General features: G+C 62.6%; 60 protein-coding genes and 2 pseudogenes. 37 read left to right on the forward strand and 25 right to left on the reverse strand.

The window, feature by feature from the left end; genetic code table 11:
• Positions 1-177 precede the first annotated feature (177 nt).
• The 9 genes from NKH21_RS28660 to NKH21_RS28700 all read right to left on the reverse strand — a co-directional run bounded on the left by NKH21_RS28660 (position 178) and on the right by NKH21_RS28700 (position 8,297).
• Positions 178-1,134, reverse strand: coding sequence for a C-terminal binding protein (locus tag NKH21_RS28660; protein WP_352660426.1), 957 nt, complete (start codon positions 1,132-1,134; stop codon positions 178-180).
• A 12-nt stretch (positions 1,135-1,146) separates the two neighbouring features.
• Positions 1,147-1,905, reverse strand: a complete 759-nt coding sequence (locus NKH21_RS28665) for an HpcH/HpaI aldolase family protein (RefSeq protein WP_352660423.1) — start codon at positions 1,903-1,905, stop codon at positions 1,147-1,149.
• 42 nt (positions 1,906-1,947) lie between these two features.
• Positions 1,948-2,661: a hypothetical protein gene (locus NKH21_RS28670; RefSeq protein WP_352660420.1), complete on the reverse strand. Its 714-nt coding sequence runs from the start codon at positions 2,659-2,661 to the stop codon at positions 1,948-1,950.
• A 20-nt stretch (positions 2,662-2,681) separates the two neighbouring features.
• Positions 2,682-3,992 (reverse strand): TRAP transporter large permease, encoded by a 1,311-nt coding sequence (locus tag NKH21_RS28675; protein WP_352660417.1) that lies wholly within the window; start codon positions 3,990-3,992, stop codon positions 2,682-2,684.
• A 3-nt stretch (positions 3,993-3,995) separates the two neighbouring features.
• The gene (locus NKH21_RS28680) at positions 3,996-4,508 is read right to left on the reverse strand and encodes a TRAP transporter small permease (protein ID WP_352660414.1); all 513 of its coding nucleotides are present in this window, start codon (positions 4,506-4,508) and stop codon (positions 3,996-3,998) included.
• A 69-nt stretch (positions 4,509-4,577) separates the two neighbouring features.
• The gene (gene dctP / locus NKH21_RS28685; protein ID WP_352660411.1) at positions 4,578-5,555 is read right to left on the reverse strand and encodes a TRAP transporter substrate-binding protein DctP; all 978 of its coding nucleotides are present in this window, start codon (positions 5,553-5,555) and stop codon (positions 4,578-4,580) included.
• Positions 5,556-5,644: 89 nt separating this feature from the next.
• The gene (locus tag NKH21_RS28690; RefSeq protein ID WP_352660408.1) at positions 5,645-6,190 is read right to left on the reverse strand and encodes a flavin reductase family protein; all 546 of its coding nucleotides are present in this window, start codon (positions 6,188-6,190) and stop codon (positions 5,645-5,647) included.
• Positions 6,190-7,284 (reverse strand): LLM class flavin-dependent oxidoreductase, encoded by a 1,095-nt coding sequence (locus tag NKH21_RS28695; protein WP_352661291.1) that lies wholly within the window; start codon positions 7,282-7,284, stop codon positions 6,190-6,192. Before NKH21_RS28695 ends, NKH21_RS28690 begins: the two co-directional genes overlap by 1 nt.
• A complete protein-coding gene (locus NKH21_RS28700) occupies positions 7,284-8,297 on the reverse strand; it encodes a GntR family transcriptional regulator (protein ID WP_352869222.1) in 1,014 nt (337 codons plus the stop codon). Before NKH21_RS28700 ends, NKH21_RS28695 begins: the two co-directional genes overlap by 1 nt.
• 146 nt (positions 8,298-8,443) lie before the next feature.
• Here NKH21_RS28700 and NKH21_RS28705 point away from each other — a divergent pair, with 146 nt between their 5' ends.
• Entirely contained in the window at positions 8,444-8,719 is a 276-nt protein-coding gene (locus NKH21_RS28705) for a hypothetical protein (protein ID WP_352660402.1), read from the forward strand.
• 43 nt (positions 8,720-8,762) lie between these two features.
• Here NKH21_RS28705 and NKH21_RS28710 read toward each other — a convergent pair whose 3' ends face one another.
• From NKH21_RS28710 to NKH21_RS28730, 5 genes are all read right to left on the reverse strand, one after another.
• Positions 8,763-8,981 carry a hypothetical protein gene (locus NKH21_RS28710; protein WP_352660399.1) on the reverse strand — a complete coding sequence of 73 codons (219 nt, stop codon included), beginning with the start codon at positions 8,979-8,981 and terminating at the stop codon, positions 8,763-8,765.
• Positions 8,982-8,984: 3 nt separating this feature from the next.
• A complete protein-coding gene (locus NKH21_RS28715) occupies positions 8,985-9,164 on the reverse strand; it encodes a hypothetical protein (RefSeq protein ID WP_352660396.1) in 180 nt (59 codons plus the stop codon).
• Positions 9,165-9,300: 136 nt separating this feature from the next.
• Positions 9,301-9,459, reverse strand: coding sequence for a hypothetical protein (locus NKH21_RS28720; protein WP_352660393.1), 159 nt, complete (start codon positions 9,457-9,459; stop codon positions 9,301-9,303).
• Between the two features lie 148 nt (positions 9,460-9,607).
• A complete protein-coding gene (locus NKH21_RS28725; RefSeq protein ID WP_502903342.1) occupies positions 9,608-10,045 on the reverse strand; it encodes a GFA family protein in 438 nt (145 codons plus the stop codon).
• Positions 10,046-10,072: 27 nt separating this feature from the next.
• On the reverse strand, positions 10,073-10,291 hold the full coding sequence (locus tag NKH21_RS28730; protein ID WP_352869227.1) for a hypothetical protein: 219 nt from the start codon (positions 10,289-10,291) through the stop codon (positions 10,073-10,075).
• Between the two features lie 145 nt (positions 10,292-10,436).
• Here NKH21_RS28730 and NKH21_RS28735 point away from each other — a divergent pair, with 145 nt between their 5' ends.
• Positions 10,437-12,737, forward strand: coding sequence for an FdhF/YdeP family oxidoreductase (locus NKH21_RS28735; RefSeq protein ID WP_352660384.1), 2,301 nt, complete (start codon positions 10,437-10,439; stop codon positions 12,735-12,737).
• Between the two features lie 68 nt (positions 12,738-12,805).
• Here the strand turns inward: NKH21_RS28735 and NKH21_RS28740 are convergent, their stop codons facing one another.
• Together NKH21_RS28740 and NKH21_RS28745 are read right to left on the reverse strand one after the other, a co-directional pair.
• Positions 12,806-13,165 carry a response regulator gene (locus NKH21_RS28740; protein ID WP_352660381.1) on the reverse strand — a complete coding sequence of 120 codons (360 nt, stop codon included), beginning with the start codon at positions 13,163-13,165 and terminating at the stop codon, positions 12,806-12,808.
• Positions 13,162-16,266 (reverse strand): CheR family methyltransferase, encoded by a 3,105-nt coding sequence (locus NKH21_RS28745; protein WP_352660377.1) that lies wholly within the window; start codon positions 16,264-16,266, stop codon positions 13,162-13,164. The genes NKH21_RS28740 and NKH21_RS28745 overlap by 4 nt, the downstream gene beginning before the upstream one ends.
• Before the next feature lie 166 nt (positions 16,267-16,432).
• Between NKH21_RS28745 and NKH21_RS28750 the strand changes: the two genes are divergently transcribed.
• Together NKH21_RS28750 and NKH21_RS28755 are read left to right on the forward strand one after the other, a co-directional pair.
• Complete coding sequence (locus NKH21_RS28750; RefSeq protein WP_352660374.1) at positions 16,433-16,630, forward strand: hypothetical protein; 198 nt, start codon at positions 16,433-16,435, stop codon at positions 16,628-16,630.
• A gap of 1 nt (position 16,631) precedes the next feature.
• Positions 16,632-17,228, forward strand: coding sequence for a response regulator (locus tag NKH21_RS28755; protein WP_352660371.1), 597 nt, complete (start codon positions 16,632-16,634; stop codon positions 17,226-17,228).
• A 24-nt stretch (positions 17,229-17,252) separates the two neighbouring features.
• Here the strand turns inward: NKH21_RS28755 and NKH21_RS28760 are convergent, their stop codons facing one another.
• Entirely contained in the window at positions 17,253-17,522 is a 270-nt protein-coding gene (locus tag NKH21_RS28760) for a hypothetical protein (protein WP_352467978.1), read from the reverse strand.
• 256 nt (positions 17,523-17,778) lie between these two features.
• On the opposite strand from NKH21_RS28760, the gene NKH21_RS28765 reads away from it, so the two are divergent.
• From NKH21_RS28765 to NKH21_RS28805, 9 genes are read left to right on the forward strand one after another with little or no spacing between them, the layout of a single operon-like run.
• Complete coding sequence (locus NKH21_RS28765) at positions 17,779-18,885, forward strand: NAD-dependent epimerase/dehydratase family protein (protein ID WP_352660368.1); 1,107 nt, start codon at positions 17,779-17,781, stop codon at positions 18,883-18,885.
• The gene (locus NKH21_RS28770; protein ID WP_352660365.1) at positions 18,882-19,961 is read left to right on the forward strand and encodes an NAD-dependent epimerase/dehydratase family protein; all 1,080 of its coding nucleotides are present in this window, start codon (positions 18,882-18,884) and stop codon (positions 19,959-19,961) included. Before NKH21_RS28765 ends, NKH21_RS28770 begins: the two co-directional genes overlap by 4 nt.
• Complete coding sequence (locus tag NKH21_RS28775) at positions 19,958-21,250, forward strand: TIGR04295 family B12-binding domain-containing radical SAM protein (protein ID WP_352660362.1); 1,293 nt, start codon at positions 19,958-19,960, stop codon at positions 21,248-21,250. Before NKH21_RS28770 ends, NKH21_RS28775 begins: the two co-directional genes overlap by 4 nt.
• Before the next feature lie 23 nt (positions 21,251-21,273).
• Entirely contained in the window at positions 21,274-22,338 is a 1,065-nt protein-coding gene (locus tag NKH21_RS28780; protein WP_352660360.1) for a glycosyltransferase family 4 protein, read from the forward strand.
• A gap of 2 nt (positions 22,339-22,340) precedes the next feature.
• Positions 22,341-23,471, forward strand: coding sequence for a CgeB family protein (locus tag NKH21_RS28785; protein WP_352660358.1), 1,131 nt, complete (start codon positions 22,341-22,343; stop codon positions 23,469-23,471).
• Positions 23,468-24,562 carry a CgeB family protein gene (locus NKH21_RS28790; RefSeq protein WP_352660355.1) on the forward strand — a complete coding sequence of 365 codons (1,095 nt, stop codon included), beginning with the start codon at positions 23,468-23,470 and terminating at the stop codon, positions 24,560-24,562. Before NKH21_RS28785 ends, NKH21_RS28790 begins: the two co-directional genes overlap by 4 nt.
• On the forward strand, positions 24,559-25,668 hold the full coding sequence (locus tag NKH21_RS28795; RefSeq protein WP_352660352.1) for a CgeB family protein: 1,110 nt from the start codon (positions 24,559-24,561) through the stop codon (positions 25,666-25,668). The genes NKH21_RS28790 and NKH21_RS28795 overlap by 4 nt, the downstream gene beginning before the upstream one ends.
• 23 nt (positions 25,669-25,691) lie before the next feature.
• Positions 25,692-26,738 carry a UDP-glucuronic acid decarboxylase family protein gene (locus NKH21_RS28800; protein ID WP_352660349.1) on the forward strand — a complete coding sequence of 349 codons (1,047 nt, stop codon included), beginning with the start codon at positions 25,692-25,694 and terminating at the stop codon, positions 26,736-26,738.
• 47 nt (positions 26,739-26,785) lie between these two features.
• Positions 26,786-27,046, forward strand: coding sequence for a hypothetical protein (locus NKH21_RS28805; RefSeq protein ID WP_352869237.1), 261 nt, complete (start codon positions 26,786-26,788; stop codon positions 27,044-27,046).
• Here the strand turns inward: NKH21_RS28805 and NKH21_RS28810 are convergent.
• Positions 26,983-28,728, reverse strand: coding sequence for a hypothetical protein (locus NKH21_RS28810; RefSeq protein ID WP_352660346.1), 1,746 nt, complete (start codon positions 28,726-28,728; stop codon positions 26,983-26,985). The genes NKH21_RS28805 and NKH21_RS28810 overlap by 64 nt on opposite strands.
• 245 nt (positions 28,729-28,973) lie before the next feature.
• Here NKH21_RS28810 and NKH21_RS28815 point away from each other — a divergent pair, with 245 nt between their 5' ends.
• The 10 genes and pseudogenes from NKH21_RS28815 to NKH21_RS28860 all read left to right on the forward strand — a co-directional run bounded on the left by NKH21_RS28815 (position 28,974) and on the right by NKH21_RS28860 (position 37,564).
• The gene (locus NKH21_RS28815; RefSeq protein ID WP_352660343.1) at positions 28,974-30,077 is read left to right on the forward strand and encodes an inositol-3-phosphate synthase; all 1,104 of its coding nucleotides are present in this window, start codon (positions 28,974-28,976) and stop codon (positions 30,075-30,077) included.
• Positions 30,074-30,670 carry a histidine phosphatase family protein gene (locus tag NKH21_RS28820; protein ID WP_352660340.1) on the forward strand — a complete coding sequence of 199 codons (597 nt, stop codon included), beginning with the start codon at positions 30,074-30,076 and terminating at the stop codon, positions 30,668-30,670. The genes NKH21_RS28815 and NKH21_RS28820 overlap by 4 nt, the downstream gene beginning before the upstream one ends.
• A 14-nt stretch (positions 30,671-30,684) precedes the next feature.
• A complete protein-coding gene (locus NKH21_RS28825) occupies positions 30,685-31,788 on the forward strand; it encodes a CgeB family protein (protein ID WP_352660337.1) in 1,104 nt (367 codons plus the stop codon).
• On the forward strand, positions 31,788-32,588 hold the full coding sequence (locus NKH21_RS28830; protein WP_352660334.1) for a nucleotidyltransferase family protein: 801 nt from the start codon (positions 31,788-31,790) through the stop codon (positions 32,586-32,588). Before NKH21_RS28825 ends, NKH21_RS28830 begins: the two co-directional genes overlap by 1 nt.
• A gap of 2 nt (positions 32,589-32,590) precedes the next feature.
• Positions 32,591-33,352, forward strand: a complete 762-nt coding sequence (locus NKH21_RS28835; RefSeq protein ID WP_352660331.1) for a TIGR04290 family methyltransferase — start codon at positions 32,591-32,593, stop codon at positions 33,350-33,352.
• Positions 33,345-34,277, forward strand: coding sequence for a glycoside hydrolase 5 family protein (locus tag NKH21_RS28840; RefSeq protein WP_352660328.1), 933 nt, complete (start codon positions 33,345-33,347; stop codon positions 34,275-34,277). The genes NKH21_RS28835 and NKH21_RS28840 overlap by 8 nt, the downstream gene beginning before the upstream one ends.
• 20 nt (positions 34,278-34,297) lie before the next feature.
• Entirely contained in the window at positions 34,298-35,362 is a 1,065-nt protein-coding gene (locus NKH21_RS28845) for a glycosyltransferase family 4 protein (RefSeq protein ID WP_352660325.1), read from the forward strand.
• A 7-nt stretch (positions 35,363-35,369) separates the two neighbouring features.
• Positions 35,370-36,359: a GNAT family N-acetyltransferase gene (locus NKH21_RS28850; protein WP_352660322.1), complete on the forward strand. Its 990-nt coding sequence runs from the start codon at positions 35,370-35,372 to the stop codon at positions 36,357-36,359.
• Between the two features lie 59 nt (positions 36,360-36,418).
• Positions 36,419-37,123: pseudogene (locus NKH21_RS28855) on the forward strand (class I SAM-dependent methyltransferase); the annotation flags it as partial.
• Positions 37,124-37,345: 222 nt separating this feature from the next.
• Entirely contained in the window at positions 37,346-37,564 is a 219-nt protein-coding gene (locus tag NKH21_RS28860) for a hypothetical protein (protein ID WP_352661288.1), read from the forward strand.
• Positions 37,565-37,751: 187 nt separating this feature from the next.
• Here the strand turns inward: NKH21_RS28860 and NKH21_RS28865 are convergent, their stop codons facing one another.
• Together NKH21_RS28865 and NKH21_RS28870 are read right to left on the reverse strand one after the other, a co-directional pair.
• Positions 37,752-37,880 (reverse strand): hypothetical protein, encoded by a 129-nt coding sequence (locus NKH21_RS28865; protein ID WP_352614925.1) that lies wholly within the window; start codon positions 37,878-37,880, stop codon positions 37,752-37,754.
• Between the two features lie 50 nt (positions 37,881-37,930).
• On the reverse strand, positions 37,931-38,494 hold the full coding sequence (locus NKH21_RS28870; protein ID WP_352661285.1) for a sigma-70 family RNA polymerase sigma factor: 564 nt from the start codon (positions 38,492-38,494) through the stop codon (positions 37,931-37,933).
• Between the two features lie 322 nt (positions 38,495-38,816).
• Here NKH21_RS28870 and NKH21_RS28875 point away from each other — a divergent pair, with 322 nt between their 5' ends.
• From NKH21_RS28875 to NKH21_RS28885, 3 genes are all read left to right on the forward strand, one after another.
• Positions 38,817-39,020, forward strand: a complete 204-nt coding sequence (locus NKH21_RS28875; RefSeq protein WP_292657608.1) for a hypothetical protein — start codon at positions 38,817-38,819, stop codon at positions 39,018-39,020.
• 126 nt (positions 39,021-39,146) lie between these two features.
• A complete protein-coding gene (locus NKH21_RS28880; RefSeq protein WP_352660318.1) occupies positions 39,147-39,464 on the forward strand; it encodes a DUF982 domain-containing protein in 318 nt (105 codons plus the stop codon).
• Positions 39,465-39,515: 51 nt separating this feature from the next.
• Entirely contained in the window at positions 39,516-39,815 is a 300-nt protein-coding gene (locus NKH21_RS28885; protein ID WP_352869256.1) for a DUF982 domain-containing protein, read from the forward strand.
• A gap of 45 nt (positions 39,816-39,860) precedes the next feature.
• On the opposite strand, the gene NKH21_RS28890 is transcribed toward NKH21_RS28885, so the two are convergent.
• From NKH21_RS28890 to NKH21_RS28905, 4 genes are all read right to left on the reverse strand, one after another.
• Positions 39,861-40,355 carry a hypothetical protein gene (locus NKH21_RS28890; protein ID WP_352660312.1) on the reverse strand — a complete coding sequence of 165 codons (495 nt, stop codon included), beginning with the start codon at positions 40,353-40,355 and terminating at the stop codon, positions 39,861-39,863.
• A gap of 84 nt (positions 40,356-40,439) precedes the next feature.
• Positions 40,440-41,075 carry a LysE family translocator gene (locus NKH21_RS28895; RefSeq protein ID WP_352660310.1) on the reverse strand — a complete coding sequence of 212 codons (636 nt, stop codon included), beginning with the start codon at positions 41,073-41,075 and terminating at the stop codon, positions 40,440-40,442.
• A gap of 4 nt (positions 41,076-41,079) precedes the next feature.
• Positions 41,080-41,265 carry a hypothetical protein gene (locus NKH21_RS28900; RefSeq protein WP_352660307.1) on the reverse strand — a complete coding sequence of 62 codons (186 nt, stop codon included), beginning with the start codon at positions 41,263-41,265 and terminating at the stop codon, positions 41,080-41,082.
• 90 nt (positions 41,266-41,355) lie between these two features.
• Positions 41,356-42,186 (reverse strand): SIR2 family NAD-dependent protein deacylase, encoded by an 831-nt coding sequence (locus NKH21_RS28905; protein ID WP_502903341.1) that lies wholly within the window; start codon positions 42,184-42,186, stop codon positions 41,356-41,358.
• Between the two features lie 196 nt (positions 42,187-42,382).
• On the opposite strand from NKH21_RS28905, the gene NKH21_RS28910 reads away from it, so the two are divergent.
• The 11 genes from NKH21_RS28910 to NKH21_RS28960 all read left to right on the forward strand — a co-directional run bounded on the left by NKH21_RS28910 (position 42,383) and on the right by NKH21_RS28960 (position 52,388).
• Complete coding sequence (locus NKH21_RS28910) at positions 42,383-43,162, forward strand: heme-binding protein (protein WP_352660302.1); 780 nt, start codon at positions 42,383-42,385, stop codon at positions 43,160-43,162.
• A gap of 53 nt (positions 43,163-43,215) precedes the next feature.
• Positions 43,216-45,018, forward strand: coding sequence for a methanol/ethanol family PQQ-dependent dehydrogenase (locus NKH21_RS28915; RefSeq protein ID WP_352869248.1), 1,803 nt, complete (start codon positions 43,216-43,218; stop codon positions 45,016-45,018).
• Positions 44,999-45,862, forward strand: coding sequence for a substrate-binding domain-containing protein (locus NKH21_RS28920; protein ID WP_352660296.1), 864 nt, complete (start codon positions 44,999-45,001; stop codon positions 45,860-45,862). The genes NKH21_RS28915 and NKH21_RS28920 overlap by 20 nt, the downstream gene beginning before the upstream one ends.
• A gap of 1 nt (position 45,863) precedes the next feature.
• A complete protein-coding gene (locus NKH21_RS28925; protein ID WP_352660293.1) occupies positions 45,864-46,397 on the forward strand; it encodes a c-type cytochrome in 534 nt (177 codons plus the stop codon).
• 38 nt (positions 46,398-46,435) lie between these two features.
• Positions 46,436-47,410, forward strand: coding sequence for a cytochrome c oxidase subunit II (coxB, locus tag NKH21_RS28930; protein WP_352660290.1), 975 nt, complete (start codon positions 46,436-46,438; stop codon positions 47,408-47,410).
• Positions 47,407-49,383: a cytochrome c oxidase subunit I gene (gene ctaD / locus NKH21_RS28935; protein ID WP_352660287.1), complete on the forward strand. Its 1,977-nt coding sequence runs from the start codon at positions 47,407-47,409 to the stop codon at positions 49,381-49,383. Before coxB ends, ctaD begins: the two co-directional genes overlap by 4 nt.
• On the forward strand, positions 49,380-49,985 hold the full coding sequence (locus NKH21_RS28940; RefSeq protein ID WP_352660284.1) for a cytochrome c oxidase subunit 3: 606 nt from the start codon (positions 49,380-49,382) through the stop codon (positions 49,983-49,985). The genes ctaD and NKH21_RS28940 overlap by 4 nt, the downstream gene beginning before the upstream one ends.
• Before the next feature lies 1 nt (position 49,986).
• Complete coding sequence (locus NKH21_RS28945; RefSeq protein ID WP_352661283.1) at positions 49,987-50,328, forward strand: hypothetical protein; 342 nt, start codon at positions 49,987-49,989, stop codon at positions 50,326-50,328.
• Positions 50,325-51,209: a cytochrome c oxidase assembly protein gene (locus NKH21_RS28950; protein ID WP_352660281.1), complete on the forward strand. Its 885-nt coding sequence runs from the start codon at positions 50,325-50,327 to the stop codon at positions 51,207-51,209. The genes NKH21_RS28945 and NKH21_RS28950 overlap by 4 nt, the downstream gene beginning before the upstream one ends.
• Positions 51,190-51,759, forward strand: a complete 570-nt coding sequence (locus tag NKH21_RS28955; protein WP_352660279.1) for a c-type cytochrome — start codon at positions 51,190-51,192, stop codon at positions 51,757-51,759. The genes NKH21_RS28950 and NKH21_RS28955 overlap by 20 nt, the downstream gene beginning before the upstream one ends.
• A gap of 107 nt (positions 51,760-51,866) precedes the next feature.
• Positions 51,867-52,388, forward strand: a complete 522-nt coding sequence (locus NKH21_RS28960; protein ID WP_352660276.1) for a ferritin-like domain-containing protein — start codon at positions 51,867-51,869, stop codon at positions 52,386-52,388.
• 308 nt (positions 52,389-52,696) lie between these two features.
• On the opposite strand, the pseudogene NKH21_RS28965 reads toward NKH21_RS28960, so the two are convergent.
• Positions 52,697-53,238 (reverse strand): annotated as a pseudogene (locus NKH21_RS28965) (hypothetical protein); the annotation flags it as partial.

Genomic DNA, 53,238 nt, shown 5'->3' on the forward strand with positions numbered 1-53,238 from the left:
GCCATCGCATCAAGAAATGCGCCTGGAACGACGACTATCTCATCAATGCCATCACTCATATGCGATAGCCCTGCCCGCAAGGGGGGGAGATCGGCAGCTTCGCCGACGGCGCCTACTCCGGAATGTTGAGGTGGAAGTTCCAGCAGGCGTTTGGGCGGCGCCGACATCGGGAATTGGTCATACCCGGTTGACCGGATAGACCGGCTTGCCGCCGCGCAGGACCGATGCGACATCGGCAAACACCTTGTTGCGAACCTCGGCGTAAGACTGGGTCGAGTAGTGCGCCGCGTGTGGACTGACCAGGACGGCGTCCAGCGCCAGCAGCGGATTGTCGGGCGAAGGCGGCTCCCGATCGAACGTGTCGATGCCGGCGCCTGCCAGATGGCCGCGCCGGATCAAATCCGCCAAGGCGACCTCGTCGACCAGGCCGCCGCGCGACACGTTGATGAGTATCGCCCCTTCCTTCATCCGCGACAGGGCTTGTGCCGACATGATGTTTCTGGTTTCCGGTGTCGCGGGAACGTGCAGCGAGACGATGTCGGCCCTGGCTAGCAGCTCGTCGAAGCCGACCGGTTCGGCACCGCCGGCGGTAATGCGCTCGGCCGGCAGATGCGGGTCGTAGGCGATGACATGGTAGCCGAAGACCCGCGCCCGCTCGGCAGTTAGGCGTCCGATCTGGCCGAAGCCGATCAGGCCGAGGATCTGCCTGTCGGGCCGCGTCATGCCGGCGCCATCGGTCATTGCAGCCCAGCGGCCGGCGCGCACTGCGCTGTCGAACTGCTTCAGCTTGCGCGTCAAGGCCAGGATCAGGGCCATGGCGTGGGTGCTGACTTCAACCAGGTTGGCGTCCGGCACATAGGTTACCTGAACACCGGCACGGCTGGCGGCCTCGACGTCGATCGAGTCGAGCCCTACGCCGAACCGCCCGATGACCTTGAGGTTCTTCAGTTCCGCCAAAACGCGAGCCGTGATCGGCTCTCGCAATACCATCAATGCGTCGGCGTTGCGGCAGTGTTCGATCAGGGCATCTTCCGTGAGCAGCGTCCTTTCGACAAACTCGACGTTCAAGCCGTCAAGGTAGCGCAGCTGCTCTTCCTCGACTGACAATACGCCGTCGGTCTTGATGATCTTCATGGCAAACTCTTGCTATGAGGCGCTGCGCGCCGAGGCGACGCCGGCGGCAAGGCCGGCGCCGAGAAACATCGTGTCGCTGGCCAGCATGTAGAAGCTGATGCCGTGCCGCGACCATTTGCCGACATCATCCGCCGAAGGGCGAAAGATGCCGACGGCCTTGCCGGCCGCGCGCGCCGCGGCCGCGATCCTGATAATCGCGGCATTGAGCTTGTCCTGGCCGGCCGGCCCCATGGCGTCGATCGAGACCGACAGGTCGCCGGGGCCAATGAAGACCACGTCGACGCCGTCGACCTGGACGATGTCGTCGACGTTGGCCAGGCCCTCTGCCGTCTCGACCTGGATGGCGACCGTCAGGACGTCGTTGGCCGATTTGAGGTAGTCCGGAATCCTGTAGCCATAACCGGCGGCGCGGCCGGGGCCGACACCGCGGGCGCCGACCGGCGGGTAACGGCAGGCCATGACCGCCATGCGGGCTTGCTCGGCCGTGGAGACGCGCGGTACCAGGACGCCCGACGCGCCGGCGTCGAGCGCGGCCGCCATCCACTCCGGCGTGTGGCCGGGAACGCGCACCATCGCGGGAACCTTGTGGACATCGGCGGCGCGGACCAGATCCTCGAGCCGTTCGCGGCCGATCTGCGAATGCTCCCAGTCGATGCACAGGAAATCGACCCCGCTCGCGGCCGCCACTTCGACCGCCACAGGGTGCGGGATGGCGCAGAAGGTGCCGATGAGGCGATCGAGAGAAACACATTTCTTGCGAAAGTCGTACATGAAATCTCCAGAAATTTTCGGCGTCGGCAAAACCTGTTTGCGCTATGTGGCCCTTGACGAAGGATGCACGGCTTCCGTCGACATCGGGAAATGCCGGCTGCCGCCTGAAAACGGCGGGAATGTCTTGTAGTCGGCGCGCATCTCCAGCCTCGCCGGCGATTGCAGCGCGTGCGTCAATGCCGCGGGACTGTCGAACATGACACGATTGCGCTGCATATGGTCGATCCGCGGCCAGGGCAGCGATCCGCACCAATCCAGTCGCGACAGAACCTCGATGTGGCGAATGCCGGGGAAGCCCCGCATCAATTGCGGATGATGCGTCACATAGTGGTGGAGCCAGACATTCATGTCTTCGGCCGGCCCGGGATAGTGGACAAGATAGCTGCAGGGCAGCCCGGACGTCTTGACGCCAGCGTCGTCGACGGGAAACGGACGCACGCACATTGCCTGTTGCGTCGGCCTCGAAGCGGCGATGCTCGACAGCATACTGGGTGCGGCAAGCGCCTGCAGATGGCCGGACGGCGCTAGCGCCGCCTCCATGTGCGCCAGTTCGTCGAAATAGAGCTGGAAGCCAAAGACCGGCGGTGGACCATCGTTGTTGAACATGTCCGTCGCCACCTCGGGCAGATAGATGTTTGCAAGCACAAGGCCCGGCGTTGACGCGATCACACGCCGCACAGCGTCAACGTCTTCACCGGCGATGGCCAAATTTGCCTCGCGGTCCTCATGGAAGAAAGCAAGATAGGCAAAGCGCATGTGGACACCTGCTGGTTCGACTAGATCAAATTCGGAAGAAAGAGAGCGATCTGCGGAAAGAGGACAATCAGCAGGATCAGCAAAAGCGTCAGCGCGATGTAAGGCGCCGCTGACATGGCAACCGTCTTGAGCGATGTGCCTTTCGGCGCAACGCCGATCATGATGAACAGCAGCAGACCAAACGGCGGCGTGGTGAAGCCGACCTCGTAGGCGAGCAGCAGGATCAGCCCGAACCATACGGGCTCGTAGCCGAATTGCTGGGCGATCGGCAGAAAGATCGGCAGCGTGATCAGCATCATCGAGACCTGATCCATGAACATGCCGAGCAGCAGGATGACGAGCACCATCATGAGCAGCATGGGATACGGTCCAAGATCGTAGCCGACGATGAACTGGATAAAGCCGTTGGAGGCGCCGGAGAAGGCGAATATCTGCGAGAACGTCGTCGAGGCCGAGATGATCAGGAAGGTCATGCCGGTGACCTTCATCGCGTCGTCCAGCGACTTCCAGACAACCGACCAGCTGAACCGTCGGTAGACGAACAACAATGCGAAGACGGCGGCACAGCCGAGTCCCGCCGATTCCGTCGGCGTCGCTATCCCAAGGATGATCGTGCCGACCACCATGAACACGATGACGCTCATCGGAATGATGTTGACGGCGACCGCCCTCACCTTCTCGGCCGCGGGAACGGCGGGTACCGGATAGTGCGGAGCGGCGTCCGGATCGATCTTCGTCTGCGCGAAGATCAGCGCCGCGTACATGACAACGAGCAGCAGCCCGGGCAAAGCCCCCGCTATGAGCAGCGCGCCGACGTCGATCTGGGCCAGCGAGCCGAGCAATACGGCCAGCGAGGATGGCGGGATGATGACGGCAAGGCTTCCGGCGCCAAGCACCGGCCCGTAGGCCATGTGCGGCTTGTAACCCCGCTTCAGCATCTCCGGCACCATCAGCGAGCCCATCATGCCGGTATTGGCGAGGCTCGAGCCCGACAGCGCGGAAAAGATCGTGCCGGCGGCGAGGACGACATAGGCAAGGCGTCCGCGCAGATTGCCGACGCACAGGTCGAGCGCGTAGATGACTTTCTCGCCCAGGCCGGAGCGGAAGAACAGGCTGCCCATGACGAGAAACATCGGCAGCGGAGCAAGCGCATAGGTCGAGACGGCGTCGGAGAAGTTGGCGACCATCTGCGTCACGCCGATCGAACCGCCGAAGAACAAGTATAGCCCGATCACATTGGTGACGAAGAATGCGAAGGCGACCGGCAGCCCAAGCCCCATCAACACCAGGATGGTGCCAACAAGCACGGCGAATGGAAACAGCCAGGCCACCGGTCAGAGCCCTTCCATTTCCAGCGGATCGAGGGTGTACAGCGTGTCACGGCCGAGCAGATATCTGAGCCATTCCAGCGCCGAGAGGTAGAAGGCGAGCATGATGGGCAGAAAGACCAGCCATTTCGGCATGTCGAAACTGCGCGTTTCATATTCGCCGCCCGCAACGGCACTTGTCAGGGAAGACAGAGCGACGCTGCCGAGGTAGAGGCTGACGCCGATGCAGGCGAGATAGACCAGCTTTTCAAGCACCGCCCGTGCCCGCACCGGCAGCGCCTTGCGCAGGAACTCGACGAAGACATGGCCCTTGCTGTGGACCAGCCATGGCATCGGCAGGAATGCCGCGTAAAGCAGGCCGTATTCCGTCGCCGATACTGCCCAGGCAAGCGGCCTCAGGCCCAGATTGCGGACGCATACATCGGCGACCACCGCGACGATGATGAGGCCAAGCACCACTTTTGCCGCCGCCGCCAACGCAAGGCTCAGCTTCCCAATCGCTGCAAACAATCTGTCCATGCCCGACGACCCTCATGTCCACCTTTGCCCCCCTTTGATGGAGGGCGCGCAAAGCGCCCTCAGCTCGGGCTACTGGAAGAATTTCTTCAACTGATCGATGTTGGTGGGATCGCGTTTGGCCATTCTCGCCCAGCTCGCCTGTGTGGCAGCCGCCAGGAATTTGTCGCGGCCGGCGCCGGTCAAGCTGATCACCTTCTGCCCGCCGGCGATCATCGCCTGTGCCTGCTTTTCGGACTCGGCAAGGTTGGCGTCATAGCTCGCGCGCTCGTACTCGACAGCCGTGTCGGCAAGCAGCTTCTGCGCCTCGGGCGACAGCGTGTCCCATTTGGCCTTGTTGATCGAGATCAGCACATCGGTTTTGAAGAATTGCGGGTCGACACGGTATTTTGTGAATTTGTCCCAGCCGAAGGACGCATAGCCAAATACGGTATAGGCGTTGGCATTGACGACGCCGCGCTCGAGCGAGGTATAGACGTCTCCCGGTGCTTGCACGATGACCGTCGCGCCCAGGGATTCGAGGAAATCGCGATAGAGCGGCGACGAACGTATCTTCAGGCTGCTCCAGTCGATGCTGCCTTCGCTGTTGAGCTTGGGTTCGTCGATGGTGAAGACGTTGAAGCCCGAGCCCGCGTCGACATGCGCCAGCAGATGGGCATTGGCCTTCTTCTCGAAAATCCCGCTGATGAAGTCCCAGCCGCCATTCTCGCGAATCTCCCACGGCGTCTTCGTCGATGCTGAGAAAACCTCGCCTTCGGGCACGAGCTCGAGGAACTGCCCTGCCGGTGTATCGATCACATCGATCAGGCCGCTCCTGAGCGCCGCGCCCTGCTGGATCGGCGGAATGACCTCCGGCCCGCCGCGCACATTGATCTGGACCACGCCCTTACCCTTTTCGTTCACCTTCTGAACGAACTTCAGGAAGCTCTGGGCGTAGCCATTCTGCGTCGGCGTGAAATGCACGGCGTTGAGGACGACCTCTTCGGCCGTGGCGATACCCGCTACACCCGACATCAGTGCAGCCAGAACAAGGGATTTCCAAATGCGCATTGCCGTACTCCCTCTGATAGATTCACTTCGCCGGGGCCCATCATCGGGCCGATCTGAAATTGCACGCTGCGCCGGCACACGAACGGCGGTTAGTTGACATCGTCTCCTACTGTCAGGAACCGCCCATGTGCGTAGAAGACCGGCGATCGGTGAGCGCGGTCCAGCGCAACGCCTGAGACGATGCCGATGACGATCATGTGCGACGCCCGCACGATGATTTCGGCGACCCGGCATTCGAACATTGCCCGCGCGCCGACAAGCAAGGGCGCGCCGGTTTCGCCGCGCACCCATGATCCGGACGAGAACCGCGCGGCGCCCCTGGCTTTGGTCAAGCCGCCAAAGGCACGCACAACGTTCTCCTGGTCGCCGGCTGGCAGATTGACCGAAAAGGGCAAGCCTTCGCGAATGGCCGAGGCAAAGGTGCTGCTGCGGTTGACACAGGCCAGCAGGGACGGCGGCTCGGCACTGAACGAGCAGAGTGCTGTCGCCGTGATACCGCAAAAGCCGATCTCGTCATGCTCCGAGGCGAGGATGGCGACGGAGCCCGCCACGGCCCGCATCGCCTGCTTGAAGGCGCGCGGATTGATGGCGTCGTGCCCATCCACCCATAGCGTCGGAATGGCGGCCGCCGGCATCAATTTACCCGAAGCCCGGCCTGGCGCATCAGCGGCAGCACGCGGTCGCAGAAGAAGGGCAGTTCGTAGGTGTAGTTGACGAATGTGAGGGCGGCGCCGGAATAACCCTGTTCCATGATCTTGGTGAGATCGTCGACGATCTTTTCCGGCGTGCCGATGAGCGGGAAGGTTCCAGCACCGCCGGCGAACCTTTGCCGATATTCGGTAAACGCCTTCGCATCATGCGAGTTCGCGAATTCCTTCTTCTTGCGCATATGCTCGTCGACGGCGCCCTCGTCCGCGCATTCCAGCGCGTAGTGCCGGTAATAATCCTCGGCTTCCTGCTGGGTCTCCCGGCAGACGACGTGACAGACCGTATAGACGCCGACTTCGCGTCCGACTTCGGCAGCTCGGTTGGTGATGTCGACCACATGCGCACGGCCGTCGGCGATTTCGGAAAAAGTCGAAAACAGATAGTCGCAGTGGCGCGCCGCATAGTTGCGCCCCGGCGCGCCGAAGGCGGCGTTCATGGTCACCGGTCGCGGCGCCTGCAGGCTCGGCGGCCGGCTGACGACACCCTTCAGATCATAGAACTCGCCGCTGAAGTCGAACGGCTCCCTCGATTGATAGGCACGCACGATGATGTTGATCCATTCCTCGGCCTGATCATAGGTCCGCTCGCCGACCGTCTGCCCGAACATGGCGAACTCATCCGGGTTCCAGCCGCAGACGATGTTCAAGCCGGCACGCCCGTTGGAGATGTGGTCGACCGTCGCCAGCGCTTTTGCAGCCTGCAGCGGATGAACCAGCGGCACATGCACCGTCATGAACAGGCCGATGTTTTCCGTGGCGACAGCAAGACCCGCCGCCCAGGTGAAAGTCTCGAACGACCATTCCCGCACATGCGTCAAACCGCCGAAGCCGCGCCAACGGGCGATCGGTAGCAGAAACTCGAGGCCGGCGCGGTCGGCGATGCAGGCAGAATTGAGGTTGTCTTCCCAGCGGGCACGCCAGCGCTCGGGAACGGTGGTCATTGCCAGGCCGCCATCGGCGTTCATCGAAAAGACGCCAAGCTTGAACCTGTTCGGCCCTTTCAGCGGGTGCTGCTTCCTGATCATGATTTCCCCCGCTGCGACATGCTCTCACCTTCACCGCTGGAATGTTGAGCCGGTGGGCTCAGCTTCATGAAACGCTCCTCGGCGTTCTGAATGAAGTGCGTCATGCGGTCGTAGGCGGCGACGGCGTCGCGCTTGACGAATGCCTCGTAGATGGCGCGCATGCCGGCCACGACGACGGCTTGTGTCGGCTGGTGAGACAGCGTCCTTAAACGGACGACGAGCACGTGGTCGGCGAAGCGGGCAATCGTTTGCGAAAGGCGCTCGTTCTCGACCGCGCCGAGCCAACAATTCCTGAATGCCGAATTGGCCTGGAAAAAGCGGTCGGCATCGCCGGCGGCGGCCGCAGCCTCCGCTTCCCGAAGCGCGGCTGCCAGTGTCTTGAGGTCAGCGGCGCCGAGTGTCCGTGCGGCGTGAGCGGCGGCCCGCGGCTCGAGCAAGCGGCGGACCTCGAAGATGTCGGCAACATCCGTTGCGGTAAGTGTGGGCAGCGTGAAACCGCGTGTGGTGCCGACGAGGTAGCCCTCATGCACCAACTGCATCAAGGCGTCGCGGACAGGCATTCTGGAAATACCGAGCTGGGCGGCAATGTCGACATCGACGAGCTTCTGGCCAGGCGCCAAATCGCCATGCTGTATCGTCAGCCGGATTTGTTGATAGACCTGGGCACGCAGATTGCCATCGCCAACCCGTTTGAGCTCTATCGTTTCCGTCATCCACGCCTTCCCATGCGAAGATTTCGTATATCGTTTGAGGCTGGTGTTCTCGCAGCGATCCGTGAAATGCAGCCACATATCGATGGAATTCGATCTGCAGGCCATGTTCCAATGCGAAGTGGAGCACAGGCTGGATCGGCTGGCAAGATGTTTTAAGTTTATAGTGTATACTGTTTTGGCTCGCTGTCCGGTGGGCAGAGGATCGCGCCATCCGTGCTGCCACGCCGCGCGACGGCGGGACAGCTGACGATCGGCGCGGTTCGGTAAAAAACGTACAGACGTTTTCCCGTGACACATCGAAGCTGGCGGATTTAACTAAAATTACTTGCGATCTGCGCGCGCCGGCACGCCCACCCGATCCCCTCGCCGGTGCGCATTACTGGATCGCCCGCCGTATCGAAAGGTGCGGCGGGCTTTTCGTTTCGTTTGGCGGGGAGGCGCTTATGCGAGACTTGCCCAGGAATATCGACGCTGACGTCGTGATAGAGATCAGCAAGCTGCTCGACGATCGGGCGAAGTCGGTGCCGGTGCCAGTCCATAAACTTGCAGCGATGATCCGGCTGAGCATCGAGACCCGCCTGACCGATCAATCCATCGAGGAACTGATCGTGGAAATGGCCGCGACGCGGGGGCTTGCGATGCTGTTCGACTTGCCGGTGGTCCCGGTGGTAAATGTCGACAATGTCGTGCCGATTGCCTTGGCGCGACGTCCCCGCTGACATTTCGCTCGAGCTCTACCGATCTCCGCCTCGCTGCCCAACTTCACTTGTCCTGATGCGCGGGCCGAGTGTCGCCTTTCTTTTCGGGGTCGTGGGTATGATGGCTGTCGCGTTCGCCGCCGCCGCCGGAGACCTTGCTGTGGCTGCGACGGTCGGGCGCGGCCGGCGGCTTGTCGACGCTCAGCGGCTTCTTGGCGTTTTCGTGCGCGGCGCCAGGACCGCCCTGGCGGATGCTGGCAGGCGTTTTCTTCGACGTGGACATGACCTAGCGATCTTGGACGTTACCTTGATGGGTAGTGTTGACCTTCGTATTGCCTTGCTGGCCCTGCTTGTCGGGATCCGGAACGGCAGATTGCGGTGCCTGGTCGGCCGCTACCGATTTTTTGTCACCGGCGCCCTTTGGGCTCTGATTCTTCGGCGGCACAGGGGGAGGTTTTGTGCTCATGGCGTTTCTCCTTCCGCCACCCAAACAAGCGGCTCGGGAGAAAGGTTCCCGAGGGTCCGATACGAACGGCGATTGCCGCAACGAGCCGGGTCCACGGGCCGTGGCTTGGCCGGCGGGCGGCCGGCACAATCCAGGACTATTTCTTGATGATGTTTCCGTTGTTCAGGTCGAAGGCCTGGGCGCCGAAAGCCTGCCGGAAGAAATCCTCCTGCAGATCGCCCCATTCGCCGAGATAGGCGCCGCAATTGCTGCAATAGATCGGCGTCGAATCCTTCGCGTTGTCGGGAATCTCCATCAGGATCGTCCCGCACGCCTTGCAATCGAGCTTGTCATCCAAACGGCGGCCCATTGGCCAATAATTGCGCGTTTTCAGCTACGCGCCAATTGTCGTTTTCGTACGAAACCGCGAACGGTACGTTTTCCACCTGCAGGCGGGCAGTAGGCTAACGGTCCGCGGGATTTCCGAAGGCAGGATCGCGCCGCCTCGAATACGTCGCCACCCTCGGCAGCTCATCTGGAAAGTCGACCCAGGGAAGCCTCATGTCCCAGTATGCATGGGCCTGTGGCGGAAAGCGTTCGGGGTGGTCGAGGAAGCCGATCGCCAGATAGAGTTCGTTGGGCAGGCCCTGGTCGATATAGCCGATCGATGTTCCGCAGTCCGCGCAAAAGGACCGGAGCACGCCGGGGGTTTTCGAAAAAGTCTTCAGTGTGCCGGTGAGCAATGTGAATTCAGAAGGCCGATAACCGACCCACACCGTTAGCGGGCTTCCTATCGCCTTGCGACAGTCGTCATCATGATCGGAGCAAACCCAGAACGGCTCGCCGCGCATTTGCGCCGTTATGGCGCCGCAAAAACAGGAACCCGTTTCAGTTCGTGGCATTGGCTAACGTCATTGCTGGACCGGCCTTCATTGCTGGCCCGGCATTTCGGTATTTTCCCTGGGGTTCTTCTTGATGCCGGCGGCAGGCGAGGTGTCGGCTGGAGCATTGCCACCCTGGTTCTGCTCAGGGGCTCTTTTGAGCGGCGAGGTTTGCCAGCCCATATCGCCGTACAAAAAGCCTATGAGAAAGCCGACGATGATGATGGCCGGAATCACCATTGCAATTAACGCGTTACGTCGCTCCATTTCGTACGGCTCCTTTCTTCGAGCCGAACAAGCGATGGCGGAAATGGTTCCGGTTAGACGGACGGCGTGACGGGACGGAGCCGGCCGGGAACATTCAGCCTCACGGCGGGTTCGTATGAGTGCTCTTCTACAGGGAGTGGCTTGCATGAGACCCGCCGTAACCGATCGCATCGAAACTAAGAAATACAACCACCCGACAGGCGGCTGGGGATCGCTCAAATCCCTGGTCCGCAAGGCGCGAGGCGAAGGCCTGCTATTGTCCGGGATATGGAGCACGCTGCTCAAGCAGAACAAGGCCGACGGCTATATGTGCGTGTCTTGCTCATGGGCAAAGCCGGCCCAGCCGAGGCCTTTCGAATTCTGTGAAAACGGCGCCAAGGCCACGATGTGGGACCAGACCAAGCTGCGCTGCGAACCCGCATTCTTCGCCGAGCACTCGGTGACCGAATTGCTCGACTGGCCGGACCACGATCTGGAGAAGCAGGGCAGGCTTACCGCACCCATGCGCTACAATGCCGCCACCGACCGTTACGAGCCGGTTTCCTGGGACACTGCATTCCGCGACATAGCTGCCGAATTGCGGCGGCTCGATCCCAAATCGGTGGTGTTTTACACGTCCGGCCGCGCCTCGCTCGAGGCCTCGTTCATGTACCAGCTTTTTGCGCGCATCTATGGGTCTTCGAACCTGCCCGATTCGTCCAACATGTGTCATGAATCGACGTCGGTCGGCTTGCCGGAATCGATCGGCTCGCCGGTCGGGACCGTACAGCTCGAAGACTTTGCGAAATGCGACATGATGTTCTTCTTCGGGCACAACACCGGGGTGACGGCGCCGCGCCTGCTGCATCCGCTGCAGGAGGCACGTCAACGCAACGTGCCCGTCTTCACTTTCAATCCCTTGCCCGAGCGGGGACTGAAGCGCTTCAAGAATCCGCAAAACCCCGTCGACATGCTGTCGCCCGGACCGGGCACAAAAATGTCCAGCGACTTCTTCCAGGTTCGTTCGGGCGGCGACATCGCCGCCATGACGGGTATCGCCAAGGCGTTGCTGGCCCTCGACGACGCCGCCCGCGAAAGCGGCAGGACGCGTGTCCTCGACACGGCTTTCATCGCCGAACACACGCATGGCTTCGCCGAGTTCGAAGCCTTCCTGCGCACCACCCAGTGGAGCGATATCGTCGCGCGATCCGGCGTTGCGCAGGCCGATCTGGAGCACGTCGCCGAGGTCTACAGCCATGCCAACGCCGTGATCGGCAATTACGGCATGGGCCTGACCCAGCATCGGCACGGCACCGAGAACGTCCAGATGCTGTGCAACCTTTTGATGATGCGCGGCAATATTGGAAAACCCGGCGCCGGCATTTCGCCGCTGCGCGGCCATTCCAACGTCCAGGGGCAGCGCACCGTCGGCATATCGGAAAAGCCCGAGCTCGTCCCGCTCGACAAGTTCGCCGAGTTCTACGCCTTTGAACCGCCGCGCGAGAAAGGTCTCGATACGGTCGAGACCTGCGAGGGCGTCATCGACGGATCGGTCAAGGGCTTCGTCGGGCTCGGCGGCAATTTCGTGCGGGCGGTTCCGGAAACCGGCCTGGTCGAGAAAGCCTGGCGTGGGCTCGACCTGCATGTCGAGATCGCGACCAAGCTGAACCGCAGCCATCTGATCGCCGGCCGGACAACCTATTTGCTGCCGTGCCTTTCACGGCTGGAAAGAGATCATCAGGCGAGCGGCGACCAAAGGGTGTCGGTAGAGGATTCCACTGCCTGTATCCACGGCTCGTTCGGGTCGCGACCTCCGGCTTCGCCACATCTGCTTTCTGAGCCCAGGATCGTTGCCGAGCTTGCCAAGGCGACAGTGCCGGGCAGGAGTTCGATCCCATGGGATGAGTGGGTTGGGGACTATTCCCGCATCCGTGACGAAATCGAGCACTGCTACCCCCAACATTTCCGCGACTTCAACAAGCGTTTCCTGACGCCCGGCGGCTTCCACCGCGACATCAAGGCGAGCAAGCGTGTGTGGGAGACGCCTAACAAGAAGGCCAATTTCAAGCTGCCGAGTGGCCTTGAAACCGACCCTGACATCGATGTCTCCGGCCGCGATGTGCTGACACTGATCACGGTGCGCTCCAACGACCAGTTCAACACGACCGTCTACGGCTACAACGACCGGCTGCGCGGCATCAGCGGCACACGCATGGTGCTGTTGATGAATGAAAAGGACATCCAGCGCCTCGGTTTGAGCGCGGGACAGGAGGTCGATCTCGAAGCCAATGCGCAAGATGGTGTGGAGCGCCGCGTGCACGGGCTGCGCATCACGCCTTTCTCGGTGCCGGAGGGAAATTGCGCCGGTTATTATCCCGAGCTCAACCCGCTGGTTCCTTTGTGGCACAGAGCCGAGAAGGCTCATGTTCCGGCGGTCAAATCGATACCGGTGCGGATATTGCCATAGGCGTTCGTTGTTCGCGGCAGGCACGCACCACGCCGATGTGATCTGGCACGACTTTCAAAATCGTGACCTCAGCAGGCTCGCGCGAGTTCATCCAGGGCATTCAGGATCGCACTCTGGCTCGCCGGCTTCTGCACGATCCTGCATGTGCGGAATCCGGCCGGAATTTCGCGTTCGCTATACCCGGAGAGAAAGGCGAACGGAACACCGCGCGTCCGTAACGCTTCCGCGATCGGATAGCTGGTCTCGTCGTTCAACTGAATATCCAACAGCGCCGCGTCTATGCCGCCTTCGCCGACGAGCCGGAGGGCTGCCGTTACCGACGAAACCGGTCCAACCACCTGATGGCCGGCTTTGCGCAGGTAGGCCGCCGCGTCGTCGGCGATCAGCCATTCGTCCTCGACGATCAGCACACGCATCTGTCCGGTCACGACGAGCCCTCGCGGGTCAGAGGGAATGCGATTTCCGCCTCCAAACCATTTGAGCGGAAACTTGTTTCAACTTTTCCGCCCAGTCTGTAGCCGATTTCGCCTCGTAGAAGGGTAAGGCCGAAGCCGCTGTCGGTTGGCTCCTTGATGCGGGGGCCGCCCTTCTCGCGCCAGACCAGCTTGAAGGTTCCGTCGACCACCGACCATTTAACAACTATCCGCCCGGCTGGCTTCGACAGTGCACCATATTTGGCGGCATTGGTCGCCAGTTCATGGATTGCCATGCCGAAAGAAAGCCCTTGTGCTGGCTTGAGGCTTACTCTCTCGCCATCAAGCTTAAACCGTTCAGGCCCGAAAGGATCGAGCTCCTGGTGCAGCAATTCCTCGACAGAGGCTTCCGTCCAGCTCTCACGCGAGAGCAGACTGTAGGCTCGTGACATTGCCTGCAGGCGACCTATCAAGGCTTCGGCGAACTCGTCTTTCGACGCCGAGTATTCACGCGTCCGGTTGGTGATGCTGGCGACAACCGCCAGCATGTTCTTGACCCGGTGGTTCAGCTCGGAGATGAGCACCTGCTGACGCTCTTCCGCCTGCGCCAGCGTCGTCACGTCGATCAGCGTCACGACCACGCCCTGGATGCTGCCGCTCTTGTCCCGGTAGGGATTGATGCGAACCAGGTAAGACCGGCCGTTGTCGTCGCGCGCAAGATGATGGTTCAGGGTCTCTCCGGTCTCGAACACCGCATCGATGTGCCGTTTCAGCTCGGGGTAGTCGAGCTGACTCGAAAGATCGGTCAGTGGCCGGCCGACATCGGAAAGACGCAAGTTGAAGAAGGATGATGCCGCGGGAGTGAAGGTGCGCACCACAAGGTTGCGGTCGAGGAAGATGGTCGCGATTTCCGTGCTTTCGAACAGGTTTCTGAGGTCGCTGTTGGCGCGATCTAGCTCCTCTATCTTGCCGGTCAGCTCCGCGTTGATGGTGTTGAGCTCTTCATTGAGCGACTGCATCTCCTCCTTCGAGGCCTCAAGCTCCTCATTGGTCGACTGCGCCTCTTCATTGACGGAGACGAGTTCCTCGTTCGAAGACTTTACTTCCTCCAGCGCCGTTTCGTATTCCTCGATGGTGGACTGCAGCCGTTCGCGCGTGTCGCGCAACTCCCGTTCGAGATCTGCCGCGTCGTCGGTGCCGCGGTTTTCGCGTGCCGGCTCGGACCGCATCCGGGGCTGTGCCACCGAATTGAACAGGACGAGATAGAGGGGCTCACCATTGCCGCGTTCCGTGTACGGCTCGACCGTCAGCGTAATGAACTGAAGCTGTCCGTCGTCTTCCTCGACCGCTATGTTCTCCCGCACGACCGTGCGGCGCGTCGTGGCAGCTTCCCGCAACGCGGCGCGCAGCTCAAGTCTCAGCCCGCGGCGGGCCAGGGTCAGCAACTGCCGGCTCGGCGCGCCTTGCGGCGCTTCCAGATATTTGCCCGTCCGCGTCGAATAGTAGACGATGTCGCCATCGCCATTGACCAGAACGTGCGGCGGGGCGAACCGCTCCAGCACCTGAGCCTCGATCGCCTGGCGCAGTGAATGGCTGGCGGCGTCCTTCTTCGAGCCGCCGCTTCCGACCGGAAGGGCACCCGTGCGGCCATTGCCGATCAGGACCAGCGGCCGCGGCGTGGCATGTTCCCGCGCCTGGAATATCCGCTGCTTCTTGTCGACCGTGGCGAACAGGTCGCCGTGCTGACCGACGCTCTCCGACGTGCCGAGGAACAGATAACCGCCCGGCCGCAGCGCATAATGGAAGATCGGGATGACCCGGTTCTGGATCTGCGGGCCGAAATAGATCAACAGGTTGCGGCACGAAATCATGTCCATGCGCGAGAAAGGAGGATCGCGGATAACGCTGTGCGGGGAAAAAATGCACAGTTCGCGCACCTCTTTGCCGAGCACATAGCTCTCGCCGTCGCTGTGGAAAAAGCGTTGCCTGCGCTTTGCCGATAGCCCGTGCAGCAGCGCTTCGGGATAACGCGCCGCACGCGCCACGGCGAGAGCCGGCTCATCGATGTCGGTCGCGAATATCTGGACGCGCGGCGGCGCGGAAAGCTTTTCCATGCGCTCGCGCATCAGCATGCCGATCGAGAACACCTCCTCGCCGGTGGCGCAGCCGGGCACCCAGACACGCACCGAATCGGAGGCGTTCCTGCCTTCAAAAATCTGCGGTATGATCTTTTCCTCCAGCAATTTGAACGCTTCGGCGTCGCGAAAAAAGCTGGTGACGTTGATGAGCAGGTCGCGAAACAGCTTCGCCACCTCGTCGGTGTCCCTCTTCAGCCGTTCTATGTAGGTGGTGATCGACTGCAGCTGCGTGATCTGCATGCGCCGCTTTACGCGACGCAGGAACGTCTTGGTCTTGTAGCCGGAGAAGTCGTGACCGGAATGGCTGCGCAAAATGGCGTAGATTTCATCGCGGGCCCGATCCAGGTCGGCCTTGTGCTCGTCATCCGCTTCGGCCAGTCCACTCAGCACATCGAAGCCGCGGACAAACGCCTGAAGCTTTGCACCGATCTGCTCGGCGGGCGCCGCTATGTCGATCAGGCCGCTCGAAATCGCACTCTGCGGCATGTCCGGGTTGCGGGGGCCGTACCCGTTGGACGCCTGGGCAATCGTCAGCCCGCCATGCTCCTTGATTGCCCTGGCGCCGAGCGTGCCGTCCGAATCGCCACCCGACAAGATAATGCCGACGGCATACTCGCCCTGGTCCTCGGCCAATGCGCTGAAGAAGATGTCGATTGGCTTGCGCTCGCGGTTGAGCGTATTCGGCCGGCGCAGCGAAAGCGCACCCTTACGGATGGTGAGGACGACGTTTTGCGGCATCACATAGACCTGGTCGGGTTGGACCGTCACGCCCTCCTCGGCCACGACGACCGGCATTTCGGTGTAACGCCGGATGACCTCGTGCAGCAGGCTCTCCCGTTCCGGGCTGAGATGCGTGACGACGACAAACGCCATGCCGGTGCCGTCGGTCAGCCCTTTGAACAGGCCCTCCATCGCGGGAATGCCGCCGGCCGATGCACCGACGCCGACAATTGGAAATCTTCCATTCTGGGATGCCACGCCAAGCCCCTGGTAACAGCCGCAAACACAAAGCCGTCAAATCGGGCCTTAGACCCAAATCGCGCCTCAGATTAAGACCGGGCCGGGCCTGAGGCCAGTAAATAGTCCACCAACGGAACAAAGTACCGCCGGTGGGCATTAACATTTGACTTTGGAGGCGGTTCCAATGGCAAAACGATCACCTGAAATAAAGCCGGCAAAGCGAATCCTGCTGCCTTCGCCGGATCTGACCAAGTTCCCGGTATCTGAAAATATTCCGCCTCGCCTGCTCGCGCTCGCGGAACGGTTGCAAGAGGTACTGGCTCGCCACTTTGCAGAAGTCCGCGCCGACAGCCGTAAATCCCGCAGGAAGAAGGAACAATGAGGTGCGCGACCTGCAAGGCTTGCATATCCTGATCGTCGAAGACGAATGGATGCTGGCGGGCGATCTTGCACGTTATTTCAGCAAGATGGGCGCCGTCGTGCTTGGCCCGGTGGCGACAGTCGAACAGGCATCGAAACATACGGACGAGGCGGAGGCCGCGATCCTGGACGTCAATCTCAACGGACGACGGGTATTCCCGATCGCCGACGAACTGATGCGCCGTGGCGTGCCGTTCGTGTTTTTCAGCGGCGATGAAGACATCGTTATTCCCGAGCGCCTTCGGTATGCCAGCAGCCTCCGAAAATCCTCGGACGGCCAGGCTGTTTTCGATGCTCTCTTCCCAGCCGAGACGTCGTCGTCGAAAGGAGGTCGAGCGTCGGAGCCCTCGGACGACGTATTTTCGCTGCTTCCCAAGCTCAGGCTCGCGGCGCGTCTGCTGCTGGGAGATGTGGAGGCCTCCGACCGGCTGGTCGAGCGAACGCTCGAACAGGCCATCGGCGAAATCGACAAGAGACGATCCGGCTCCTCCACCGAGGACTGGCTCAACGGCATCATGCGAAGCATCGTCAGGGCACGCGGGCCAAACCTGCTGCACTGACCGCAGCCGCTGTTGGCCGCGACCTTACTTCCGGCTGCGTTCGACGAATTTGTTGAAGCGGCTGGTTTTTCCGCCGCTGGTCTCATCCTGGTAGAGGAAGGCCAGTTCGTTCTCATCGAATATCCTGAAGAACTCATCCCATTCGACGGGCTCGAACGTCTCTTCAGGCTCGCCGAAGTCGATGCGCAGTATGCCGCCCTCGCCCTTGGTGCGCACCACCGCCGGCCGGCCGTCGCGATCCTCGGCCCAACGGCGGATTTCATCATGATCGGTGGTCGTCTTCGATTCAGACATTCCAATCTCCCTTCGATTCCACCCCACACCGCGAGATCCCGGTCCGCATTCCTGCAACCAGCAGATGCATCGCCGGCCGGCATGTGCGCGCGGTTGGTGACTATGGCTCCTAACACCAAGCGCGCTTCGATGTTCCCGTGCCCAAGGCAACGATGCTTTTCGCGAGCGCGGCGCTCCGGGAACTTTGTTGAAGCAAGGGAACAAACCTTTCGCCCGGAAGTTTGGGGCGGCAAAGCCATTCATATGAGGAGTTGTCGTGAAACGTATACTGGTCACGGGAGGCTGCGGTTTTATCGGCCGCCACGTCGCCCAGGAACTCGTTGAACATGGTTATGGAGTTTCAATTCTCGATGTGCTGCTGGACCAGGTGCATGGCGGCGAGGCAATCAGCCTGCCGGCGGGCGCCAAGCTGATCAAAGGCGACGTTCGCGATCGCGACGCCATCACAGAGGCGGTCGAGGATGTCGACGCGATCATTCACCTGGCGGCTGAAGTGGGCGTCGGCCAGTCCATGTACGAGATCGCCCGCTATGTCGGCGCCAACGACCTCGGCACCGCCACGTTGCTGGAGGCACTGATCAAACGGCCGATCGAACGGATCGTCGTTGCTTCCTCGATGAGCGTCTATGGCGAGGGTCTCTACGCCACGCCAGACGGCCGGCGCATCGACAATGCAAGACGGCAGCCGGACGACATCCGCAGCGGCCAATGGAATCCCCTGTCGCCGGAAGGTGAAGTCCTGTCGCCGCTGCCCACCGACGAGCAGAAACCGGTCGACCTCGCCTCGATCTACGCACTGACAAAATACGCCCAGGAACGCGCCGTACTGATCTTCGGCGAAGCCTATGGCGTCGACGCGGTGGCGCTGCGCCTGTTCAATGTCTTCGGCGCCGGACAGGCGCTCTCGAACCCGTATACCGGCGTGTTGGCGAACTTCGCCTCGCGCATCGCCAATGGCCAGCGGCCGCTGATTTTCGAGGATGGCGAGCAGCAGCGCGATTTCGTGCATGTGCGCGACGTTGCCCGCGCCTTCCGGCTGGCGCTGGAACAGCCCCAGGCGCGCAGCCATGTCATCAACATCGGCAGCGGGCAAGCCTACGCGGTCAGCGACGTCGCCCGGCTGCTCGCCGAAGCAATGGGCGTACCTGGCCGCCAGCCGGAAATCCTCGGCAAGGCACGCTCCGGCGATATCCGCAATTGCTTTGCCGACATCTCGAAGGCGCGCGAACTGCTCGGCTTCCAGCCGCAATACCGGCTGGAGCATTCGCTCGGCGATTTCGTCGCATGGGTGCGCAACACCGTCGCCATCGATCGCAGCGCCGAGATGAAGCGGGAACTCGAAGCGCGAGGACTGGTGTCATGAGACCGGATTCACGCAATTTTCGCGAAGCGCCCGTCGCCATTATCGGTGGCAGCGGCTTCATCGGCTCCAACCTCGCCGACAGCCTGTTGTCGGATGGCGAACCGGTGCTGGTCATCGACAATCTGAGCCGTCCCGGCGTCGAGCAGAACTTGGAATGGCTGACGCAAAAGCACGGCAGCCGCCTTACCATCGACATAGCCGACGTCCGCGACGCCGAGGCGCTGATGCCGCTGGTGGCCGGTTCGAAGGCGGTTTTCCACTTTGCCGCGCAGACCGCCGTCACCACGAGCCTGGTTCGGCCGGACGAGGATTTCGACATCAACCTGCGCGGAACGTTCAACGTCCTGGAAGCCGCTCGCCGCAGCGGCAAGCGCATCCCCGTCGTTTTCGCCAGCACCAACAAGGTCTATGGCCGCCTCACCGACCTCGCCATGCGCGAAGAGGACGGCAAATACGCGCCTCGCGACGCGGCCATCCATGCGCACGGCATCGACGAGACGCGCGGCCTCGATTTCTGCACGCCCTATGGCTGCTCCAAGGGCGCGGCGGACCAGTATGTCCTCGACTACGCCAAGTCATACGATTTGCCGACGGCGGTGCTGCGCATGAGCTGCATCTATGGCCCGCGCCAGTTCGGGACGGAGGATCAGGGCTGGGTCGCCCATTTCCTGCTTAGCGCCTTCTCCGACCGGCCGATCACCATCTATGGCGACGGCAAGCAGGTGCGCGACATCCTCCACGTTGCCGACGCGGTCGCGGCTTACCGCGCCGTTCTCGACCGGATCGAGGCAGTCAAGGGCCAGGCATTCAATCTCGGCGGCGGACCGGACAACGCCGTCAGCCTGCGCATGCTGCTGAAGGAGATTCGCGACCTAACGAAACGGGACGTTCCGATCCGTTACGACCGCGAACGCACCGGCGATCAACCGTTCTTCGTCGCTGACACGCGCGCGATCGAGGCGGCGCTGGGATGGAAAGCGCACGTCTCGTGGCAAAACGGCATCCGCGACCTAGCCGACTGGCTGCAGCGTCATCGCCTCGACCCGCATCCCGAACCGGCGAGGTACGTGGCATGAAGGTCGCTCTGGTCAATCCGTCCTGGACGTACCAGGACAGCATCTACTTTGGCTGCCGCCAGCCGCATCTGCCGCTCGAACTCGGCTATTCGAAAGCGCTGCTCGAAGCCGGCGGCCACCTGGTGCTGATGCTGGACGGGCAGATCCAGAAGCTCGACAACGCCGCGCTAGCCGATCGCGTCGCCGCCTTCGAGCCTGACATGACCGTCGTCAGCACCGCGCCGACCTACCTGTTCTGGCGCTGCGCACCTCCCGAGTTGCGCGTGCCGGCCGATTTCCTCAACCATCTTGCCGGGCGCGGCGGCCGCACCGTCGCCGTCGGGCCGCATGGTTCGGCGACGCCGACGCCGACTTTGCGCAAGCTCGGCGTCGACATCGTCGTGCGCGGCGAGTGCGAGGAAGTGGTCGCGGAACTTGCTCGGCGCGACGACTGGAGTGCTGTGCCGTCCACCGCCCATTTCGAGGAAGGAGAACTGGTCTCGAACGGCGGCGTACATGCGAGCTCGTTCATCGATCACCCAGCGCTCGAATGGCCATCGGACTGGATTGCCGCCCATCAGCACCATCATCACCGCTTCGATGACGACCAGGTCGGTTTCGGGGCGGAGGTCGAGGCGTCGCGCGGTTGCCCGTATAATTGCAGCTTCTGCGCCAAGATCGATTTCCGCGATGCCTATCGCCGACGGAACCACGAAGCAGTGATCGCCGAGATCGACCGACTGATCGCACAGGGTGTCGGCTACATCTACTTCATCGATGAGATCTTCCTGCCGCAAAAGGCGCTGCTGGAGGCGCTGGTCGATCGCGATGTGAAGTTCGGCGTGCAGACCCGTATCGACCTCTGGAAGCCGGAACTGCTGAAACTGCTCGGCGCTGCCGGTTGCGTCTCGATCGAAGCGGGCCTCGAAAGCCTGACGGTGGAAGGCCGCGCCATGCTGGCAAAACGCTGCCGGCTGGGCACCGAGGAACTGGCCGCGTTGCTGGTCGACGCAAGGCGCCACGTGCCGTTCGTGCAGGCCAATCTGATCGGCGTGGTCGAGGACGACCCGGCGCTGGTCGACTATTGGCGAAAGCACCTGATCGACAACGGCGTTTGGGCCAACGAGCCGGTGCCGCTTTATCCCTATCCGAGTTCGCCGAGCTATCGCGAACTTTGGGGCGAGCCCGACGATCTCGCCTGGGAGCGCGCGCATGAACATTATCTCGCATCCTTCCGAACGTTCAGCGACATCCAGGAGAAGCGGCCGCGTCCGCTGGCTGAATTGGAGGCCACATGTTGCGGACACTGAGCCCGCGACCGCGGCGTATCCTGATGACTATCGATGCCGTTGGCGGCGTCTGGCGCTATGCACTCGATCTGGCGAGGCAACTGGTCGCCGGCGGCGACAGCGTCGTGCTTGCCGGGCTTGGTCCGGAACCGTCCAGGCAGCAGGCCGAGGACGCCCAGTCATTCGCGGCGCTGACCTGGCTCAACACGCCGCCCGACTGGATGACCCGCAACGAGCACGACCTCGACACATTGCAGCAGGAGCTGCAGCCGCTCATCCGTGACTACGCCATCGAAATCGTCCATCTCAACGCGCCGACCCAGGCCGCGGGGCTCGACGTGCCCTGCCCGATCGTGGCGGTGTCGCATTCCTGCGTGGTGACATGGTTCCACGCCGTCAAGGGACAGGCGGCGGACGGCGAATGGGCCTGGCAGAAGGACCGCAACCGGCGCGGTTTCGACAAAGCAGGCATGGTCGTTGCACCGAGCCGCAGCCATGCGGACATGCTCGAAACCTGCTACGGGCCGATCGCGCGCCTGAGCGTCGTCGGCAACGGCGCACGGCCCGGAGCGAAGAGCGAAAGACGTGAATCGGTCGTTTTCGCCGCCGCGCGTTGGTGGGACGAAGGAAAGAATGCGGCGGTGCTGGACCAGGCCGCTTCCCTCACGCAATGGCCGGTCTTCGTCGCCGGCTCGCTGCAAGGGCCGGACGGCCAGCATGTTGGCTTCAGCCACGCCGTTCCCGTCGGGCCGGTGCCGCATGAGGAAGTGCGCTTGCTGATGGCGCGGGCCGGCATTTTCGTATCGCCGTCGCTCTACGAACCGTTCGGCCTGGCCACGCTGGAAGCCGCGATGTCGAAGACGCCTTTGGTGCTCGCCGATATCTCGACCTATCGCGAATTGTGGGACGGCGCGGCCATGTTCTACGACGCACGCGATCCGGGCGATCTCGCCAGATGCATCAACAGCCTTTGCAGCGACGCGCAGCGCCGGCGAGAGCTCGGTGAGGCAGCGGCTCGCCGAAGCCGCAGATTTTCATTGGCAAGACAGGCGACCGCCATGCGCGGCGTCTACGACAAGGCGGCCCTGGCCACCATGGCGGATAGTTGATCATGCGGTTTTTATTCTACACCCATTCGATCGTTTCCGACTGGAACCACGGCAACGCACATTTCCTGCGCGGCATCATGCGCGAGCTGGTCGCGCGTGGGCACCAGGCGATTGCGCTGGAGCCCGCCGACGGCTGGAGCCGGTCGAACCTGCTGGCCGAGAAAGGGTCCTTCGCGATCGAGCGTTTCCGGAAGGATTTTCCCGAGTTGATGCCGGTCACCTATTACGCCGCCTTCGACCACGAAGCCTGGATCTCCGATGCCGATGTGGTGATCGTGCATGAGTGGACCGAGCCGGACCTTGTCGCGCGGCTGGGAAGGGCGAAAGCAATTGGCGGCCGTTTCACGCTGCTGTTCCACGACACGCACCATCGCGCCATCTCGGCCACGCAAGCGATTTCCGCCTTGCAGCTTGAACATTATGACGGCGTGCTCGCCTTCGGCGAGGCGCTGCGGGAAAGCTATCTTCGCGCCGGATGGGGCAAGCGGGTCTTCACCTGGCACGAGGCAGCCGATGACCATCTGTTCCAGCCCCATCCTGAAATCGAGCGTAGCGCCGACCTGATCTGGATCGGCAATTGGGGCGACGACGAGCGCAGCACCGAAATCAGGGAATTCCTGGTCGACCCGGTGCATGAGCTTGGCCTGAGCGGCACTGTCCACGGCGTCCGCTATCCACGCGAGGCGCTCGCCGACCTTGCGGCCGCCGGCCTGCACTACGAAGGCTGGATCGCCAATGCCGACGTGCCGAAGGCGTTTGCGGCGAGCCGCATCACGGTTCACATCCCGCGGCGTCCATACCGCGAAAGCCTGCCCGGCATCCCGACCATCCGCATGTTCGAGGCGCTCGCCTGTGGCATTCCGCTTGTTTCGGCACCCTGGTCCGATGTCGAAGGCTTGTTCAGGCCCGGCACCGATTTCCTGTTTGCAAACAACGGTTCCGAGATGCGGCGTCATCTTCGCGCCGTGCTGCGTGACGGGGATCTCGCCGCTTCTCTGGCGAGATCGGGCCTCGAGACCATTCGCTCACGGCACACATGCCGGCATCGGGCGGATGAACTGTTCGGCGTGCTCGCCGAATGCGGGCACCGCCAAGCCGCCGACACGATCCTTGCAAAGGAGGCCGCCGAATGAAGATCGCATTTTACGGGTCGAGCCTGCTGTCGTCCTATTGGAACGGCGCGGCCACCTATTACCGCGGACTGCTCAAGGCCCTGGCAAGGCTCGGCTATGACATCATCTTCTACGAGCCGGACGTCTACGATCGCCAGAAGAACCGCGACATCGAAGCGCCGGACTGGTGTGCCGTCGTCGTCTACGAGGCCACTCCGCATGCCATGATGCAGGTGGCGGCGCGGGCGGCGGAGGCAGATATCGTCGTCAAGGCGAGTGGCGTCGGTTTCGCCGACGACGCGCTGTTGCGGGCGGTGCTCGATCACGCCCGTGCCGATGCGCTCACCGTATTCTGGGATGTCGATGCGCCGGCGACGCTTGGCCAGTTGCGCGACGAGCCCGACCATCCGCTGCATCGCGCGCTGCAGGAAATCGACCTCGTGCTGACCTATGGCGGCGGCGACCCGGTGGTCTGGGCTTATCGGGCAATGGGGGCGGCCGAATGCGTGCCGATCTACAATGCGCTCGATCCGGAAACGCATCATCCCGTCGGCAAGGATACGCGCTTTGACTGCGATCTCGCCTTTCTCGGCAACCGGCTGCCGGACCGCGAGGCGCGCGTCGAGGCCTTCTTCCTCGAACCGGCCGGCCGCTCGGCCGATCAGCGCTTCCTGCTCGGCGGATCGGGCTGGGGCGACAAGCAGATGCCCGCCAATGTCCGATGGCTCGGCCATGTCGGCACGCGCGACCACAATGCATTGAACGTCACGGCCAAGGCGGTGCTGAACATCAGCCGCGACAGCATGGCGGCCAATGGCTTTTCACCTGCGACGCGCGTTTTCGAGGCGGCGGGCGCCGGCGCATGCCTCATCACCGACGCCTGGCTCGGTGTAGACCTGTTCCTGAAACCCGGCGAGGAAATCCTGATCGCGCGCGATGGCGAGGACGTCGCCGAGATCATGCAAAGCCTTAGTGCCGAACGGGCCAAGGCGATCGGGACATCGGCGCTTCTGCGGGTGCTTGGCGAACATACCTATACGACACGGGCCGTTTTGGCCGACGCCATCTTCAGGCGCCATTTCGAGCGTCCGACCGTGGAGGCGGCCGAATGACGAAGCCGCTCGACATCGTCTTTCTTGGCCTGTCGCTCTCCTCATCCTGGGGAAACGGCCACGCCACCACCTTTCGGGGGCTGCTCAAAGGTCTCCACGAACTCGGCCACCGCGTCACTTTTCTCGAACGCGACGTGCCGTGGTATGCAAGTCACCGGGATCTGCGCGACCCCGATTTCTGCGCGCTACGCTACTACGAAACGACCGATGATCTTCGCCGCAATTTTGCGCGCTGCCTGCGCGATGCCGATATCGTGGTCGTCGGCTCCTTCGTTCCGGAAGGCGCGGAAATCATCGACGTCGTGGCATCGCTGTGCACGGGTCAGTTCTGCTTCTACGACATCGACACGCCGGTCACGCTGGCAAAGCTTTCAACCGATGATTGCGAGTATATTGCCAGACGGCAGGTCCCGTATTTCGACGTCTACTTCTCGTTCACCGGCGGGCCGACGCTTGCCCGTCTGACGGCGGAATTCGGCGCGAGGCGGGCCGAGCCGCTCTACTGCTCCGTCGACCCGGAACGGCATCATGGAACCGGCGATCCAATCCGCTGGGATCTCGGCTATCTCGGCACCTACAGCCCCGACCGCCAGGCGACGCTGGAGGCCTTGCTGTTTGAACCGGCGCGTCGCATTCCGGAGCGCCGCTTCGTCGTGGCAGGTTCGCAATATCCGCGCGAAATCGCCTGGCCGGACAATGTGGATCGCATCGAACACCTGCCGCCGGCGGACCACGCGGCCTTTTACAGCCGCCAACGCTACACTTTGAACGTCACGCGCAGTTCCATGATCGCGGCCGGATGGTCGCCCAGTGTGCGCCTCTTCGAGGCAGCCGCCTGCGGCACGGCGATCATCAGCGATAGCTGGGCCGGACTGGACAGCCTGTTTCCGGAGCGGACGATCCACACCGCGCGCAGGACCGAGGACGTAATCGGTATCCTGTCTGGGGAATCCGACGGCGCCCGGCTTGCCATGGCCAAGCAGGCGCGCGTGCTCATCCTGGCAGCTCACACAAGCATCGCAAGAGCCCGCGAATTCATTTCGCTGCTGGCGCAGGCCAAATCGCCACGTTCTGTTCTCGATCTGGATGTCGAGAGCGCAGCATGACCCGCAGACGGGAGAAGATAGAGATGCAGCTATCAAGAAAGGTGCAACGGACTAAGACCGTGCTTGTCGCGGGCGGCGCAGGCTTCCTCGGTTCGCATCTTTGCGAGACAATGCTCCAGGCCGGCTGGCGCGTGATCTGCGTCGACAATTTCCTTACCGGCCGCATGGAGAACATAGCATCGATCGCCGATCGTCCGGATTTTCGGCTGATCAAGCAAGACATTTGCCGGCCGCTGGAGCTTAGCGAACCGGTGGACCGCATCTTCAACATGGCGTGCGCGGCCTCGCCGCCGCGTTACCAGGCCGACCCGGTCCATACGACGCGGACTTGCGTTATCGGGACACTCAATCTGCTGGAGCTCGCCGCTCGTAATGGCGCCCGGTTCCTGCAGGCGTCCACCAGCGAAATTTATGGCGATCCCGAACAGCATCCGCAGAAGGAGGACTATGTCGGCCACGTGAACTGCATCGGCCCCCGCGCCTGCTATGACGAAGGCAAGCGTACCGCCGAAACCTTGTGTTTCGACTATTTGAGAATGGGAAAAGCCGATATCCGCGTCGCGCGTATCTTCAACACCTATGGTCCAAGGATGGACCCTGCGGACGGACGGATCGTTTCCAATCTGATCATGCAGGCACTCGAGAGACGGCCGCTGACGATATTCGGCGACGGACTGCAGACCAGATCGTTCTGCTATGTTTCCGATCTGGTCGACGGCTTGATGCGGTTGATGGAGGTCGATCCCAATCCGCGGCAGCCCGTCAATCTGGGCAATCCAGGGGAGTTCACCATCCTGCAACTGGCGAGCCTGGTGAGAGGCATGACCGCAACCAAATCGGGCCTGAAATTCCTGCCGCTGCCGCAAGACGATCCTCGTCGTCGGCAACCCGACATTTCCCGTGCAAGGAAGCTTCTCGGCTGGTCGCCGAAAGTGCCGCTCAGGCAGGGTTTGATGCGCACAATCGGCTATTTTGCCGAGCTTGAGGCGGCGCAGATGATCGACAGAAGACGTCGAATTGCCCCCGCCGTGCGTTCTGCATCAGGCCGGCTGCAAAACCTGCCGGCCTGACGGCCGGGAGCGTCTGACCGCTGCTTGATTGTGCGGTCGTTGCGGATTTGGTCACTTTTTCTCGTCGCGGGAACAACCCGTCCAGCTTCTGGTTTTGCCAAGGTACCGGCATGGAGACGATTGTGCATCCGAAGCGATCCGCCAAAGACATCGAGCAAATGGCCGCAAAGGAGACGGCTGCCTTCCTGCGCCGCGCCTCCATCACCTATCTGGAATGTTGTGTGAGCCTGATGATGACGCATCTTCAGCGCGAGGAAGTAGCGGCCATCCTCGAAAAGGAAGCGGATATGCTGCGCAGGCTGGACTGATGCTGGTCGAAGGGCCGCAGGTCGCCTTGGCATTCCAGGAAACGAAGCAGCGCGGCAGCGTAACGTCTTGCCGCGGCCGTCAACCGGATCTGTTCCCGATCATCGCCAGATCGTGCCGCCATGCTCCACAAGCCAAGCTGGAAGGCGAGATAGCAGGGCTCGTAGTAGTGGACCAGATTGGCATCGACGGGACGAGACGTAGTCGCCTCGACAGCGTTGCACAGTGCCGCAGTCGCTGCGTCGGAGAGGCTGTACTCGACACGGGCGCCGGCAATGTCCCAGGCGATGTCCTGGCAGCCGATCAGATCGTGCGATCGGCAATGGTCGAGGGCGTCCGTCTTGACCAGCGTTCCGCTGCGCGAAAGGATGAACTCCCACGGATGAAGCCGCCCGTCGATCTCGACCCGCTGCATGGTCTTGGGTGGAACCTGTTTCGAGAACCAGTTCCGCAACTCCGTGGCACGGCCTTCGCCCAGCGCTTCGTTTGTATTCTGCACGGCCATGGCGGCAAGCGCCTCTAGCGAGGCACCCGGCTCGGAGGCGGGCAGATTGGCTGCGCGCCAGGCCAGATAACATCCGAGATGCGCGACTAGTTTTCCTGTCGAAAGCCTTGCCCGGTCCAGCGTTGTGCCGTCGATCCAGCGTTCGACGAGAAAGCCATGGCACAGCCCGGCGACGTCCGGGCCAAACCCTGCGACATGCAGCCTCCGGGCAGTCTCGGCCTTGTGCATTCCGATTTCACCGAGGCCGACGAATTTGACCGACCATTTTTCCCGGCCCGCAGAGGCAAGAAACTTTCGCCGCTCGAAGCCGCGGTGAACGGGTGGCCAATGATCCTGCGAGCCATAGTGCAAGTGACGCCACTCCCCGGCGGATGTTTCCGTCAGCTTGACCGCTGTGCTGCCGATCGTCCTGGCCACCCAATCCCGCAGCGCCGGGACAGCGGATCCAGCGGTGAAAGTCCGCTCGAAATCCGCCGTGTGTTTTTGGCAAACCGTCCACGCCTCACGGCCGTCCGCCGATGCTTCGGGACCCGGGCCACCCAAATGGCTGGGGAACAGATGGAAGCGCCTGGCACCGATGCCCAGCGCTTGTAACCATGTGACGACGGCGTGGAACGAGCTGCCGGACAGGCCTGGGCCCTCATCGACGACAGCGAAATGGGCCGACGGCCTTGTCCTCCAGCCGCCGATCAACTCTGGATCGGCGGCAAGCCGCCGGCGAAACGGATGACCGGCCGGTCGGACGCTGACGGGTGCCGGTGCGCCGATGGCCGCCGCCACCATCGCTGCCAGCCCCAGGCCGATGCTGCGGATGCCGATCACGCATGTGTTAGCATCGAGACCCGACTGCCGTGCGGCGACGAAATAGCTCTCCGGATAGAGCGCGTAATGGGCATAGCCCTCGGCCGTGCCGATGAGGATTTCGCCATCGCAATCGAGTTCGGCCAGCATTCGCGGCACTTCGGCATCGACCGGGCCGTCGATAGCGAATCCGGCGTCCCACGATCTGCCCACGTCCCGGGCCAAGCCGACCAGGAGGTTCGCGCCCACGATCCGCTGTGGGGAAATCCTGTCCGTGCCGTTGGCCTCGAATTCCGCGTCGGCAAGGCCCTGGACCAATTCCGAAGCCTTGATGAACAGGCCGACCAGTGCTGCGTGCCGTCCGATCCCGCTTGGCATGTCCGCAATGTGCCCGGCCGCTTCGCAGGCCGAGGCGCGAACATATCGCGCGCTCCGCATTTGCTTGTGGTCGCCATAGACGATCATTGTCGGTCCCGGTTGGCCTCACTCCCAGCTGCACAACTCGGTGGGCGCTACTTTGATCCACCATCGGTTGCACGATTTTTGCAGCCGGCAAGGAACAATCAGCGAGGCAGGTGGTTTGGCACGAAGAACTTACCTTCAACAGCATAGGCAGCGGTTTCGTGGGATCGAAGAAAGTTCGGATCGGAATAGTAGGGGTGGGCAACTGCGCCTCCTCTCTTGTACAGGGCATCACCTATTACCGCGACGCAAGGAGCAATGAACCCATACCCGGGCTGATGCATGCCGATCTTGGCGGCTACCACGTCAAGGACATCGAGGTGGTCTGCGCTTTCGATGTCGCCAAGGGCAAGGTCGGACGCGATGTGGCAGACGCGATCTACAGCGCGCCGAACAATACTTTCCGCTTTGCCAATGTCGCGCCTGTCGGCGCTCGCGTCGAACGCGGACCGACGCTGGACGGCATCGGCAAATATCTGCGCGACGAGATCGAGGAGGCCGACGAGCCGGTCGCCAACGTCGGCAAGATCCTCGCCGAGAGCGGCGCCGAAATCCTGGTGTCCTATCTGCCAGTCGGTTCGGAGGAGGCAACGCGCTTTTACGCCGAGTGCGCGCTCGAGGCGGGCTGCGCCTTCGTCAACTGCATACCCGTCTTCATCGCCTCGCGGCCGGAGTGGCGCCGACGCTTCGAGCAGCACGGCCTGCCGCTGATCGGCGACGACATCAAGAGCCAGGTCGGTGCGACGATCGTCCACCGGCTGCTCGCCAACCTGTTCCGTGAGCGCGGCGTGCGCATCGATCGCACCTACCAGCTCAATTTCGGCGGCAATACCGACTTCCTCAACATGCTGGAGCGTGAGCGGCTGGAATCGAAGAAGATCTCAAAGACGCAATCCGTCACCAGCCAGCTCGACGTTCCCCTGGAGCCCGGCAACATTCACGTCGGGCCGAGCGACCATGTCCCGTGGCTGACCGACCGCAAGTGGGCCTATATCCGGGTCGAGGGCACGACCTTCGGCGGTGTGCCGCTGAATGCCGAGCTCAAGCTGGAAGTGTGGGATTCGCCCAATTCCGCCGGCGTCGTCATCGATGCGGTGCGTTGCGCCAAGCTGGCACTCGACCGCGGTATCGCAGGCGCGCTGACCGGTCCCTGCAGCTATTTCATGAAATCGCCGCCCGAGCAGTTCACCGACGCGGAAGCCCGCCAGCGCACGCTCTCTTTCATCGCCGGTAAGGACGAGCCGATGCTCGATGCCGCCGAATGACGACGACGTTTTTTCTTGTGCGCCACGCCGCGCACGACAATGTCGGCCGTTATCTTGCCGGACGGATGGCTGGCGTGTGCCTCGGCGAAGCCGGCAAGGCACAGGCCTCGCACCTGGCAGAGCGCATGGCACGCGAGGCGATAGCGGCAGTCTTCTGCAGCCCGCGCGAACGCACGCAGGAGACGGCCAATCCGATCGCGGTCGTCTGCAATGCCGGTGAAATCGTGATCCGCGAGGAACTCGATGAGATCGACTTCGGCACCTGGTCGGGAAAGACCTTCGAGGAGTTAAACCAGGATGCCGACTGGCGGGTGTGGAACGACCAGCGCCAGCAGGCGAGAACACCGAGCGGCGAGACCATGCTGGACGTGCAGCAACGCGTCGTCTCGCTGATCGAGCAGGTCCGCGGCACCTACCAGAACCAGTGCGTCGCGCTGGTCAGCCATGCTGACGTCATCAAGGCCGCGGTGTGCAAAGTGCTCGGCCTGTCGCTGGGAAACTGCTTTCGCCTCGATATCGACCCAGCGTCGATCACCACAGTTGTTTGGGGAGACTGGGGGTCGAAGCTGATTAGACTCAACGAAGCTGCCTGACGAGGAATTGCCGGATGCGCATGGTCATTTTCGGTCTTACCGTGACATCGTCGTGGGGCAATGGGCACGCCACGCTGTGGCGCGGATTGATCCGGGCGATGGCCGGGCTGGGCTGGTCCATCACCTTCTTTGAACGCAACACTCCCTATTATGCCGGGACGCGCGACCTCGACCAGTTGGATGGCGGCAACCTTGTCCTTTACCCGGATTGGGAGGACATCCAGCGCGTTGCCGAGCAGGCGATGAATGAGGCCGATGTGGTCATTGTCACCTCCTATTGCCCCGATGCCGTGAGCGCGTCGCGCCTTGCCCACCAGGCCTGTCACGGGCTGAAGGTGTTCTACGATCTGGACACGCCGGTGACGCTGGCCCGGATCGAACAAGGTGAGCCTCCGGCTTATTTCGGGCCGGAAGGGCTTCGCGATTTCGATCTCGTGCTGAGCTACACGGGAGGAACCGCGATCGACGCATTGAGGTCGATGCTGGGTGCACGCCGCGTCATGCCGCTCTACGGCCATGTCGATCCAGAGCGACATCGGCCCGCCCCGCCCAGGCCGGAGTTTGCCGGCGACCTTTCCTATCTCGGGACCTATGCGGCAGACCGCCAGGCCGGGGTCGAAAGGCTGCTGGTCAGTCCGGCTGCGCGCCTGCCGGATCGCCGTTTCCTTATTGGCGGCGCACAATATCCGCAAGAATTCCCGTGGAGCGACAATATCTTCTTCGTCCGGCATCTGCCGCCGGCCGACCACCCCGCCTTCTTTTCATCATCACGGCTGACCCTGAACGTGACCCGCGAGGCGATGGCCAAACGGGGCTGGTGTCCTTCCGGCCGGCTGTTCGAAGCCGCCGCTTGCGGTGCTGCGATGGTGAGCGACACATGGCCCGGACTGGAGGCCTTTTTCCGGCCCGGTGAAGAGATCGTCGTGGCCAACAGCACCGACGACGTGGTCGCCGCGCTCGACCTGTCCGACGCCGAGCTTGACGCGATCCGCCGCTGTGCGCGCGAGCGGGTGCTGGACGAACACACCTCGGCGCGACGCGCGAAGGAATTCGACCGCATCCTGTCCGATGCACTGCACGGCTCCACGCATGGCGAGCCGTTGAAGGAGGCAGTTTGATGTTGGGCATCGTGCCCGCAGCCGGACGGGGAAGCCGCATCCAGCCGCTCGGCTTTTCGAAGGAGCTTCTGCCGGTCGGCAGCCGCATCGACGGCAACACCGAGCGGCCTTGCGCGGTCAGTGAATATTTGGTGCGCCGCATGGTGCGCGCGGGGGCCGACAAGATCTGCTTCGTCATCGGCTCGGGTAAGTCGGATATCCTCGAATATTATTCTGCCGGCTATGCCGACGCGACTGCACTGTTTGTGGTGCAGCCCTCTCCGGTCGGCCTTTGCGACGCCATCTTCCGCGCCGCGCCGCTCGTCGCAGCCGACGAGACCGTTCTGGTCGGGCTGCCCGATACAATCTGGTTTCCCGAAGACGGTTTCCTGGCCCTCCCGGACGACGGCCTGTCCTTCCTGCTGTTTCCGGTGGACCAGCCGGAGTTCTTCGATGCCGTCGTTGTCGACCAGGACGATCGGGTGAAGCAAATCCAGGTCAAGCAGCAGAATGCCCAATCGAACTGGATCTGGGGTGCGTTCAAGATGCCCGGGCGCACCCTTCACCAACTCGCGGCGCTGTGGCGGGAACGGGACCGGTGCGACGAATATATCGGCACGCTGGTCAACGCCTATCTCGCCGCCGGAGGCGAAGCCTATGGCATCAAGGCTGGCACCGCCTATGTCGACGTCGGCACCTTCAACGGCTACCGCACCGCACTGCGGCTGCTTGAAAGCGCCGCCGGTACCAAGGACGACCAAGCCGCCATTACACTGCCAGGCCACCAGCACGTTCCTATCCTCGCAGGCGAAGGAGGCTAGCCATGCTGCATTCCGATGCCGAAATCCGCCGCCGTATCGACGCGCTCGGCCCATGGTTCCACAATATGGAACTGGCCGGCATCGAAACCGCTCCCGACCATTTCCTTGGCAACTATCCGCTAATCAAATGGCGCAAATTCGCCGACGCGATTCCCGCCGATCTTTCCGGCAAGGCGGTGCTCGACATAGGCTGCAATGCGGGTTTCTATTCGATCGAGATGAAACGCCGCGGCGCCGGCCGCGTGCTTGGCATCGATTTCGATGAGGCTTACCTGGCGCAGGCGCGCTTTGCCGCCGAGGTAGCGGACTGCGACATCGAATTCCGGCAGCTCTCGGTCTACGACGTTGGCGCGTTGCGCGAGCGGTTCGACATCGTGCTGTTCATGGGCGTGCTCTACCATTTGCGCCATCCTTTGCTTGCACTCGATCTGATCCGGGAGCATGTCGCCGACGACCTGATGATCTTCCAGTCGATGCAGCGCGGCAGCACCAACGTGCCGGCGCTCGAGCAGAACTATCATTTCTGGACCCACGACCTGTTCGACCGGCCGGAGTTCCCAAAGCTGCATTTCATCGAGCATCGTTACGCCGACGACCCGACCAACTGGTGGATTCCCAATCGCGCCTGCACCGAAGCCATGCTGCGCAGCGCCGGCTTCGAGATCGTGCTGCAACCGGAGCAGGAGGTCTATTTCTGCCGCACCGCCGACGTACCGGCCGGCGGCGGCGCCGTCTACCCGTCGAAAGGACAGATAAATGATTGAAGCCGCGATGATCTGGAACGAGCCCAACAACAAATCCCACTGGGATCCCGAGCTCGACCCCGACTGGAGCCGCTTCGCCACTACGGCAATCCTGGCCGCCGACGCGATCGCGTCGGAGAATTCCGCCTTGACCAAAGTCCTTGGCGGCATCTCGCCGATCGATGCCGGCTTCATGACAAGGATGAAGGAGTTCGGCGTGCTCGATCATGTCGACGCGGTCGCCGTGCACGGCTTTCCGCTCGACTGGAACCTCTGGCAGATCCACGAATGGCCGCAGAAGATCGGCGAGATCTCGGCCGTTACCGATCTTCCGGTATGGGTCAGCGAGGTCGGCGTATCGACCTTCGGCGCCGAAGAAGTACAGGTCTGGGGCCTGCGCCGGACCGCGGAATTGCTGATCGGCAACGCACCGCGCATCCAATGGTACAGCCTCTACGACCTGCCGCGCGAGTGGGAAGCGACGACGCGCCATCGCGAGGCGGAAGGCTCTTCCTATTATCGCCATTTCTACATGGGCCTGCTTCGCCAGGACGGCACGCCAAAGCCCGCGCTCGAGGAGTTCCTGCACCATACCCCGGCAATGGGACTGGTGCAGTGGTTCCATTTCGAAGATCACCGGCTGGACGACGCCGTTGCCTGGATGAAACGCCTCGGCGTCACCAATCTGCGCACCGGGCTTTCCTGGGCCGACAGCTTCAGGCCGAACGCGCTTGACTGGTTCGACAGGCAGATGGAGGCGTTGGCCGACTTCGACGTGACCGTTACTTTCTGCTTCACGCCGGAACACCGCGGAATGATGCCGCACCACAGCAGCCCGCCGCTGGTGCCGGAGGAATTCGCCGAGTTCTGCGCGGCAATGACGCGCCGCTATTCCGGCAGCATCGCTGCCCCTTCCGTCGGCAGGCTGCGCGCCTCCGCAGCGTGAGGAGCTTCGGCTCTCCAGCCATGACGCTCACCGTCCTCAACGTCGCCTATCCCCTCGCCCCGGTGGGGCCGGATGCGGTCGGCGGCGCCGAGCAGGTGCTGTCGATGCTCGACCAGGCGCTCGTACAGACCGGACACCGCTCGATCGTGATCGGCTGCCGGGGCTCGAGCGCTGCGGGTGTCCTCATCGAGACGCCGGCCGAACCGGGCGTGCTCGATGAAGCGGCGAAGCGCCGGGCGCAGCGTGCTCATCGCGCTTCAATTGCTACCGCGCGCGCCCGCTGGCCGATCGACGTGGTGCATTTGCACGGTATCGATTTCGACGCCTATCTGCCGGGCGACGGGCCGACATTGGTGACCCTGCATTTGCCGCTCGACTGGTATCCGGCCGACGCTCTCAATCCGGCGCGGGAGGATCTGTGGCTGCATGCGGTATCGGCGGCTCAGCAAAGAACCGCGCCACCGGGAGCCAGGCTCATCGAACCGATCCCAAACGGAGTGGACATCGACGCGCTGAGCGACCCGCAGGCCAAACGCGACTTTGCGCTCGTGCTCAGCCGCGTCTGCCCGGAAAAGGGCATCCATCTGGCGCTGGACGCAGCCAAGAAGGCCGGTGTGCCGCTGGTCGTCGGCGGCAAAGTCTACCTCTACGAAACGCACACCGCGTATTTTCGCGACGAGGTCGAACCCCGGCTGGACGACCGGCGCCGCTTCCTTGGTCCGCTCGGCTTTGTCGCCAAGCGGCGCCTGCTGAACACAGCCCGCTGCCTGGTCATTCCGAGCCTTGCCGCGGAAACCAGTTCGCTCGTCGCCATGGAGGCGCTCGCCTGCGGCACCCCCGTGGTGGCCTTCCCGAATGGCGCACTACCGGATGTGGTCGAGCACGGCAAGACCGGGTATCTGGTCGGGGATGTCGACGAGATGGCGCAAGCCATCGTTGCCGCACCCGGCCTGGACCCCGAGACCTGCCGGGCCGAGGCGCGGCGGCGGTTTTCACTCGATCGCATGGTTTCCTCCTACACGGACGCCTATCGGGCGCTGGCACGGCTCGGCACAGACAGCGGGCAGCTCGCGACGGCGAGGTGAGCGGAACATGCTCCGCAGTGAGATCATCGACGATCCGGCGGACCTGGAAGCCCTCGAGCCGCACTGGTGGGAGCTTTGGTCGCGCAGTCCCTCGGCGACGCCGTTCCAGTCTCCCGCATGGCTGATGGCGTGGTGGCGGACATTCGCTCCCGGCGAGCTAGCGACGGTGGCCGTCTGGAGTGGCGACGATCTGGTCGGCCTGGCGCCACTCTATCTGGAACATCAGGAATCCGGCGCGCGATTGCTTCCGCTCGGGATTTCGTTGAGCGACTATCTGGACGTCCTTTGTATTCCCAAGATCGCCGAACCGGTGGGCGCCGCCATCGCCGACACGGCTCTTTCCCTCGGCTGGTCACAGTGGATCTTACAGGACCTGCCGCCCGGCGCCGCCGGCCTTGCCATCAGGCATGCCGCGCTCGAATCGTGCCAGGCCGTCGGTCACGCCGCTTGCCCGGTGCTCGCCCTCGCCGGCGATCAGACGCTTCAAGGCTGTGTTCCGGCGCGGCGGCGGCGCCAATTGCGGCGCGCCCACAGGGCCGCGTCGAGTCGCGGCCGGGTCTTCATCGAACCCGCTTTGTCCGATCCGCAGACATTCCTCGATCACCTGATCCGCCTTCACCGCGCGCGCTGGGCCGGACACGGCGACGGCGTCCTGTCCGATTCCCGCGTGGAAGCATTCCACCGTCAGGCGCTGCCGCAGCTGGCCGCACGGGTGCTTGCCCGATGCTGGCTTATCACGATCGGTGACGCGGTCGTGGGCGCCTATTACGGGTTCCATCACCGTGGCCGCGCTTGCGCTTATCTCGGTGGCTTCGATCCGGCCTATGCCGAGGAAAGTCCCGGCGCGCTGCTCATCGGCCAGGCGATAAGGCAGGCGATCTGCGAAGGTGCGGAAGAGTTCGATTTTCTGCGCGGACAAGAGGCTTACAAATACAGCTGGGGCGCCGTCGACCGGTGGACGATGCGCAAGATCTGGACGCGGAGCAAAGGGCGATGAGCGCGACCCAGCCGGGATCTCGGCGGTCGACATCAGCAAGGCGGGTGCTGGAGGACTGCATGGCAGACGGTGCCGGCGTCGATGCCGTCATCGCCAGGCTGGCTCTCCGTTTCGAGACAGGAATCGAAGCCGCAGAACTGGCGAAAATTGCGCAAGACACGCACTCGGCCGACCCGCGAAAGACGGCAAAACTGCAACGGATTGCCGACCTGCTCCAGCGCAGGCCCGAAATCTTCGCCACGCTGCGCAAAACGGGTGGTGCCGTTCGGCACGAGCGTGGCGAGGGCGAGACCGACGATGCGGTCGTCAAGCGGCTGGCGGCGGGGTTTGATGCGGCGGCGGCGATTTCCCCGGCGGCGAGCGTCCAGCTGTCGTCTCTGGGCAATGAGGAAAAACTCTCTGCCGCTACGGCTGAGATCGTTGCTTGGCTGGAGAGGCGAGGCTTTACCGGCACCAGCCGCGATATACTGGACATCGGCTGTGGTATCGGTCGGTTCGAACAGGCGCTCTCTGCTCTGTCGCACCGGATCGTCGGCAGCGATATATCCCCGGCGATGATCTCGATCGCCCGCCGGCGATGCGCGGGGCTCGGCAATGTAGAATTCCACCCTACCCGCGGTTTCGATCTTGCCGATTTTTGCGATGCCAACTTCGACCGCGTGCTGGCTGTCGACAGCTTTCCCTATCTGGTGCTGGCCGGCCTCGCGGAGCGACATTTCGTGGAAATCGCGCGCGTGCTGAAGAGGCCAGGCATGGCCGTGCTTTTGAATTATTCATATCGCGGATCGCCGGCGCTGGATCGCGCCGACGTTCAAAGCTTCGCCAATGCAAATGGCATGCAAGTCCTCGTCGATGGCGAAAAGCCGTTCCGGCACTGGGACGGCGATGCCTTCCTGCTTACGATTTCCGGCGGAACATTGCGGCCCAACGCTGGTTCGGATGCCGAACGGGATAAGCCGCTATTCGACAGTATGAAGGAGGACAAGATGGCGTCCGGCAGCAAGAAGCACATCGGTCGCGGCAGTCACGGCAAAGGCGCTGGCGCTGGCGCGATGACCGATCTTCCCAAGGACAAGATCGGAGAGAACGCCGTTCTGTCCAACAGAGACAAGAAGCAGCACACCAAGGAGCGTGGGCTCGACGGCAATCGGGTCAAGTCCGAGCAGTACCAGGATCGTTCAGCGGATCGGCGGCCTGAAGAGTGATCGTTGCGGCAGCATGTGGCTTGCAGCCGGCGAGCAATTGAAACGCCGTGAGAGCTAACCGCTGACGAAGCTGTGCAAGGACCGAAACCGGTCGCATGGATAGTCTGCAAATTCTTGCAAACTCGCACTGTTGCCACCAGAGTGAGGTGAAGGGACCAACATTTGCCAAGAGAACGCGATGGCTCGCTCAAGGGAAGATTCCGTCAGCACGCGTGCCGATCTGACGATAGACCGGGAAATCGCTTCCTTGCTTGCGGCCATCGAACAGGAAAGGGTTCCTGACCGGCTGACCAAACTTGCGGTCGAATTGCAGCATGCGCTTGTCGAAAGGCGCTTGCGCGGAACCAGTAACTAACGTGACATATATTAGCGGCGCCTCTCGGCTTCGAAGTCCAGTTGTCCTTCGGACAGATAGCTGCGCCTTTCCATCAGGGTTTGCGAGGAACTTTCGCCAAGGTATTCCAGCACGCCGGCGCGTGCCCTGTTGAGCCGGCTCTTCACGGTTCCCACCGCGCAACCGCATATTTCGGCCGTTTCCTCATAGCTGACGCCCAGCACGCCTATCAGCATCAGAACCTCGCGCTGGTGCTCGGGAAGCCTCTGGATGGCCTGGTGGACTTCCTTGCCCTGTACGGACCATTCCTGCGTCGCTTCCGAGATCGGCCGAAGCGAAGCGCAGTCGAGCAGGCCGGGCGCTTCCCTCACCGCAGCCCTGACACGCGTGTAGTAGGTGTTGCGCATGATGGTAAAGAGCCATGATTTCATGCGCGTTCCAGCCTCGAACTTGTCAATGTTGGCCAGTCCCTTGGTCAGCGTCTCCTGAACCAGGTCGTCGGCATCATCGGGAGTGCGGCAGAAGGTACGGGCGAAAGCCCTCAAAGCGGGTATGAGGTCGACGATGGAAACTTCTTCGGTTTCGCGGGTCGCCAAGGCGTAGGCTGTGGGTGGCAATGGTCCAGCTCCCGTCCAGAATGAGTTCGTGAGCGCAGACCAGTTAAATGCATTGGGCGAAAGATCGTTCCGGTTGGCGAAAATCACCCGGCTCCAGAAACCTTCCAGAAACCGGAGAGGGCTTGGCTGGGCAATCCCGGCCGACGGCGGCATTTTTGACGGAACAACCACCGGGATCGCCGAGTTCAAATCAAGGTCGTCCGACAATTCGGGCGCCGCTATTTGGCGCGTCGGAATGCGATCTCGCAGCGGCCTTGGCGCCACCTCAAGGACGGCCCATCTCAAGAAACAGGAGGAGTTCATGACAGGAAACAAGCACGCCAAAGGCAAAACGCCGGCCGATAGCGATCTTGCCAACGATCCCGGCATCGGCAGTTCCAGGGGCACGATCAAGGAGGGCGACCGGCTCGATCAGGGCAACAACACGTTCGAAGGCGATGTCGAGAACGACACCACGCCGCAAGGCGGTATCAATCCCCGGCAAAAGATGCGGACCAACAAGTGACGCCAGGACCGGCTGCGCCCGATCGAAAAAACCCGCTGCAACCCGTGCAGCAATCCCGCGTTAAAGAGCATGGGCCTCGTGTCCGCCCCCGGGCGTTGATGCGACAAGTCTTTCGCGGAGACACAGATGACAACAAAATCGTTTGGCCGCCCCGTTCCAATTCTCGTCGGCCTTGGTTTCCCTCGCTATGTCGAAAATATTTGGCAGGCCTATGACGTGTTAAACGAATGGCCCAGTCGCGGTCCAGCGCACAAGGCGGCGTTCGACGCCTGTCGCGCCGGGCTGGCCGACGAGCTCGATGCCGAGACGGTACACGCGGCGTTCGAAACATTCGCCCGCAAGGCGGGCATTCTGGCGCACGATATCGCAGCCGAAATACCTGCGAAGGCCCACGATGGTTGGCTGAAGCTCCCGTCGGACGGCCCGGTAGACCCTGGAGGCTGATTACTCGCAGCCTACATGAAGCGGCCAGCTGCGTGAACGGGAAGGAATATGATGCTGAGAATAGAGTTCGATACTCCTGTTTGCATCTATTTCGGCAAGCCCGGGCGATCGCGATTGGTCAGTTCCGTTTTCGAAGCAATATATTGCCTGAACAGCGAGAAATGGCCGGCGCGCAACGCTCCGCTGGCGCTGGTAGCCGCTGATGTATTGAACCGCGCCCGGACCGGTCAAATCACGGCCGCCAAAGCACGCCAGGCATTTGTAGACGCCGCTTGGGAGGCGAACATTCTTGTCGAAGGCGAGCCGCATGACGCGCGTGCCCCGACAGCCCTCATGTCGGACAGCGGATGAACCGGCAGGGGCTGCCTTCCCGCAGTTCCGTCCAGGCCAACCCTATCACGAATGGCTCGCGCCCTCGCCCTCCTTCTCCCCCTTTTGCCTGAGGATTTCGTCCGTTCCGACCAGCTTCTTCGATCCGCCTGGGATCGCAGTGGAGACGACCGCCGGCGGGTCGCTTGCCGGGAAGGAATCTTCCAGGCCTGCCTGCAACTGGTCTTCCAGCGTTTGCGGCTCTTCCGATCGGCCGGACGTCCTGCGGGCGTCCAACTTCTCCAGCGGCTGTGTCATGTCCGGTGAAGACCTGACTTCTCGAATCCAGCCATAGAGCTGTTCGATGGCAAATTCCTTCATCGTGTCGAAATCGGCCTTTTCGTCACGCGATGCCTCGATTTGGTCGACCATAGTCTTCTCGAACCGGTCGAGGCTGTCGCTTCCGCAGGCGCGGCAGAGACGGACCAACGCCTCGCGCAATATGAGCGGCGCAAAGTGCGCGGTCGCCTCGAGCCTGAGCTGCTGCAAACGCTCCGGGGTGGCGGCTTGGACCTTTGACATGTTCGACCTCTCGCCTTGTGGAGCATGTCAACGAAAATTGTCGGCGGATGTTCCATCCATGACGGCCGCTGCATAGCTCGATCCTCAGCGGTGCGCGCCACCACCGACTGCCATGCGCATACCGAGACCGACGACGAAGCAACCTGCCAGCCGCTGCTGCCAGAGCCTTACCTTCGGCCTTTTCATGATCCAGGCCCCGAGCGTGCCGGATGCGAGTGCATATGTGCCCAGCACCAGCACACCGGTCATTTTCTGGGTGCCACCGAGCAGCAGCAATTGCAGCGTGACCGATCCGCGAGCAGGATCGACGAACTGCGGAAGGAAAGCCACCATGAAGGTTAGCGGCCAGGGATTTATCAGATTGGCGATCATTCCTTCGCGTGCGGCTACAAGCGGTCCGACATTGTGCGGCTCCTTGACGGCGACGCTGGCTGACGGCAACAACACCAAACGCGATCCAAGCCAAACCAGATAGGCTGCGCCTGCCCAACGAAGCATGGCAAAGGCAAGCGGCGATGCCTGGACGAGCGACGATATGCCGAGGGCAAGGAGCGGCAACTGGACCATGCCGGCGCCGAAGGTCATTCCCAGGACGGTGAACAGGGCAACATCACGGCCCTGCCCGATGCCGCGCGCAATCACCAGCAGACTGTCGGGCCCCGGCGGCATCTGCATCAGGATGACCGTTCCGACAAAAGCCGTCCACGAAGCGGGATCCATGCCGCTACTTCGCCCCGGTTTCGTAAGATGCCTTCGCGCCGTCCTTCAACCGGCCGGCATCTCGCATCATCTTGAGCGCTTCGTCCCTCGTCAGGCCGCACCTGCGGGCAAAAAACTCGATCTCATGGGCCAACTCGGCCGGCAGGTCGTCTTTTACATGCATTCTTCGCTTGTGTTTGCGCGCGCCCATCGAGGCTCGGTCCCGTATGCGTTAGTCCTCCCGAACTCACATCGGATCAGCCGGTTCCCACTCCCTGACCAATTCGCTTGCGCAAGTTTCTCACGCGCCGTCTGGCCGGCCGACCCTGTCCATGAGTTCGTTCAGGAATGCGAGCAGCGCGTCTTCGGGATCGTCGGCCTCTTCGGTCAGCATATCAATGCCCCAGTGGCCTAGGACAGCCTCCTGGACGATGCTCGGCTGCGGCATAAAGATGAAGGATTTCGGACGGTTCTTCTCGTAGCCGGAGCGGCGCCAGGTCTGCCAAAGCCTGTGCAACAGCAGACGAATGTTCATGTCCGACATGCTGTAGCCGATGAACAGGATAGTGCGCCCGAGCGCGTCGGCCCGAAATTTCACATCGAGCGGCGAATCGAACGATAGCCGTTCAAAATAATCGGTCTCCGCCAGAACCAGTGATTTGTCGTCGTCGAAATCGCCGTGGAATTTTATGATCTGCGTCACCTCGCCAGTGGCCTTGGGCAAATCCTTGGCATTGGCCACCTTCACAAAAGGCCGGCCATGGATCTCGAAGGCAACCTCGAGGTTGCGATCATAATTGGTGGTGTAGATAATCGGAAAATCGAGCGCCACGATGAGCTTGTGGATTGCCGACCGCTGCACTTTTTCCCGCGACACGCTCCATTCGCGATCCATCCAACTGCGCAAAGGACCGAGGCTCCCCTGCTTCAGCCGGTAGTATTCGGCAAGAGCCTGATAGCTGGCCTCCGGTGCGCCGATCATGTCCTCGTGAAGGCCGAGTTCCTTTTGCATGTGCTCGATGAGCTTTTGCCAAGACGGCAAGCCGACGCTCATCGACACCCCGGCTCCAACGAACAGGATCGCTCGTCGCTCTTTCACTGATTGAGCCAATTGCTCGACTGCAGACTGCATCCGACACAACTGCGATAGGTGCCGCTCCGTTCCAGCCGAGCCCGGGCCACCGGGAAGAGTAACTCCGATTTCCGATGGAATGTGCCCCGAGCGCCGGCCACCGAGTTGGCTCACCACATCCGATATTTATTTCGTTCCCTTTGGCACTTCTGCGCCTCTCACGCGTTGGGAGTGTTCAACAAACACGGCGCAGCTAATGGATCGCCAGCGGATTGCCTCAGTCGCATTATGTGTGTTCCTGCTTACGATCGGCGCCATCCAGCAAAAGGCTTGGGCCCAAGCACCTTGCCCGGCCGACCACGACAAATTGTTTGCCGCTCTCAAGGCCAACGTCAAAGCCAGCGGCGGCCCCGGCAATGGCGGTTTCGACACTAATGAATGGGCGGCAGTCGTGGCTCGCGACGGAACGGTCTGCGCCGTCGCGTTCAGCGGGCCTACCGCCGATGCCCAGTGGCCCGGCAGCCGGCTGATCGCCGCCGAAAAAGCCAATACCGCCAACGGGCTCAGCCTCGCCCAGATGGCGTTGTCGACCGCGAACCTCTATGCGCCGGTGCAGCCTGGCGGGCCTCTATTCGGCCTGCAGGCCACCAATCCGGTCAATCCAGCGGTGGCCTATGCGGGCGACCCTTCGACATTTGGAAGCTCCAGCGATCCGATGCTGGGAAAGCCGATCGGCGGTGTCGTCGTGTTTGGCGGGGGCCTGGCTCTCTACGACGGCAAGGGGATCGTCGGGGCTCTCGGGATAAGCGGCGATTCTTCCTGTGCCGACCACAATGTCGCCTGGCGCGTGCGTGCCGCACTCGGGCTTGACAAGGTACCGGCCGGCGTCAACCCAAACCGCAAGGACGCTATCATTTACGACCTCGATCCCGGCGGCAAGAGCCCTTCCGGATGGGGGCATCCATTGTGTGCCGGAACCGAAGCGGACGTGGCTGCCGAGCTCGGCGCCGGCGTCGGCGGCTCGATACGCAAATGAGGAAAGCGCGACAGGTGGCAAGAATCAGCGTGTCTAAGGACGGAAAAAGACCAATGGCCGCGATGCTGGGATGGACGCTGCTGGCCGGCTTCGCGCTGATTACCGCGGCGGTTGCTCAGTCAACGTCAAGCCCCGCGATAAATCCGCCGGCCGCAGCCGCTCCGCCCGACGACGGCCAGTGGGCGATGCCGGCAAAGAACTACGCCTCGACCCGCTACAGCGATCTCGCGGAGATCACCGAAGACAACGTCAAGACCCTGCAGGTGGCCTTCACCTTCTCGACCGGCATCAACAAGGGCCAGGAGGCTGCGCCCCTGGTGGTCGGCAACACGATGTACATCGTGACGCCGTTTCCCAACATCCTCTACGCGCTTGACCTTACCAAGCCCGGCGCGCCGATGAAGTGGAAGTTCGAGCCCAATCCCGAACGTGCGGCGCAGGGCGTTGCCTGTTGCGACGTGGTCAACCGCGGTGCAGCCTTCTTCGAAGGGCGCATCTATTTCAACACGCTCGATGGCCACACGATCGCCGTCGATGCGGCCACCGGCAAACCGGTCTGGAACACCCACATCGGCAACATCAACATCGGCGAGACCATCACCATGGCGCCGCTGGTGGTGAAGGGCAAAGTGCTGGTCGGCAATTCCGGCGGCGAAATGGGCGTACGCGGCTGGATCAAGGCGCTCGACGCCGGCGACGGGCACGTCGTCTGGACGGCCTACAATACCGGCCCTGACGCCGAGGTGCTGATCGGTCCGGATTTCAAGCCGCATTACGACATGGACAAGGGCAAGGATCTCGGCGTCACGTCGTGGCCGCCCGACGCCTGGAAGATCGGCGGCGGCAATGTGTGGGGCTGGATCTCCTACGACCCGGACCTCAACCTGATCTTCCATGGCACTGGAAATCCCGGCCCATGGAATCCGGATCTGCGGCCCGGCGACAACAAATGGACCGCCGGCATCTTTGCCCGCGATCCCGACACCGGCGCAGCCAAATGGTTCTACCAATGGACGCCGCACGATTTGCACGACTACGACGGCATCAACGAGCAGGTGCTGCTCGACATGACCTGGCAGGGCAAGGCCCGCAAGGTGCTGGTGCGGCCGGAACGCAACGGCTACGTCTATCTGTTGGACCGCACCACGGGCGAGGTCCTGTCGGCAGTGCCGTTCGGGCCGGTCAATTCCACCAAGGGCGTCGACCTCAAGACCGGCCGGCTGATTGTAAATCCGGACAAGAAGACCGGCACCGGCAAGGTAGTGCGCGACATCTGCCCGACCGCGTCCGGCCTCAAGGACTGGCAGCCTTCGGCGTTCTCTCCCAAGACCGGCCTGCTCTACATTCCGCACAACAATATGTGCATGGATGAGGAAGGCCTCGAAGTGAATTACATCGCCGGCACGCCCTATGTCGGCATGAATGTGCGCATGATTCCCGGGCCGGGCGGCAATCGCGGTGCTTTTACCGCCTGGGATGTCGCCGCCGCCAAGCCGGCGTGGAGCCTGAAGGAGAACTTTCCGGTGTGGAGCGGCGCCGTCGCCACCGCTGGCAACGTCGTGTTCTATGGGACGATGGAAGGCTGGTTCAAGGCGGTCAGCGCCAGGACCGGCGAACTGCTTTGGCAGTTCAAGACGTCGTCCGGCATCATCGGCCAGCCGATCACCTATCGCGGCCCGGACGAGCACCAATATGTCGCGATTCTTTCGGGCGTCGGTGGCTGGGCCGGCGCGATCGTATCCGGCGATCTCGACCCGCGCGACGCCACCGCCGCGCTCGGCTTCGTCAACGTCATGAAGGATCTGAAGGATGTAACCACGCCGGGAGGTACGCTGTATGTGTTCCGGCTGCCTTGAGACGATCGGCCGAGACGCGCGCGCGCGGAGAAAATCTTCTCGGCGGTTTGGCGTCGCGGTCGGCGCACTGGCGCTCTCGCTTGTTGCCGCCGTTGCCGATGCGCGCGAGCTGAGGATCTGCGCCGATCCCAACAACATGCCGTTCTCCAATGCCGCGAGAGAAGGCTTTGAAAACAAGATTGCCGAACTCGTCGCCCGGGAGCTTGGTGCGACTGTTTCCTACACGTGGTGGGCACAGCGGCGCGGCTTCGTCCGCAACACGCTGAAAGCCGGCTTGTGCGATCTGGTGCCCGGCACGCCCGCCAACCTAGAGATGCTGCGCACCACCGCGCCCTACTACCGGTCTTCCTATGTGTTCGTGACACGCAAGGATGCGCCGGAAATCACGTCCTTCAACGATCCTCGCCTGCGCGATCTGCACATCGGTGTCCAGCTGATCGGGGACGACGGCGCCAACTCGCCGCCCGTCGAGGCGCTTGGCCGTCGCGGCATCGTCGGCCATCTCATCGGTTTCCCCGTCTATGGCGACTATTCGGCGCCGAACCCGCCAGCACGCATCGTCGAGGCGGTCGCGAATGGCGACATCGATATGGCCGTGGTCTGGGGACCGCTGGCCGGCTACTTCGCGTCCAGGCAGAAGGTGGCGCTGCGGATCACGCCGGTCTCCCCGCGCGTGGACGGCCCGCAACTGCCGATGATCTACGACATCTCGATGGGCGTGCGCCGTGGCGACGATACGCTGCGCAGCGAGGTGAACGCCGCCCTGACCAGACACCGCGCCGATATCGACGCGATCCTGGCGGCCTACCAGGTGCCCCGCTTCGACCCTGTCGGAGCGCCTTGAAATGAAGCGCGGTCTTCCCTTGCTGGTGTTCGCAATCCTCGCGGTTGCCGGGTGCCAGCGTGAAGAACGCGACACGCGTCCACAGTCGGCGCTCGGCTCGGGCGACCAGCCGGCAGCCGTGACGGCCCTCGAGCCGGGCGGCCAACGGCCGGCCTCGTCCGACACCAAGGCCGGCGTGTTCGAGGCCAACGCCTTCCACCTCAGCGAGGGCAAGCGTCTGTTCAACTGGTTCAACTGTTCCGGCTGCCATGCCAATGGCGGTGGCGGCATGGGTCCGGCCCTCATGGACCAGAAGTGGCTCTATGGCAGCTCGATCGAAAGCATCCACGCCACGATCAGAGACGGCCGGCCGAACGGAATGCCGAGCTTCCGTGACAAGATCCCGGACGACCAGATCTGGGAGCTTGCCGCCTTCGTCCGCGCGCTGAGCGGCAACGCATCGAAATCGGCCGCGCCGAGCCGCGACGACGACATGATGCCCCATCCGTCCGAAAATCGCCTGCCGGATGCCGCCACGCTGGGGAAGTCGCCGTGAACCGCCTTGTTTGCAGGGTGTGCTGCGGCGCAGCCTGCATGCTGCTCCTTGCAGGATGCAGCGGCTGGCAATCCGCGCTCGACCCGAAAGGGTCGGCCGCGGGCGAGCTTGCATGGCTGATCTGGTTTTTCACCGCGCTGTGCACGGTGGTCTGGCTTCTGGTGATGGCCATGCTGATCGTGCCATTGGCCCGGCGCGCGGCGCCCGTCGGCGATCCGCTTGTCCTCGATGCTGCCGCCGAGCGCAGCAAGATGCGAATTGTCGTCGCCGCACTCGCCGCAACCGCCCTGATCCTGGTCGGCCTGACGCTGCTGAGCTACTTCTCTAACCGGACGCTCGCCGCCATCGGCTCGAACACGGCGCTGACGATCCGCGTGACCGGGCATCAATGGTGGTGGGAGGTTCGCTACGAAAACGATCAGCCGAACCGCATCCTGACGACCGCCAATGAAATCCACATCCCGGCGGGCGAGCCGGTGCGGCTCGTAGTGACCTCGACGGACGTCATCCATTCCTTCTGGGTGCCGAACCTCTCGGGCAAGCTGGACCTCATTCCTGGCCACGAGAACGTTCTCGACCTCAGGGCGGACAAGCCCGGCGTCTATCGCGGCCAGTGCGCCGAGTTCTGCGGCGCGCAGCATGCCAATATGAGCACCTTCATCGTCGCCGAACCCCGGCCCGTCTTCGACGCGTGGCTGAACGACCAGCTGCGGCCGGCGGCCGCCCCCGTATCCGCCGAAGCCAAAGCCGGCCACGACCTGTTCCTCAAGCGGCCATGCGTGATGTGCCACAAGATCGGCGGCACTATCGCCGGCGGTACGGTCGCTCCCGACCTCACCCATGTAGCAAGCCGGCGGACGCTCGCTGCCGGAACGCTGGCTATGAGCCGCGGCAATCTCGCGGCCTGGATAGCCGATCCGCAAGGGATCAAGCCAGGTGCCCACATGCCCGTCGTTGGACTGAACGGGGACGAATTGAATGCGATCGTAGCCTATCTCGAGGGCCTGAAATGAGCAGCGCCGACCTGGCCCATGAGCGGGACCTCGCCAAGCAGCGCGAGGCGACACAAAAGGGCGACCTGGCTCCCGAGCGCGATGGTCCTCGCGATACCGGCCTCGACGACGCAAGCCTTGAGCGTCGGCTGGCGCGGACATGGCGGACGGCTCCGGGCATCATCGGTGCGCTGTCGAGCGTCGACCACAAGATCGTTGCGCGCCGCTATTTGATCACCGCTTTCGTGTTCCTGTGCCTCGCTGGCCTCAGCGCCGTTGCCATGCGCGTCCAGCTGTCGGGGCCGGAGCGCGGGCTGATCGGGCCCGACCGTTACAACCAGCTGTTCACCATGCATGGCGTGACCATGATGTTCCTGTTTGCAGTGCCGATCGTTCAGGCGACCGGCATTTACCTCGTTCCGCTGATGGTCGGCACCCGCAACATCGCCTTTCCGCGCCTCAATGCATTCAGCTTCTGGATTTATCTCTCGGGTGGCCTCTTCGCCTGGGTGTCGTTTGCACTCGACATGGCACCCGACGTCGGCTGGTTCTCCTACGTGCCGCTGTCCGGTCCTGAATTCGGGCCAGGCAAGCGCTCCGACGTGTGGGCGCAGATGATCACCTATACCGAAGTTTCATCGTTGGCGGTCGCGGTCGCCACCATCGTCACCGTGCTGAAGCAACGCGCGCCGGGCATGTCCCTGGATAAGATTCCGCTCTACGTCTGGGCGATGCTGGTCACCTCTTTCGTGATCGTATTCGCTATGCCGGCGGTCATGATCACGTCGACGTTCCTGATCCTCGACCGCCTGGTCGGCACCCATATCTTCAATCCCGCCGAGGGCGGCGACGTACTGCTCTTCCAGCACCTGTTCTGGTTCTTCGGCCACCCCGAAGTCTATATCATTTTCCTCCCGGCCACCGGCATGGTGTCCTCGATCATTGCCGCTTTCGCCCGGCGTCCGGTATTCGGCTATCTAGGCATGGTTCTGTCGCTGATTGCGGTCGGGTTTCTGTCGTTCGGCCTGTGGGTCCATCACATGTTCGCAACCGGCCTGCCAAAGCTCGGCGCGAGCTTCTTCACGGCATCGAGCATGCTGATTGCCATCCCGAACGGGCTGCAGATCTTCTGCTGGCTGGCGACATTGTGGGACGGAAAGCCGATAGTCAGGACGCCGCTGCTGTTCGTGTTCGGCTTCTTCTTCACGTTCGTCGCGGGCGGCCTGACCGGCGTGATGCTGGCGTCGGTGCCATTGGACCTGCAAGTGCACGACACCTATTTCGTGGTCGCGCATCTCCATTACGTGCTGATCGGCGGGTCGGTATTCCCGCTGCTCGGCGCGACCTATTTCTGGTTCCCCAAAATGACCGGCCGGATGATGAGCGAACGTCTCGGACGCTGGCACTTCTGGCTTGCCTTCATAGGCTTCAATGCGGCGTTCTTTCCGATGCACATTGTCGGCCTGTGGGGCATGCCGCGCCGGGTCTACACCTATCCGGTTGAGCTCGGCTGGGGCAACATCAACCTGTTCATCACAGCCGGCGCTGTCGTCCTGTTCCTGAGCTTCGTTCTGTTCACTATAAACCTGGTGTACAGCGCCTCGAGGGGCGCCCCGGCCGGGGACAATCCCTGGAATGCAGGCACGCTAGAATGGGCGACGAGCTCTCCGCCGCCGAGCTATAATTTCGCTCGGATTCCGGTGGTTAGCAACGCCGAGCCGCTCTGGGCCGAACGTGACACGCTGCCTGTCGCGACCGGGCTTCGCGTCGACGCGCGCGAACTTGTTATTTCGACCGTGGCTGAGGCGCATCCCGATGTGCGCGAGAAGTCGGCGACGCCGTCGATCTGGCCATTGTTCGCTGCGCTCGCGATCGGCGCCACCTTTCTCTATTCAATCTTCAGCCCTTGGGCAGTGGTCTGGGGAGCCGGGCCGATCGCCATCACTTTGATCGGTTGGTTCTGGCCGAAAGGCGATCCGGAGGATGAGGAATGAAACAGCGTTCTGCCGCCGATCTTTCCGACCTCCCGACCTTCGGACTCGGACCGCGCAGCCCGACCTGGTGGGGCACTCTCGCCTTCATGGCGCTGGAGGGCACCGGCTTCGCGCTCGCCGCAGGCACCTATCTTTACCTCGCCTATCTGTCGCCCAAATGGCCATTGGGCGTGCCGCCGCCCAACCATTGGCCGGGTACCATCGTCACGCTGTTGCTGCTCGCAAGCGTGGTGCCCAACCACATACTGAACCGCTACGCGGAAGCCTGTGCCATGGTGCCCGTGCGCATCGGCCTGATCGTCATGTCGCTGCTCGGTATGGCGCCGCTTGTCGTGCGGTGGTTCGAATTTCCGGCCCTCAACATCTATTGGGACACCAATGCGTACGGCTCAATGCTGTGGGTGCTGCTCGGCCTTCACACAACGCATCTGATTACCGACGTCGGCGACACGCTGGTGCTGACGGCCCTGATGTTCACGCGCCATGGCTATAGCGGCCGGCGTTTCGGGGACGTTGGCGACAACGTCTTCTACTGGGACTTCGTGGTCGCAACCTGGATCCCGATCTATCTTTTGATCTACTGGATGCCGAGGCTTGACTGAGATGCGTGCGCTTCGCTTGGGCACATCATGGGGCGGGCTGTTGTCCGGGCCCTTGGCCTGGGCGGTGTCGACGCAGCTGAATTATGCGTTCGTGGAGTGGCAGTGCGCGCACGGCATTCCCCTCATACCGGTCATTGCGCTGGTGCTGACAGTGCTGGCCTTGCTTGGCGGCGTGCTGTCGTGGCGGGCGCGCCAGCAAGGCGGTGCCGCCTTTAAACCGGATCGTACGCGCGCCACGGAGGATTTCGTCGCCAATATCGGCATTCTCAGCGCGGTGCTGTTTGCACTGGTAATCATCATGCAAGGCGCCGCCTCTCTCATTCTTGACGGCTGCCTGCGATGAGCTTCGACGCGCTGTTCTCGACATCGATCTGCTACGGTGCCGGCGCCCCGCAGGCCGGCTGGACGCTGGCGTTGCCGATCACGCTGCCGCTGACCGTCGCCGTACTGCTTTACGCGGCAGGCGCCTTTCGGCTGTGGCGGCGGAGCGCCCGCAGCCGGCCGTTGCGGCTACGGCAGGCTATGCTGTTCGCGGCCGGCTGGGCCATCTTGGCGGCCGCACTGGTCAGTCCGCTCCATGCATTGGGCGAGCGCATCTTCACCGCCCACATGATCGAGCACGAGCTGTTGATGGCGGTGGCGGCGCCCCTGCTGGTCGCCTCCTGCCCGGCGGCGGCGATGATGTGGGCATTGCCGACCAAGCTGCGGCTGGCATTTGGCGCAGCCGGGCACGCGAAGGTGCTTCGAACCGTGTGGGCCGCCGTCAGCCGCCCTGTAGCCGCGACCTTCCTGCACGGCGTCGCGATATGGGCATGGCACGTTCCGGCGCTGTTCGAGGCGGCGCTTGCACGGGGTGTCCTGCATTATGCGCAACATACGAGCTTCTTCGGTACGGGGCTGCTGTTCTGGTGGGTGCTGCTGCCGCGCTCAGGCCGCGAACAAGCCTATGGCAGCGCAGTCATGCACCTTTTCTTCACCTCGCTGCACACCGGCCTGCTCGGGGTACTGCTGCTGGTCTCGCCAAGGCTGTGGTATCCGGCAAACGACGCCGGCGCGGAATTGTGGAACCTTAGCGCGCTGGAGGACCAGCAGCTCGCCGGCTTGGTGATGTGGGTTCCTGCCGGTCTGATTTATGGCGGAGCCGCGTTGCTGCTGGCCGGTCTGTGGATTCGCGCAAGTGGACAGAGAAGATGGGAGGTGTCGCATGCGCTCCGCGCTGTCTAAGCTGGTCATTGGTGCTGGGGCGGTAATTGCCGTGCTGGCCGCAGCTTGGGCGGCGCTGACGTTTTGGCCGGAGCGCCTCGGCCAGGTTGCTTATGAGACTGACAATGCCACCAGCAGCATTGGCGTGCGCGCCACACCGCGCTTCACTCCGTCCGGGTCCATCCTCGGCGCCGCGGCAATTGTCGTGCTCGTTGCAGTTCTGGCCGGGATCGCGTTGTACTTCGAGCAAAGCCGTCGAGTGGAGCAGAAGGCCGACAATGCAACCGGCGGTGTTGGCGCCCGCGCCATACCCATCATGATGGCCAATGGCTGTGCTGGATGCCACACGATCAGCGGCGTTCCCGGCGCGCAAGGGTTGGTCGGGCCGCGCCTGGATGCCGACTTGGCTACCCGGGTCTATATCGGCGGCGTCTTGCGCAATAAGCCGGAGAACCTGGTCCGTTGGATACGCGCCGCAAGGGAGGTCAATCCGCACACGGCAATGCCCTCGACCAGAATTTCCGAGCAGGAGGCGCGGGATATCGCGGCCTACCTCTATTCGCTGAAATGACACGATTGCAGCATTTCTTGAAGAGCAGGGTTAACTGCAACACCTCGCCAGGAACAAATCGGCATAGCCACGGTTTGGTTCTACACGTCAAATCGCGAGGAAGTCCTATGGATACCGATGTCAATTCCGAAACCCGCTCGATCTTCATTGTCGGGCTGCGCAACGCTCACGCCATGGAGAACCAGGCACTGTCGATCATGAAACCTCAGGTCAAGCGGATCGAGAACTATCCGCAGGTCGCCGACCGCCTGCAGCAGCATATCACGGAGACCGAAGGGCAGATCGCCCGCCTGGAATCCATTCTGGATGGCCTCGGTGAGGACCATTCCACATTGAAGGATACGGCTATGTCGATGGTCGGCAGCATGGCCGCGATGGGACATTCCGTAGCCGGCGACGAAATCCTCAAGAACAGCTTCGCCAACTTTGCATTCGAAAATTACGAGATCGCCGCTTACAACTCGTTGCTCGTACTCGCCGAGGCCGGAGGGTTTAGTCAGGCAACCAGCTCTCTTCAGCAGAATCTCCGCGAAGAAGAGAAAATGGCCGACTGGTTGAAGCAGAATCTGCGCGGCGTCACTTTGCAATACGGCAGGCTGCGTGAGGCGGGAGAGACCGCCAAGAGTTAGGCCGCCCCGCTGGCCGAGAGGAATTCCTGGCAACCACCCAGTCGAATTGACGGGGTGGTTGTTTTTTTCAGAATGGAGAGTGCTGCTGAGACTGTGCGCTTTGCCGTTGGCCAGACACGCTTCATAGAGCCCGAAGAACCGAACGGATTCAGAGCGAAGAAGCGGAACGAACCGGAGCGCCTACGTTCTAATAACTTGAGTGTCGCGACCACATTTGTGTGCGGAACGTTGCGGACTCCTAGCCGACTTCGATGTTCCAACCGCGACGCAACCCGCGGTCGGAATAGCCACGAACGACCGCAGCGCTATCAGGTCGTTTCGGGAGACTCGTTCGATTTGGGAACCTCGTCGGTCTCCGGCAAACGATCGCGAATGGCTTCCTCGGTTTTGCTTGCCGTCTTTTTCACGACTTTCTCGACGCGGTCGACCAACGTCTCGGCGTCGCCGCTGGAACCCTGTCGGTCAGCCTCTTCCTTTACAGTCTCATATGCTTCGGCGGCTACCTGCTTGGCTTGCTCCACCCCTTCTTCAAGGAGATCCTCAGCACTGTCGCGAAGCTTGTCGCGGTAGGGGCCGAGTTGCTCGTCTTCCGCGGCGGTGTGAGGCAGCATCACGCCGATGGCTGTGCCAACGGCAAGGCCGACAGCAGCCATGGCCAGAGGTTCGCGCTGGAACAGGTCCTGCGCCGACTGCCGCACCCGCCCCGACATATCGGTGGCGGCCGAGCCGACCTGCCCGGCTGTGCTTCTCAATCTTTCTTTGGCGCCGCTCGCAAGATCTGCAACAGCTTCTGTCGCACCGCCTGCTACGGAAGCCACCGAACCAGCGGCATCTGAGAGCCTGGAGCCGC

The organism is Mesorhizobium sp. M1329 (genome assembly GCF_040318035.1).
Lineage (GTDB): Bacteria > Pseudomonadota > Alphaproteobacteria > Rhizobiales > Rhizobiaceae > Mesorhizobium.

What these genes read in the sequence shown, in the direction of transcription:
- NKH21_RS28720 (WP_352660393.1), bottom strand. Translation starts at nt 9,459, where the DNA reads ATGGAGATTCCCGACAACGCGAAGGATTCGACGCCGATCTATTGCAGC.
- NKH21_RS28785 (WP_352660358.1), top strand. Translation starts at nt 22,341, where the DNA reads ATGCGGTTTTTATTCTACACCCATTCGATCGTTTCCGACTGGAACCAC.
- dctP (WP_352660411.1), bottom strand. Translation starts at nt 5,555, where the DNA reads ATGCGCATTTGGAAATCCCTTGTTCTGGCTGCACTGATGTCGGGTGTA.
- NKH21_RS28665 (WP_352660423.1), bottom strand. Translation starts at nt 1,905, where the DNA reads ATGTACGACTTTCGCAAGAAATGTGTTTCTCTCGATCGCCTCATCGGC.
- NKH21_RS28780 (WP_352660360.1), top strand. Translation starts at nt 21,274, where the DNA reads ATGACTATCGATGCCGTTGGCGGCGTCTGGCGCTATGCACTCGATCTG.
- NKH21_RS28955 (WP_352660279.1), top strand. Translation starts at nt 51,190, where the DNA reads ATGCGCTCCGCGCTGTCTAAGCTGGTCATTGGTGCTGGGGCGGTAATT.
- NKH21_RS28880 (WP_352660318.1), top strand. Translation starts at nt 39,147, where the DNA reads ATGACAACAAAATCGTTTGGCCGCCCCGTTCCAATTCTCGTCGGCCTT.
- NKH21_RS28850 (WP_352660322.1), top strand. Translation starts at nt 35,370, where the DNA reads ATGCTCCGCAGTGAGATCATCGACGATCCGGCGGACCTGGAAGCCCTC.
- NKH21_RS28860 (WP_352661288.1), top strand. Translation starts at nt 37,346, where the DNA reads ATGGCGTCCGGCAGCAAGAAGCACATCGGTCGCGGCAGTCACGGCAAA.
- NKH21_RS28825 (WP_352660337.1), top strand. Translation starts at nt 30,685, where the DNA reads ATGCGCATGGTCATTTTCGGTCTTACCGTGACATCGTCGTGGGGCAAT.
- NKH21_RS28890 (WP_352660312.1), bottom strand. Translation starts at nt 40,355, where the DNA reads ATGTCAAAGGTCCAAGCCGCCACCCCGGAGCGTTTGCAGCAGCTCAGG.
- NKH21_RS28920 (WP_352660296.1), top strand. Translation starts at nt 44,999, where the DNA reads ATGTGTTCCGGCTGCCTTGAGACGATCGGCCGAGACGCGCGCGCGCGG.
- NKH21_RS28775 (WP_352660362.1), top strand. Translation starts at nt 19,958, where the DNA reads ATGAAGGTCGCTCTGGTCAATCCGTCCTGGACGTACCAGGACAGCATC.
- NKH21_RS28750 (WP_352660374.1), top strand. Translation starts at nt 16,433, where the DNA reads ATGGCAAAACGATCACCTGAAATAAAGCCGGCAAAGCGAATCCTGCTG.
- NKH21_RS28820 (WP_352660340.1), top strand. Translation starts at nt 30,074, where the DNA reads ATGACGACGACGTTTTTTCTTGTGCGCCACGCCGCGCACGACAATGTC.
- NKH21_RS28885 (WP_352869256.1), top strand. Translation starts at nt 39,516, where the DNA reads ATGCTGAGAATAGAGTTCGATACTCCTGTTTGCATCTATTTCGGCAAG.
- NKH21_RS28735 (WP_352660384.1), top strand. Translation starts at nt 10,437, where the DNA reads ATGAGACCCGCCGTAACCGATCGCATCGAAACTAAGAAATACAACCAC.
- NKH21_RS28900 (WP_352660307.1), bottom strand. Translation starts at nt 41,265, where the DNA reads ATGGGCGCGCGCAAACACAAGCGAAGAATGCATGTAAAAGACGACCTG.
- NKH21_RS28875 (WP_292657608.1), top strand. Translation starts at nt 38,817, where the DNA reads ATGACAGGAAACAAGCACGCCAAAGGCAAAACGCCGGCCGATAGCGAT.
- NKH21_RS28940 (WP_352660284.1), top strand. Translation starts at nt 49,380, where the DNA reads ATGAAACAGCGTTCTGCCGCCGATCTTTCCGACCTCCCGACCTTCGGA.
- NKH21_RS28770 (WP_352660365.1), top strand. Translation starts at nt 18,882, where the DNA reads ATGAGACCGGATTCACGCAATTTTCGCGAAGCGCCCGTCGCCATTATC.
- NKH21_RS28730 (WP_352869227.1), bottom strand. Translation starts at nt 10,291, where the DNA reads ATGGAGCGACGTAACGCGTTAATTGCAATGGTGATTCCGGCCATCATC.
- NKH21_RS28700 (WP_352869222.1), bottom strand. Translation starts at nt 8,297, where the DNA reads ATGTGTCACGGGAAAACGTCTGTACGTTTTTTACCGAACCGCGCCGAT.
- NKH21_RS28915 (WP_352869248.1), top strand. Translation starts at nt 43,216, where the DNA reads ATGGCCGCGATGCTGGGATGGACGCTGCTGGCCGGCTTCGCGCTGATT.
- NKH21_RS28845 (WP_352660325.1), top strand. Translation starts at nt 34,298, where the DNA reads ATGACGCTCACCGTCCTCAACGTCGCCTATCCCCTCGCCCCGGTGGGG.
- NKH21_RS28895 (WP_352660310.1), bottom strand. Translation starts at nt 41,075, where the DNA reads ATGGATCCCGCTTCGTGGACGGCTTTTGTCGGAACGGTCATCCTGATG.
- NKH21_RS28905 (WP_502903341.1), bottom strand. Translation starts at nt 42,186, where the DNA reads ATGCAGTCTGCAGTCGAGCAATTGGCTCAATCAGTGAAAGAGCGACGA.
- NKH21_RS28795 (WP_352660352.1), top strand. Translation starts at nt 24,559, where the DNA reads ATGACGAAGCCGCTCGACATCGTCTTTCTTGGCCTGTCGCTCTCCTCA.
- NKH21_RS28810 (WP_352660346.1), bottom strand. Translation starts at nt 28,728, where the DNA reads ATGCCAAGCGGGATCGGACGGCACGCAGCACTGGTCGGCCTGTTCATC.
- NKH21_RS28950 (WP_352660281.1), top strand. Translation starts at nt 50,325, where the DNA reads ATGAGCTTCGACGCGCTGTTCTCGACATCGATCTGCTACGGTGCCGGC.
- NKH21_RS28910 (WP_352660302.1), top strand. Translation starts at nt 42,383, where the DNA reads ATGGATCGCCAGCGGATTGCCTCAGTCGCATTATGTGTGTTCCTGCTT.
- NKH21_RS28725 (WP_502903342.1), bottom strand. Translation starts at nt 10,045, where the DNA reads ATGCCACGAACTGAAACGGGTTCCTGTTTTTGCGGCGCCATAACGGCG.
- NKH21_RS28710 (WP_352660399.1), bottom strand. Translation starts at nt 8,981, where the DNA reads ATGTCCACGTCGAAGAAAACGCCTGCCAGCATCCGCCAGGGCGGTCCT.
- NKH21_RS28800 (WP_352660349.1), top strand. Translation starts at nt 25,692, where the DNA reads ATGCAGCTATCAAGAAAGGTGCAACGGACTAAGACCGTGCTTGTCGCG.
- NKH21_RS28960 (WP_352660276.1), top strand. Translation starts at nt 51,867, where the DNA reads ATGGATACCGATGTCAATTCCGAAACCCGCTCGATCTTCATTGTCGGG.
- NKH21_RS28945 (WP_352661283.1), top strand. Translation starts at nt 49,987, where the DNA reads ATGCGTGCGCTTCGCTTGGGCACATCATGGGGCGGGCTGTTGTCCGGG.
- NKH21_RS28670 (WP_352660420.1), bottom strand. Translation starts at nt 2,661, where the DNA reads ATGCGCTTTGCCTATCTTGCTTTCTTCCATGAGGACCGCGAGGCAAAT.
- NKH21_RS28835 (WP_352660331.1), top strand. Translation starts at nt 32,591, where the DNA reads ATGCTGCATTCCGATGCCGAAATCCGCCGCCGTATCGACGCGCTCGGC.
- NKH21_RS28840 (WP_352660328.1), top strand. Translation starts at nt 33,345, where the DNA reads ATGATTGAAGCCGCGATGATCTGGAACGAGCCCAACAACAAATCCCAC.
- ctaD (WP_352660287.1), top strand. Translation starts at nt 47,407, where the DNA reads ATGAGCAGCGCCGACCTGGCCCATGAGCGGGACCTCGCCAAGCAGCGC.
- NKH21_RS28760 (WP_352467978.1), bottom strand. Translation starts at nt 17,522, where the DNA reads ATGTCTGAATCGAAGACGACCACCGATCATGATGAAATCCGCCGTTGG.
- NKH21_RS28715 (WP_352660396.1), bottom strand. Translation starts at nt 9,164, where the DNA reads ATGAGCACAAAACCTCCCCCTGTGCCGCCGAAGAATCAGAGCCCAAAG.
- coxB (WP_352660290.1), top strand. Translation starts at nt 46,436, where the DNA reads ATGCTGCTCCTTGCAGGATGCAGCGGCTGGCAATCCGCGCTCGACCCG.
- NKH21_RS28705 (WP_352660402.1), top strand. Translation starts at nt 8,444, where the DNA reads ATGCGAGACTTGCCCAGGAATATCGACGCTGACGTCGTGATAGAGATC.
- NKH21_RS28680 (WP_352660414.1), bottom strand. Translation starts at nt 4,508, where the DNA reads ATGGACAGATTGTTTGCAGCGATTGGGAAGCTGAGCCTTGCGTTGGCG.
- NKH21_RS28690 (WP_352660408.1), bottom strand. Translation starts at nt 6,190, where the DNA reads ATGCCGGCGGCCGCCATTCCGACGCTATGGGTGGATGGGCACGACGCC.
- NKH21_RS28830 (WP_352660334.1), top strand. Translation starts at nt 31,788, where the DNA reads ATGTTGGGCATCGTGCCCGCAGCCGGACGGGGAAGCCGCATCCAGCCG.
- NKH21_RS28865 (WP_352614925.1), bottom strand. Translation starts at nt 37,880, where the DNA reads ATGCTGCAATTCGACCGCAAGTTTGGTCAGCCGGTCAGGAACCCTTTC.
- NKH21_RS28660 (WP_352660426.1), bottom strand. Translation starts at nt 1,134, where the DNA reads ATGAAGATCATCAAGACCGACGGCGTATTGTCAGTCGAGGAAGAGCAG.
- NKH21_RS28925 (WP_352660293.1), top strand. Translation starts at nt 45,864, where the DNA reads ATGAAGCGCGGTCTTCCCTTGCTGGTGTTCGCAATCCTCGCGGTTGCC.
- NKH21_RS28790 (WP_352660355.1), top strand. Translation starts at nt 23,468, where the DNA reads ATGAAGATCGCATTTTACGGGTCGAGCCTGCTGTCGTCCTATTGGAAC.